This window comes from Allobosea sp. GW822-FHT03F07, from assembly GCF_058801345.1.
Window position 1 is genome coordinate 55,215 of the sequence record NZ_JBXAND010000001.1, and the last position, 54,121, is coordinate 109,335.

Consider the following 54,121-nt stretch of genomic DNA (forward strand, 5'->3'; position numbering starts at 1 on the left):
AAGGACGCGATCGCCAAGATCCGCGCCGACCTGCCGAGGACCATCGACGAGCCGGTGATCCAGCGCATCGATGTCGAGGGCCAGTCGATCCTGACCTATGGCGCCTCCTCGACCGGCATGACGCTGGAGCAGCTCTCCTGGCATGTCGACGATGTCGTCGCGCGCGAATTGCAGGGGCTGAAGGGCGTCGGCCGGGTCGAGCGCTATGGCGGCGTCGATCGCGAGATCCGCATCTCGCTCGACCCCGACCGCCTGCTGGCGCTCGGGACCACGGCGGGCGAGGTCAACCGCCAGATCCGCGCCACCAATGTCGATCTCGCCGGCGGGCGCGGCGAGGTCGGCGGGCAGGAGCAGGCGATCCGCACGCTGGCGGGCGCACGCACCGTCGCCGAACTGGCCGAGACCAAGATCACGCTGACCGGCGGCCGCGAGGTCCGGCTGAAGGAACTCGGCCGCGTCGAGGATTCCAATTCGGAGCCGCGCGCCTTCGGCCGGCTCGACAAGAGCCCGGTTGTTTCCTTCGCGGTGTTCCGCTCGAAGGGGGCGAGCGAGCTTTCGGTCAAGGATGTCGTCGCGGCGCGCATCGCCGATCTGAACAAGCGCTTCCCCGACATCGCGCTGAAGCCCATCGACGACGCGGTCGCCTATACGCATGGCAACTACAAGGCGGCGATGGAGACGCTGATCGAGGGCGCGGCGCTCGCCGTCATCGTGGTCTTCCTGTTCCTGCGGAACTGGCGGGCGACGCTGATCACCGCGATCGCCCTTCCGCTTTCGGCCATCCCGACCTTCTGGGCGATGGAGCTGATGGGCTTTTCGCTCAATCTCGTCAGCCTGCTCGGCATCACGCTGGTCACCGGCATCCTGGTCGACGACGCGATCGTCGAGATCGAGAACATCGTCCGGCACATGAAGATGGGCAAATCGCCCTATCGCGCCGCGATGGAGGCGGCCGACGAGATCGGCCTCGCGGTCATCGCGATCACGCTGACGATCGTCGCGATCTTCGCGCCGGTCTCCTTCATGGGCGGCGTCGCCGGCCAGTATTTCCGCCAGTTCGGCCTGACGGTTGCGGTCGCCGTCCTGTTCTCGCTGCTGGTCGCGCGGCTGATCACACCGATGATGGCGGCCTATCTGATGAAACCCGTCGACCATGCCGATCCGAAGGACGGCATCGTCATGCGCGGCTATGTCGGGCTGCTCAAGGCGACCACGGCCTCCCGCCGCATCCCCCTGCTGCCGCGCTTCGACGGGACCGGGCTCTGGCGCTCGCTGCCCTTCAACATGTCGTATCTGACGCTGGTGCTGGGTTTTGCCTTTCTCTGGGGCTCGATCCACGCCACCGCGCTGCTGCCGACCGGCTTCATCCCGGACGAGGATACCTCGCGCGTCGTGGCCTCGGTCGAGCTGCCGCCGGGCGCGACGCTGGAGGACACCCGTGTCACCACCGACAAGCTCGTCGATGCCCTCAAGACGATACCCGAGGTGACGAACGTCTTCGTGCTCGGCGGCGCTTCGCCGACCGGCCAGCGCGAGGTCCGGCGCGCCGCCGTCACCATCCTGCTTAAGCCGAAGGCGGAGCGCGAGGCGCGCCAGAAGGACCTCAAGGTCGTCATCGCCGACAAGCTCGCCAGCGTGCCGGACGTCCGCGCCTGGTACGTCAACGAGCGTGGCGAGCGCGAGATGGCGTTCTCGATCCTGTCCAAGGACGGGCCGGCGCTGGACGAAGCCGTGGCCCGCATCGAGGGCCGGATGCGCAAGGTCGACGGCTATCTCAACGTCGCGACCTCGGGCTCGCTCTCGCGGCCCGAGCTGACGGTGAAGCCCAAGCTCGAACAGGCGGCCAATCTCGGCGTCACGCCCGAGGCGATCTCGGAGGCCGTGCGTGTCGCGACCATCGGCGATGTCGGCGCCAACCTCGCCAAGTTCAATGCCGGCGACCGGCTGGTGCCGATCCGCGTCCAGCTCGACGAAGCCGCTCGCGCCGACATCCGCAACATCGCGGCGCTGCGCGTCACCAACGCCAACGGTGTCTCGATCCCGCTCACCGCCGTCGCCGAGATCGGCTTCGGCGAGGGCCCGAGCTCGATCGACCGCTATGACCGCGTCCGCCGCGCCGCCATCGGCGCCGATCTGAAGCGCGGCTTCGAGCTCGGCACCGCGCAGGAGACCTTCAACCAGATCGTCAAGGAGGTGGGGCTGCCCGCGGGCGTCTGGATTGCCGCGACCGGCGATGCCGAGATCCAGGGCGAGGTCGTCGACGGTTTCGTCCAGGCGATGACGACTGGGCTGATGCTGGTCTTCGTCGTGCTGATCCTGCTCTTCGGCTCGGTCTTCCAGCCGATCACGATCCTGCTCTCGCTGCCGCTCTCCTTCGGTGGCGTGGTGATCGCGCTGCTGGCGACCGGCAACCCGGTCTCGATGCCGGTCTATATCGGCCTGCTGATGCTGATGGGCATCGTCACCAAGAATGCGATCATGCTGGTCGATTTCGCGGTGGAGGAGGAGGGACGTGGGCGTGACCGCCGCACCGCCCTGCTCGAGGCCGGCCGCAAGCGTGCCCGCCCGATCGTGATGACCACCATCGCCATGGCGGCGGGAATGCTCCCCTCGGCCTATGGCGTCGGCGATGGCGGCGAGTTCCGCGCACCGATGGCGATCGCGGTGATCGGCGGCCTCCTGGTTTCGACCGTGCTGTCGCTGGTCTTCGTGCCATCCTTCTACGCGGTGATGGACGATCTCTCGAAGCTGACGGGGCGGATCTTCGGGCGCTTCTTCAGCAAGCCCGAGGATGAAAGCCTGTGGGAAGCGATCCATGAGCCCCACGCGCACCAGGCACCGGGTGAGACGAGCGGGAAGGTGCTGGGCAAGCTGCCGCCGCCACGCCTCGCGGCGGAGTGAGGCACTGGCGCTTGCCGACGTCTCACGGAACCACCCCGTCATTCCGGAGAAGCGGCCCTCGGGTCCGATCTTCGATCGGCCCAAGGACAAGCTCCGCCGCGCCGATCCGGAATCCATCATAGAGCTTCGGAGCCCCCTGATGGATCCCGGGGCAAGCCCGCGATGACGGCGAGGTTCAGAAGCAGACATGGCAAGCTCGCCAGAGCGACTGAGCCCGCCAGCGACGCTACGAGCCGCCGGCGGGTGCGAAGAGGCAGAGCATCTCGCCCGCATCGTTGATGCACAGATGCCATTTCCCGTCCGGCGACAGGCGCGCCTTGCGATAGGGGATTTCGAGAACGAGGAGCCGGCGGCGGTCCTTGGCCCAGATCGGATGCTCGCCGGGGGCGACCGTCACAATATAGGCGTATCGGCTCTCCCTGACGGCCCCCGCGTCGATCTCGGCGCAGTCGGCGCCGGAACAGCACTCGAACGGATAGTCCCAGCCGCTGGCGGCCTCGTGCGAGCAGGCTTGCGTGGTTCCGGCCGTCAGCACCAGCGCCGCGGCGATCGAGGTAAGAGCGCGCATGGGCCTCTCCTCGCGTCAAAACGCCTGGCCGATGGCAGCGGACGAAGCGCGCTCGGGACGGCGAGGCTCCATTGCGTGGAGGGCGATCCTACTCCCGATCCGCGCGGGCTGACAGGGAGGGCGCGCGGCGGGGCGCGAGGATCAGGTCTCAGGCATGATCTCGAGCGGGAACGGCGTCGGCTCGTAGATGGCTTCGAGGCGGTTGCGGGCGACGAACTCCTCTTCCCAGCGATGGAGCAGGGCCGCGACGTCGGCACGATTTCCCGCTGCCACGAGAGCGCCCAATCGGCTGGCTCGCTCAAAGCGAGGCTGCCATCCATCCGTCATCGTCAGGTGACGGTCCTTGATCTTCTCATAAATGGGGAGAACGTCTTCGAAGCGCCCCTGCGCGGCGAGGATCGAGATGCGAAATGGATCGTGGTTGAGCCACCCCTTGTACTCGAAGGAGCCGGGTTCACCCTCGACATGGTCCATGTCCTCAATTCCCTGTACCCGCCGCAGCATGGGCAAGATGCGATGCTCGAGCGCGTCGAACACCGTTTCGAAGAAGCCGTTCTGCGACCAGCGGTTCGGCTTGCCGCGCTCGAGAAAGATCGGCTCAGGGGCTAGCCCGGCCCGCGATCCCACGGGATCGCATGCATGTCCGATGTGCCAGTAAAAGCGCGGGTAATCGGCATCCCAACTGCGGTCGATCGAAACCGACCGCATGACATGCCGTTGCGGCTTCAGAATCACGAACCGATCAGCGAGAAAGAGGTCGTCGTGCCGTGCGAGCAGTTGCGACCAGAGAGCGTTGATCTGCTTCTTCGTCGTCATGATGTCGGCCTGACCTCCGTCACGATGACCCGCCGAACAGGAGCTAAGCCCCTTGCGGCGGCGGTCGCCAGAATTTCAGCGCGCCGATCTTTAAGGACAGATCTGCCCGTCTTGAGATCATTGACGCACAACGTTCCATCATCACGATATTCGCAGGCATCGACCCGGATCGTGCCACTGCGACCGTATGGGATTTCGCCGTCGGTCGTTTCGCCTTGTTCTTTCAGGAAGGACCGCTCGGCGCGAAATTTTAAATCATATTGATCGTCAACGTAGATTTTGAAGCGGCTGTGAACCGCTGTCCCGTATACTGCTGTCGAAGGATACTGCGAGACCGGTCCTGCCGCATTGGCGGCCCTTGCCGCGAAGCCCTCGACCTGGCGCCAGCGATAACAGGCCGCTTCGACCTCCTCTTCGCTCAATTGTCCGACATAGCCAAGCTGGAGGCTATCGGTGGTGCCGGGCCTGAACTCGCGGGCGTTGAAGCCGATGACGGCTTGCAGCCCATCGCCATTCTGCGACGACAGCCAGCCGAAAAGGATCGCTCCGTTTGCGAATAGTTTGTCGGCGAAGACCGGCTGTACCGTAACCTGCGCCACCGGTCCATCCGGCATCCAGACTGACCTTGCGATCACTTCGCCGTCGGGTCCTCCTTCGCGGATCGTCTGGGTCTTGCCCGTCGTCTCGAAGACCGTCTTCTCGCCCTCGGGCGTCGTGACGGTGTGGCGCTCGTCGAAGCCTGCCGCGCGCGAGCCGGCGTATTCGGAATGGATCGTGCTGCCGTCGCGGTTGACGATGGCCCGCTCGGAGACCCCTCCGTCCGCGCCCGTGCTTTCCTCGTAGAAGGACCAGGCCTCGTCGCCGGTCTCGTCGATGACGAAGCCGTCCTCGGAGGCAAATTCGGCAAGGCCGCCTTCTTCGCCGAAGCCGGGCATGGCGCTACCGCCGCTGCCGCCACCGCCGCCCGTGCCGCTGGTCCATTGGCCGCCGCCGGGGCCGCCGGCCGGGACGCGGGGCTGCGAGGGGTTGTATTTGCGCTTCAGGACATCGCGGCGCAGTAGCCGCGCTTCGTCCTGAAGGCGGATCAGGCTGCGGCGCAGGCGGATGATCTCGCCATGTCCGGTGGTTTCGACGAGATGGCGATCGGATCTGACGGACATGGCGGGCCCCTGGTTGAGGGCACCATCTTCAGGCCATCTGAATCGGCGGGGATAAGTCGGGGTGGCGAAGCACTTTGCCCCTGCGTCCTTTCACGCCGGCATTCCGGCAGCAGCGGAGCGGAGGCCCGGAAGCCATTCCGAAGCATCTGCCATCTGCGTTCAGGCATGGCTTCCGGATCGGCGCCGCTTTCGCGGCTTGTCCGGAATGACGCGCGCTTCAGAAGATCTGTTCTTATAGCGACGGCGAAATCGGCGAGCTTCCGCCCGACGGCGTCGAGGGCTGTTGCTGCTGGTTGCGGCGGCTGAGCATTTCGCCGCGCGACTTGACGATCTGGGCGACGACGACGTCCTGGACGCTCTGCGCGGCCGCACGGCGCACCGCCTCGCGATCGACCGGGCGGCTCGCGTCGTGCTCCTGGATCTCGATGATCGCCTGGGCGAGCGAATCGACATCGGTCCTGCAGAAGATCATCGCCGCCTTGGCGACGACCTCGGCCTCCTCGTCGGTCGCCAGCATCGGACCGCCCTCGCGGCCGATGCAGGTCAGCATGCGCGTGCGGATCAGGTCGCGGGTTTTTTCCAGCACCGCCCGCTTCTCGGCCTTGGCCTGGATCTCGGCCTCGGATGGCTTGGCCGCGTTCTGGCCGGCGGCCGGATTGACCGGCCCGCGGATATTGGCGCTCTGCTTGGCGCAAGCGGCGAGGGCCGGCAGCATCTCGCCGGTCGAGGTCAGGGCGAAGGTCAGGCGCTGGTCGTTGGCGACGAGTTCCAGATAGCGGCCATGGCGGAAGGCGTTGATGAGTTGCGAGTCGTCCGGCATGGGGATGGCCAGCAGGGTCGGCGTCTTGGCTTCCGCGGTGACGTCGATCCGCGTGCTGCGATCGAAGACGAGCTGCAGGTTCAATTTGCTGCCCTGCTTCAGCTTCCAGTTGGGATGGGCGAAGCCGACCAGCCATTTGAGATCGCCGGTGATCGAGGTGAACATCCGCGTGCCGTTGCGATAGCCGGCGTTCACGGCGCAATGCGAGAAGGCGCCCGTCGCGTCATTGGTGAAGGCGCCGCCCTTCCAGTTGCCGACGATGATCTCGCCATAGGGCCCGGCGGCCTGCGCCGCCGGGGTCAGCAGGATCGTCAAAGCCAGGACCACTCCGCGCAACATGCTCACCTCGGCCGGTTGAGGCGCCAAGGATGACGCGCGGCGCCGCTTATCGCAATCCCGCAACGGCATGCCGGTTCCTGAGCCGCCGCTCCATGACCTGCCGACAGCGAAAGCCCCGGCCGGCTCGCGCCGCGGGGTTCCTCATGGTCTGCTGCCCGGAAAGGGGTGCGCGGAGCCCGGTGGCAGCGCGGCCTGACCGCGTGCCGATGTCGAGTGTCGATGTCGAGGTGTCGATTGCAGCGGGGGTGGCCGCCACCGGACTCCGCGCGCGGTTCTCTTCTAGGTTGGCGGGCATGCAGCGCTTGACTGAGGCGAGCAACGCCAGCGTTCCCTCCATGGCGGCAGCCCGCAACGGCAACCCTCATGAACACCGCCATTCCGCCCGGCCGCACGATGCCTCGCGACAGCCCCCTTGGTCGGGCGGAATGCGCGCAGGATAGCCACGGGCTGAGTGAGCGGGGATAAGTTCGTCGTGCACGGTGCGGCAGGTTGCCGAACGAGGAGGACAGGATGGCCAAGCTGATCGTCTGGAATCTCGTCACGCTGGACGGGCTGTTCGAAGGGCCGACGAAGTGGGATCTCGCCTTCCACAACGACGCCTGGTGCGACGAACTCGCCGAGCTCAGCAAGGAATTCGGGGAAAAGGCGGGGCTGCTCGTCTTCGGTCGCGTTACCTATGAAGGGATGAAGGCCTACTGGACGACGGCGGAGGAGGAGGGCGAGGTCAAGGCCTTCATGAACGCCCTACCAAAGCTCGTCGCCTCGCGCAGCCTGACGGCTTCCGACTGGAACAATACGCAGGTCACGGCCGACATCGCCGGTGAGATCGCGCGGCGCAAGGCCGCGCTGGCCGAGGACATCTATGTCTTCGGCAGCGCCCAGTTGACGGATTCGCTGCTGCGGCACGGGCTGGTCGACGAGATCATGCTCTGCGTCGCGCCAGTCTTGCTCGGGACCGGGACGCCCCTCTTCAAGCCGGGATCGCCGGCGCGCAAGCTTTCACTGACGCGGTCGCGCCCGCTGAGCAACGGCGCGGTGATCCTGAACTATGCCGTTCCGGCCTAACCCTTCCGCACCATCAGCACGGCGGCGAGGATCGCGATGCCGCCGAAGGCCTGGACGGGGGAGGGCTGCTCACCGAAAAGCGCCCAGGCGGCGAGCACGGCGACCATCGCGGGCCAGACCATGACGAGCGAGGCGGCGCTGGCGCCGTAATGGCCGAGCGAGAGCGTGATCAGGCCCTGGCCGAGCGCATGCGAGACGAGACCGAGCGCAATCACCGCCAGCCAGCCCTGCAGGCTCGCCGGCATGATCGTCTCGCCCAGAGCCAGGGCGGTGAGGAGGCAGAAGGCGGCGCAGACCGCGCTGGCGATCAGGCTGATGCGTCCGGCCTCGGCACGATCGCGGGCGCGGCGGACGGCGAGGATATAGGCGGCATAGGAGATCGCGGCGCCGATGGCGAGGCTGTCGCCGAACAGCCCACCAGGCGCCGGTGCGGCTGAGCCCACGAATTTCGGCAGAACCAGCATCACCGCCCCGCCCAGCGCCAGTGCCAGCGCGCCGAGGATGCGCCGGCTCGGGCGCTCCGCGAAGAGCAGCCAGCCGCCGAGCACCACCGCGACCGGTGAGAGATTGCCGAGCAGCGAGGCGTTGGCGATGGTCGTGAAGGCGAGCGAGGCGTTGTAGAGCACGACGTCGACGCCGAAGGCGAGGCCGGCCAGCGCGATAGGAAGCAAGGCGCCCGCAGCCGCCGCCGGGCGCCCCGGCCGGCGCTGCTCCAGCCCCGTCCAGAGGCCGAGCACGGGCAGCGCGAAGGCCATGCGCCAGAAGCCGGCTGCGGCCGGGCCGACATCGGCGAAGCGCACGAACACGCCGGAAAAACCGATGCAGGTCGCGCCCAGGAGCAGCGCGAGGAACATCGCGAGCGCGGGAGCGGTCGGGGCGGGTATGGCAGGCGTCGAGGACAGGGCGGGGGCGGACATGAGGGACCTTCGGGATGCTGGCTCCCGAACCTCCGCGTCATCCCGGGCTTGCCCCGGGATCCATCATAGAGCCAAGCCCGTGACTAGGATTCGCCCTACGATGGATCCCGGAGCCGCGCGGCGTCGCCGCTTGTCCGGGATGACGCGGAGGTTCGTGCATTTGATCGCTCTCGGTCTACGCCCCTTCCTTCCATCGGAAAAACGGATTATTCTGATTTAACCATTCTTAAAATCGATTGATGGGAGATGTGCCATGTCTGCGCATTTCGATCTCGCGGCGCTCGACATGCTGGTGGCGGTGGTCGAGAGCGGCGGCTTCACGGCGGCGAGCGCCCGGCTCGGGCGAACCCAGTCGGCGATCTCGGTCCGCATCCAGGATCTCGAGAGCCAGCTCGGCCACAGGCTGCTGGAGCGTTCGCGCCGCGGCGTGGTGCCGACCCAGGCAGGCGAGCGCCTGATCGCTCATGCCCGGCGCATGCTCGCGATCCAGCGCGAGGCGCTCGACGATCTCGGCGGCAGCAGCGCCTCGGGGCGGCTGCGCATCGGCATTCCCGACGATTATGTCGATGCCTTCCTGCGTCCGCTGATCGCGCGCTTCGCGGCCGAGCATCCCAAGGTCGAGCTCGAGCTGCATTGCGACCTGTCGAAACGGATCGAGCCGGCGGTGGTGGCCGGCGAATTCGATCTGGCTGTGGTGACGCAGGATCCCAAGCGCCCGGTCGGCGAGGTGATCAGGCGCGAGCCCGTGGTCTGGATCGCGGCGCGCGGGCACCGGCCGGAATTGCAGGAGCCCCTGCCGCTGGCGCTGTTCTCGGAAGGCTGCCGGGTCCGGCCGCGGCTGCTCGCAGCACTGGCCGATGCGGAGAAGGATTATCGCCTCGTCTTCTCCTGTTCGCACACTTCCGGCATGCTCTCGGCCGTCGAGGCCGGCTTCTGCGTGACGGCGGTCACCGAGAGTGCGGTGCCGGCCGATATGCGCCGGCTCGGCCCGGCGGAGGGCCTGCCCGCGCTGTTCGACCTCTCCGTCGGGCTGATCATGGGGCCGCAGCCGGGGCTGGCGGCGCGCCGCTTCGCCGACGCGCTGCGCGAGGAGATGGCGGCGCCGAGGCTCGCGGCGTGAGCGGGTGCCGGGGCTCTGCCGTCATGCTCGCCCTTGTGACGAGCATCCCCGTCTTGAACACGACTCTCGAGCAGTGAAGACGTGGATGGTCGGGACAAGCCCGACCATGACGGGAAGGGCGGCGAATGGAAGGCCCGCTGCATTGCCCTTTCCCCTCTCCATCACTACTGAGAAGCCATGAAATTCCTCGATCAGGCCAAGATCTATGTGAAGGCGGGAGACGGCGGCGCCGGCTGCGTCTCGTTCCGCCGTGAAAAGTTCATCGAATTCGGCGGGCCCAATGGCGGCGACGGCGGACGCGGCGGCGATGTCGTGATCGAATGCGTGCAGGGCCTCAACACCCTGATCGACTTCCGCTTCCAGCAGCATTTCAAGGCCAAGATCGGCGGGCACGGCATGGGCGCCGACCGGCACGGCGCCAATGGCGAGACCAAGGTGCTGAAGGTGCCGCCGGGCACGCAGATCTTCGACGAGGACGGCGAGACGCTCGTGGCCGACCTGACCGAGCCCGGCCAGCGCTTCGTCCTGTGCAAGGGCGGCAATGGCGGCTTCGGCAACGCCTATTTCAAGACGGCGACCAACCAGGCACCGCGCCATGCCAATCCCGGCCTGCCAGGTGAGGAGCGCTGGGTCTGGCTGCGGCTGAAGCTGATCGCCGATGCCGGGCTGATCGGCCTGCCCAATGCCGGCAAGTCGACCTTCCTCGCGACCGTCACGGCCGCCAAGCCGAAGATAGCCGATTATCCCTTCACCACGCTGCATCCGGGGCTGGGCGTCGTGCGCGTCGACGGACGCGAGATGGTACTGGCGGATATTCCCGGCCTGATCGAGGGCGCGCATGAGGGCCATGGCCTGGGCGACCGCTTCCTCGGCCATGTCGAGCGCTGCCGCGTGCTGCTGCATCTGGTCGAGGGCACCAGCGAACATGCCGGCAAGGCCTACAAGACTGTTCGGGCCGAGCTGGAAGCCTATGGCGAAGGTCTGGCCGAGAAACCGGAGATCGTGGCGCTGTCGAAGGTCGACGCGCTCTCGCCCGAGCTGCTCAAGGAGCAGGTCGCCCGGCTGAAGCGGGCCGCCAAACGCATGCCGATCGTGCTGTCATCGGCTTCGGGCGAGGGCGTGGAGGCAGCGCTGCGGGCGCTGTTCACCTATGTCGAGGACGCCCGCAAGGAAGAGGCGCGCGAGAATGCGCCTGCCGAGGACACCGGCTGGCGGCCGTAACCGCCGACCGGCGCCGTCTTTCAACGCGTCGCGCGGCGGGTTGTGCGGACGACGGCGGGTGCGGTGAGGGCCCCGGCCGCGCCGCCGACGACCGCGCCGACCGGCCCGGCCACGAGGGCGCCGGTGCCGGCGCCGGCAGCAGCGCCGCCGATGCGCTGTTCAGTGGTGTTTCCGCAGGCGCCGAGCGCGAGCGTGCAGGTGGCCAGCAGGCCCAGAGTCGTCAATTTCATATGGCTGAATCCCCAGCATTCGAGTGAGCCGGCAACGCGCGGCCCGTAGCTTAAGTTCCGATCGCTAGAGCCTGATTCCGGCAGGGTCCGCAATAGCGAGGGCTTTTCCTCGTCGGTGAGCGCCTTGCACCCTTGCGATCTTCGGAAAAATCCGTATACAGCCGGCATCGCATCAGCCGCACCATCCGCGTGGTCGATGTGGGCCGGTCTCCGGTTCGCGTCGCTGAGTGTGATTTGGCTGTGTTCGTTTTTGACCGATTCGTCCATGTGGGGCGGATCGATGGAGTTGAGACCATGAAGATCCGTAATTCGCTGAAGTCGCTCCGCGCCCGTCACCGCGACAACCAGCTCGTGCGTCGCAAGGGCCGCGTCTACATCATCAACAAGGTCCAGAAGCGCTTCAAGGCGCGCCAGGGCTGAGGTTGCGGCGGCCTTCCAGCCGCCTGTCTCACCTTGTGGCCGACGACAAAGCGGGTCGCCTGCGGGCGCGCCCGCTTTTTTGCGTTGGCGCTTCTCCGAGATGTGATCCTTCCGCGAATTGACCTGCCGGCTCGCGCGGCTAAACTCCTGGGCATGATGATCGCGCGCCCGCTTTCCATCGCTTTCCTGCTGGCTGCCGCTCTGGCCATGTTGCCTGCAGGCATCGGACCGCCCGCCTTGGCTCAGGCGCAGGACAGCGGCCCGTCGCGGCCGGGTGCGGTGGCTCCCGCGGACAAAGACGACAATCCAGTGGCGGCGCCGACGCCCTCGCGCGGGCCGGCCGCGACGCTGGAGCGGCTGTTCGAGCGGCTGGCCTCCGCCAAGACGCCGGAAGAGGCCAAGGGCATCGCCAACCTGATCCAGCGCCGCTGGGCCCGCTCCGGCTCGGCGACCGCCGATCTGCTGATGACCCGCGCCCAGACGGCGATGAAGGCCAAGCAGCTCGAACTGGCGATCGAACTGCTCGATCGCGTCATCACTCTTGAGCCGGATTGGGCCGAGGGCTGGAACCAGCGCGCCAATGCGCTCTTCCTCGCCGGCGACCCGATCCGCTCGATGCTCGACATCGGCGAAACCCTCAAGCGCGAGCCGCGGCACTACGGCGCAATGATGGGGCTCGGCACGATCCTGCGCCAGCAGGGCGACGATAAGCGTGCCATGGTGGCCTATCGCCGCGCGTTGGAGGTTTATCCGCAGCTCGAAGCGGTCAAGAGTGCGGTCGATTCGCTCAAGATCGACGTCGACGGTCGCGACGCCTGAGATCTTCACAGAACCGAAACGGCGATGGCTGCGTATGCGCAGCATGCTGACCCGTTCGGTTCTCGTCCTGTTCGTCCTCGTCGTTGCCGCCGGGCTGGTGCTGTGGTCGGAATGGCTCGGCGCGCAGGCTGTCCGACGCCATCCGCCGGTCGGGAGCTTTGTTCCCGTGGCTGGCGGGCGGCTGCATTATCGCGAGAGCAGGCCGAGCGCCGAGCCGCGCGGCACGGTCGTCCTGATCCATGGCGCCTCCTCCGACCATGCCGATCTGCTGGCAACGCTGGGTCCCGATCTCGGCCATTACCGCATCGTCGCGATCGACCGGCCGGGACAGGGCTGGAGCGACCGGATTGCGGGCGACGCCATGGCCGATCCGGCGCGGCAGGCCGAAATCCTGTTGCAGGGGCTCGATGCGATCGCGCCCGAGCGCTTCGTGCTTGTGGCGCATTCGCTGGGCGGGGCGGCCGCGACCCGGATTGCGCTCGACCGGCCGGAGCGGCTGCGCGGGCTCGTGCTGCTCGGCGCCGTGACGCATCCCTGGCCCGGCGGCATCGCCTGGTATCACCATGTCACGGCTTGGCCGGTGATCGGCCCGCTCTTTGCGCGGCTGGTCGGCGTGCCGGGCGCGCGCGTATTGCTGGAGGCCGGGGCGGCCAGCGTCTTCGCCCCGCGGCCGGTGACGCCGGGTTATCTCGAAACCGGCGAAATCGGGCTCCTGCTGCGGCCGGCAGCCTTCCGCGCCAATTCGCAGGACATCGCCGCCGCATTCGACTTCGTGAGCGCGCAGGTTCCGCGTTATCGCGAGCTGAAAGTGCCGGTGGTCGCGATCACCGGCGACAGCGACGCCATCGTCTCGCCGGTCATTCATTCCGCTGCGATCGCTCGGCAGGCGCCGCAGGGCCGCTTCGTGCTGCTGCCGGGCGTCGGCCATATGCCGCACCATGCGGCGCCCGAGATCGTGGTCGAGGCGATCGACCAGATCGTCGGGCCGCGATCGGGGCTGGCGCTGAACTAGCGCCGCCGCCCCTCACGCCTTCTCGACATGCTCCTTCGCGACGAAGGCGATGCGGACCATGTTGGTGGCGCCGGGCGTTCCGAAGGGCACGCCTGCCACGACGATGATGCGGTCGCCGAGCTTGGCGAAGTCTTCGCGCACTGAGAACTTGCAGGCGCGCGAGGCCATGTCGTCGATGTCGCTGGCGTCCTTCGTCACCACCGCATGCACACCCCAGACCAGGGTCAGGCGGCGCGCTGTGGCGCGATTCGGCGTCAGCGCCAGCACAGTCGAGTTCGGCCGTTCGCGCGCGATACGGAAGGCGGTCGAGCCGGACGAGGTCCAGGCGGCAATGACCTTGAGGTTCAGCGTGTCGGCGATCTCGTGGGAGGCCTTGGCGATGGCGTCGGCGCCGGTCTCCTCGGGCTCGGCGCGCTGGGCTTCCAGGATCGAGCGGTAGATCGATTCGCCTTCGACCTCCTCGGCGATGCGGTTCATCATCGCGACCGCTTCGATCGGGAACTGGCCGGCCGCGCTCTCGGCCGAGAGCATCACCGCGTCGGCCCCCTCAAAGACGGCGGTGGCGACGTCCGAAACCTCGGCGCGCGTCGGCACCGGCGCGGTGATCATGCTCTCCAGCATCTGGGTGGCGACGACGACGGGCTTGCCCTTGCGGCGACTCAGGCGGGTAATGCGCTTCTGAGTGCCCGGCACTTTCTCCAGCGGCATCTCGACGCCGAGGTCGCCGCGCGCCACCATGATCGCGTCCGACGCGTCGATGATCTCCTCCAGCCGGATCAGCGCCTGCGGCTTCTCGATCTTGGCCAGCGCCAGGGCCCGGCCGCGCACGATCTTGCGAAGATCGGCCATGTCTTCTGGCCTCTGCACGAATGACAGCGCGATCCAGTCGACGCCGGCCTCGGCGGCGGCCTCGGCATCGGAGCGGTCCTTCTCGGTCATGGCGGAGACGGCAATGGTGGTGTCGGGCAGGCTGACGCCCTTGCGGGAGGACAGACGGCCGCCGACGACGACGCGCGTCACGGCCTGCTTCTCGCTCGCCTTCTCGACGACGAGGCGCAGCTTGCCGTCGTCGAGGATCAGGGTGTGGCCGGGCTCCAGCGCGGTCAGGATTTCGGGATGGGGTAGGTGGACGCGCTTGACGGTGCCGGGCGCCGGATCGGCGTCGAGAATGAAGCGGGCGCCGTTCTCCAGCGTCACGCCGCCATCGCCGCCGAAGGCGCCGACGCGCAGCTTCGGGCCCTGAAGATCGGCTAGGATGCCGACCGGGCGGCGGAACTGGGTCTCCAGCGCGCGCAGCATCGCCACCTTCTCGGGCAGGGTTTCGCGCTGGGTATGGCTCATATTGATGCGGAAGACGTCGACGCCGGCCTCGAACAGCTTCGCGCACATCTCGGGGGTGGAGGAGGCCGGCCCCAGCGTGGCGATGATCTTGATACGGCGCTCGCGCTTCATGTCGATGTCCCTCAGGGCCGCGCGGGCGCGCCGCCGGTGGTGTCGGTGAGCTGGATCGTCCAGCTCTTCTGTTCGCCGGTGTCGACCTCGAAGAAGCCGGCGCGGTCGTAGCCGCGGGCCAGACAATCTTCTATCCCGCGAATGGTGAATTCCTTGTTGCGGGTACACATCACGGATTTGCCGGTCCACTCGCCGCCGCGGTCGTAATCGATGGCATGGACATAGTAGAAGCGCGCGGCCAGCGTGCCGCGCAGCAACGTCTCGCAGGCGCGCGGGCCGATGTTCCACCAGCCTTCGGTGGTCCAGCCCTGCGCGTCGCGATAGCCGATCGCCACGCCGACGCGGCTGCCTGTGGTGTTGCACATGCGCAGATCGGCCCAGGCTGGTGCAGCCCCTGCGAGCAGGCTGCCGGCCAGCAATGCCAGGCCAAGGATCGAGCGTTCGAAACGGTTCATCTCAGGGTTCGATCAGGATGACGCGGCAGTCGTTGACATTGGTCAGGGTCGGGCCGGTCCGGAGGAGGTCTCCCAGCTTCTCGAAGAAGCCGGTCGAATCGTTGTCGTCCAAGGATCGGGCAGGAAAGAGGCCGAGCGCGCCTGCGCGTGCGAGCGTCGTCTCGTCGATGATCGCTCCGGCGGGGTCGGTCGCCTCGCCACCGCCGCCATCGGTACCGTCAGTGTCGCCGGACAGCGCGACGATGCCGGACGTGCCGGCGAGAGCGATCGCCAGTGCCAGCGCATACTCCTGGTTGGGGCCGCCACGGCCCTTGCCGCGCAAAGTCACGGTCAACTCTCCGCCCGAGAGGATCGCGGCGCGCTTGCCCTCGCGCTTGAGCGAGAGGGCGAGTTGAGCATGGCGAGCGGCGACGTCGCGGGCTTCGCCTTCGAGATCGGGGCCGAGATCATGGACCTCGTAGCCCAGGGCTGCTGCTTCAGCATGGGCTGCTGCAATGGCCTCAGCGGGGCGCGCGATGATGCGGAACTCTGAACGGGCGAAGGCATCATGGCCGGGTTTGGGCGTCTCGCTGGCGTCGTCTTCGAGCAGCGCCTTGGCCGCCGCCGGGAGATCGAGACCGTAGCGCGCGACGATTGCGCGGGCCTGTTCCATCGTGCTCGGGTCGGCGACGGTCGGCCCCGAGGCGATCGCGGTCGGCTCGTCATTGGGGACATCCGAGATTGCGAGCGTCAGCAGCCGCGCCGGCGCTGCGGCGAGGGCGAGCCGCCCTCCCTTGATCCGCGACAGCCGCTTGCGGACGATGTTCATCTCGCCGATCGGTGCGCCTGAACGCAGCAGCGCCTTGTTGACCGCCTGCTTCTCGGCCAGCGTGAGCGACCCCGCAGGCGCGACCCAATTGGCCGAGCCGCCGCCCGAGAGCAGCACCAGAACGAGATCATCGGCCGTTGCCGAAGCGGCCAATTCGAGCGCGCGGGCGGCGCTGTCGATGCTGCCCTGGTCGGGCACGGGATGGCCGGCCGCGACCATCGGGATGTGGCGCGTTGTAGTCTCATAGCCGTGGCGGGCCACGGCGTGGCCTATGAGACGCTCGGCTGGAAAGCCTGAAGCGAGATAATGCGCCTCGGCCAGCGCCGTCATGCTGCCGGCGGCCTTGCCGGCGGCGAGCAGGATCAAGCGGCCCGTTGCAGGCGGTGGTGGCAGATGCTCCAGCAGGCAGCCGGCGGGATGGGCGCGCGCCACCGCTGCGTCGAAGATCGCGCGGGCCTCAGCTCGCATCCGATCAAGCAGGTTCCGGTCAGCCAGGTCGTTGGATCGCTGCAAGGCCGCCCCGTTCCGCCCAATTCTTCGGCCGATTGGATCGACCTTCGTTACTGATTCTTTTAAGTCGCGCGGCGGCCGACGTCATCAGGCTTTTGTTTATATAATCATACTTTTTATGGCTTCGCCGATGCGCTCCGCTCGGGCCGACGCGCTGCGGCGCAAGCGTCACGCGACTGTTGAGAGATGGCGGCGGCGTCCGGCTTGCGGCTTGACGGCAGGGGGCGTGCGATGCGAACCCCTCCGGCCAAATCCCCACATCATCGAGAAGGACATCAGATGGACGATCCGGTTGCTGGCGACCAGCTGAAGAGCATCGTGGAGCGCATCGAGCGTCTCGAGGAAGAGAAGAAGACCATCGCCGACGACATCAAGGAGGTCTATGCCGAGGCGAAGGGCAACGGCTTCGACGTCAAGGTGCTGCGCAAGGTCATTGCCATCCGCAAGCGCGACGCCAATGAGCGCGCCGAGGAGGAGGCGATCCTCGACCTCTATCTCCAGGCCGTCGGCGAGAGCGCCTGAGCGATCTGTTGCGCTGCCCCCCGAGGGTAGCGTCTCGGTCAGATGCTGGACTGAGCGGGCCGAGACCGGCCGGCTCATTCTCCGGCTGCAGCAGGAGCCCTGACCAGCGGAACCATCTGATCGCCCCAGTTGCCGCTGCCATCGTGAAAGCGCGAAACGCGAACCAGCTCGATCGAGAGGCCTGTCTCGACGGCGCGCTGCACGGCTTCGTTCAGTCGATGGACGGCGTCTGCCAGTCGCTGAATGGCGCGTTCCTCGGCGCCGAGATCGGGCGTTTGAAGCACTTTGAATTCCGCCTGGCTCATATCTGTTCTCCCGCAAGGCAAGCCGGCGCCGTCAGCGCCGGCTTGCAATAAGGTTTAAGCCGCTGCGAACTGGTTCATGGTGTTGGCATGGCCACCGGCCTTCAACGCGCGATCACCGGCGACCATCTCCTTGAAGGTATCGCCGAGGTCGGAGCCGACCTCGTGCTGGTGCTTGACCGCAGAGATGCCGCGACGGATCTCCTCGCGCTGAACCGTATTGACGTAGGCCTTCATCCGATCCTGCCCGAAATAGCCGCGGGCGAGTTCGTCGATGCTCTTGGCGGTCAGGTGGAAGGTCGGCAGCGTGATGAGGTTGTGGAACACGCCGGCCTGCGCCGCGATGTCGACCTGGAAGCGGGCGAGTCTGGCGTCGGCCTCGCGGCCGAGTTCGCTGTCGTCCAGATCTGCCGCCATCAGCATATTGCCGTCCGGGTAGTCCTCGGCCTTGATGCGGCCCTCCTTCAGCCATTCGGCGCGGACCTGCCTGCGCAGGTTGAGCGTCCAGTTGAAGGAAGGCGAGTTGTTGTAGGCGAGCTTGGCCGACGGCGCGGCCTTGCGGATTTCCGCCACCATTGAGGCGATGTCCGCGACATTCGGCGTGTCGGTCTCGATCCAGAGCAGGTCCGCCCCGCCATCGTTGATGAAGGCGATGCAGTCCTCGATGACGCGCGCGCGCCCCGATCCCTCGCGGAACTGAAAGAGACCGTTCGCCAAGCGCGCCGGCCGCACAAGCTTGCCGTCCAGCCAGATCGCGACGTCTCCCTCGCGGAGCGGTGCGGCTGCTGTAACCGGCTCGATCTTAAGCCATTTCGTGTACTCGGAAGCCAGGTCGCCCGGCTTCTGGCTGACGGGAATCTTCTGGGTGAGACCGGCGCCCAGGCTATCGGTCCTGGCGACAACCACGCCGTCGGTGACGCCGAGTTCCTCGAAGGCGAGCCGGCACGCACGCAGCTTTTCGACGAAGTCCTCACGCGGGACAGTGACCTTTCCATCCTGGTGGCCGCATTGCTTGGCGTCGGAGACCTGGTTCTCGATCTGAAGACAGCAGGCGCCGGCCCTGATCAGTTCCTTGGCGAGCAGATAGGTCGCGTGCTCATTGCCGAAGCCTGCGTCGATATCGGCGATGATCGGGACAACATGCGTTTCAAAACCATCGATCGCAGCGATTGCGGCGGCCTCGCCATTGCTATCGCTGGCGGCGCGCGCATCCTTGAGCGCCTTGAAGAGGTCATTGAGTGCGACCTCGTCGGCCTGGCGAAGGGAGACATAGATCTCCTCGATCAGATCGGCGACGGCGGTCTTCTCGTGCATCGATTGATCGGGGAGATGGCCGAACCGATTGCGCAGGCCAGCAATCATCCAGCCGGACAGGTAGACATAGGAGCCCTTGGCCGTGCCGCGCAGGCGCTTCACCGATTTGATCATCTGCTGCGCATGGAAGCCGGACCAGCAACCCAGGGACTGGGTGAACTGGGACGTGTCGGCCTCGTAAGCCGACATATCGCGGCGCATGACAGTGGCCATCTCGCGGGCGATGTCGAGATGCGTGTCGAAGGTGTTCTGCAAGCGCAGTTGAGCGATATCGTCGATCGCCACGCCTCCGGGGGCAAAGCCCGACGGATAGCGCGCCAGAAGTTCCAGCCTCAGTTTCCCATAGGTCGGTCGGCGGCGGCTGGCGGCCGTAAAGGATGCCGGCGGTTGCACGATGGCGTTCATAGCGAATGGTCCTTCGACTTTGGGCTTGGAGGATTTTTGGGGCGTGGAGGATTTGATGCGGCCGGGCGGCATCCAAACCGAAATGCCGGACCACCATCGGCAGACGGATCGCGCCATCAGCTGACGGATGGAGCGGAGCCGGCTTCGGACGGGCGAGCTTCCGCTGCGCCGAACCTGCAGCCGGCGGGGGCGATTTCACCACGAGCTGCATCGACCGCATGTGATTAGGGAGACTGACGGGGCGAAGCCTCGCTGTCAGATCCGGGCCGTTACTCAGGCGTCGTAGCCGTGTGCGGCCTCGTTGATCACGATCGCCGGCCTCACGGAAAAGTCGCTCGAGCGGGTGCGTCTCGTCTCAGGATCGTGCTGCAGGGTTTCGAACGCATCGACGAGCCGTCGCATGGCCTCCTGTGCGGCAGGCGACTGCCCGTTCAGGTGAAGTGGCTCGAGACAATGCTCGATGATCTCGCGGGGGCGCTCATGTCTGGTCATCGGATCTCTCCCAAATCGCCGTTCTTCGTATGAAGAGAGCGAGCGAATGCCGGTTGGTCTCACCCGCCCGTCGTTCGAAAAGCTCGCCCCTTACGTCTTTCGCTAGGGTGATGCCATGTTGACAGAGTGAGCTTGTGAAGCAAGAATTACTTGAAAATCAACGTGTTAATATGAAAACACTTGTCAAATGCAGTAGCTATTCAGTCAACGTTGTAAAAGGTTCGACGTGCAGCAGTTGAACGTTCAGATCGGCGGTCGCATCAAACGGTTGCGCCGACAGCGCAAGGTCAGTCAGTCGGCCCTGGCGGATGCGCTTGGAATTTCGCCGAGCTACCTCAACCTGATCGAACACAACCGGCGTCGGGTAACGGTTCCTCTCCTTTTCAAGACGGCGAGCTATTTCGGCGTGGAGCCGGGGGAACTCGCCGAAAGCGAGGAGCCGAGGCTGGCAGGCGATCTGATGGAGATCTTTGGCGACGATCTGTTTGCCGATAGCGACCTGACGAACCAGGACATCAGCGATCTCGCGACCTCGAACCCGGCGGTCGGCCGCGCCGTGCTGCGCCTGTACGATCGTTTCAGAGCTCTTGGCGCCGGTGGCCTTTCGGCAACGGCTCAGATCGAGGCCGGCGATTCCGTGACGACCGATGCCGTCTCGGACTTTCTGCAGGCCAATGCCAACCACTTTGCGATCCTGGAGGCTGCCGCTGAACGCGTCCGGGCAGATATCGACCACGCGTCGGACTCGTTCGAGCAGGGTCTGCGGACCTATCTGCACAACGTATTCGGGTTGCAGTGGCGTCTGGCTTCCCTGCCGGCGGGGATGACCCGAAAGGTCGATGCCGCGCGCGGGGAAATATTGACCGCGGACTTGTTGCCGGCCGAGACGGCGGCGTTCACGGTCGCACAGCACCTCGGCCGTCTCGGTGCCGGGGACGCGATCCAGCAATTGATAGCCGAGGCGTCTCTGCCGGAAGAGGCGGAACCGATCGCGCGCAACGCGCTGACCGCCTATTTCGCCGCCGCGCTGATGATGCCCTATGAGCCATTTCTCCTCGCCTGCAAGGAGACGCGCTACGACATCGAGCGCATCGGGCGCCGCTTTCGAGCCAGCTTCGAGCAGGTCTGTCATCGGATGACGACGCTGCAGCGGCCCGGTCGCACCGGCGTGCCGCTTCACCTGGTCCGCACCGATATCGCCGGGAACATCTCGAAGCGCTTCGCATTGTCGGGCATCTACATCCCGCGCCATTCCGGCGCCTGTCCGCGGTGGAACGTCTACGGCGCCTTCCTCCACCCCGAGCGCATCAATGTGCAGATCAGCCAAATGCCCGATGGCCAGCGCTTCTTCTGCATCGCCAAGGCCGTCACCAAGGGTGGCTATCGGCACAACGAACCCAAGAGGCATCTCTCGATCGGGCTCGGCTGCCACATCTCCTATGCGAGCGAACTCGTCTATTCGGACGGCGTCGACATCTCCAACATGGAGCTGGCTGTTGCGATCGGTGTCGGCTGTCGCATTTGCCCCCGCACGGGATGCGCCCAGCGCGCCTATCCGGCCGCGGGCCACCGAATGACTTTCGACGAAAGCGCGCGATCGGAAAATTTCTATGCCGGCACATGATGCCGACAAGCAAACGCCCGTCCCGGGGGACCGGGGCGGGCGCTTCTGCCTGGTCGGCAAGGGCTGGATCAGGCCGCGACCTTGGCGAGTTCGGCCACGGCGTCGTTGATCGCCTGCTGGCGCGCCTCGGGGCCGTAGCCCAGCTTCTCGGCGCGCACGAAAGTGACGTCGGTGATGCCCATGAAGCCGAGCAGCGTGCGCAGATGCGGCTCCTGCGAATCCATCGGCTGGGCCGGGCCGGAGCTGTAGAGGCCGCCGCGGCTGAGCACGACGATGGCGCGCTTGCCGGTGACCAGCCCTTCCGGACCTGCCTCGCTGTACTTGAAGGTCAGCCCGGCGCGGAGCACGTAGTCGAACCAGGCCTTCAAGGTCGTGGGGATCCCAAAATTATACATCGGCGCGCCGATGACCACGGTGTCGGCGGCCTTCAGTTCGGCGATCAGCGCGTCCGAAAAGGCGCTGGCCTCGACCTGCGCGGCCGTCCCGGTCTGGCCCGCCCTCAATGCGGCGATCGTCTCGCCATTGAGATGGGGCACGGGGTTGGCGTCGAGGTCGCGCTCGACGACCTGAAGCGACGGAGTCTTGGTCCGGAGCTGTTCGACGGTGGAGGCGACGAGCTGGCGCGAGACCGAATCCGGACCGGAAGCGCTGCTGTTGAGGACGAGAACGGAAGCCATGATGGTAATCCTGTCAGGCTGGTTGAAGACGATGCCGGCAAGATAGAGGTTCTCTATGGGCAACATAATGCCTATGATGAGCATCAGACTGTTGCTTCAAGAGGAACGCGATGTCCGAACTCGACGACATCCGCAGCTTCATCGCAGTGGTCGAGAGCGGCGGCTTCGGACGCGCCGCGCAACAGCTCGGCCTGGCCAAATCGGTCGTCAGCCGCCGGATCGCACGGCTCGAGGCTGATCTCGGCACGCGCCTGCTGAGCCGGACCACGCGCGGAGTGGCGGCAACCGAGGCGGGCCTCGAATTCAAGGCGCGCGGCGAGCGCATTCTCGCCGATCTCGTCGCGGCGCGTGAATCCGTGGCGCAGGCCTCCGGCGTCGCGGGCCGCCTGCGCCTGTCGATGCCGCTGACCTTCGGCAACCGCCATGTCGCGCCCGTTCTGGGCGAGCTCGCCTCTCTCCATCCCCGGCTGGAGATCGATGTCGAGGCGAGCGATCGTTATGTCGACCTGATCGGCGAGCGCTTCGATGCCGCGATCCGGATCGGTACGCTGAAGGATTCGAGCCTCGTCGCCCGCAGGATCGCGCCGGTGCATGGCATCATCCTGGCCAGCCCGGGCTATCTCGCGCAGAGGGGCTGCCCGGCCAGTCCGCTCGACCTCGCCGAGCATGAATGCCTGATCTATACCGGCACCAACACGCCCGACTGGGCTTTTCGGATGGGCAAGCGCCGCGTGTCGGTCCGGCCGACCGGGCGGCTGCGTTCCGACAGCGGCGAGACGCTGCTGGACTGGGCGAAGGCCGGGCTCGGCATCGTGCAACTGCCGACATTCATCGCTAGCGACGCGATCCGTGCGGGCGAGCTCGTGCCGCTGCTGTGGGAGTATCCGATGCAAGAGCATGCCCTCTATATTGTCCGCCCGCCCGGCGCCTATGTGCCGGGCAAGGTCCGAGTGCTGATCGACCTCTTGGTCGAGCGTTTCGGCGGCACGCCTTATTGGGACCCGTGCCAGATCGCGGCGCGGGAGCACGGCGTCACACTTGGCTTCAACTCCGGATTCGAGGTCGAGGGCGAGGCGCATCAACTAGCTTGATCCACAGCATCACCCGATTTGGTGTGGCTTTGCGCGCGGCTGCCGGCAATATCCCCATCGGATCGCAACGGAGATGAACGATGCTGCTCGTGGGAATGCTGGATAGCCCCTATGTCCGCCGCGCCGCGGTGACGGGCACGCTGCTCGGGCTCGAATTCGAGCATCGTTCGGTCTCGGTCTTCCGGCACATGGACGAATTCCGGGCGATCAACCCGCTGATCAAGGCGCCGAGCCTAGTCGCCGATGACGGCACGGTGATCAGCGAATCGCTGCTGATCATCCAGCATTTCGAGGATGTCGCCGGCCGTTCGCTGCGGCCAGTCGAAGGCGGCGCGCGGGTTCGCGACCTGTCGCTGACCGGCATCGGCATCGTCGCGGCCGACAAGGCGGTTTCGGTCGAGTACGAGCGCAAGCGGCCGGAGGCGCAGCGCTACGCGCCCTGGCAGGAGCGCATCGTCGCTCAGCTCCATACCGCGCTCGACCTGCTCGACGCAGCGGCCGCGCGCGGCGAACTGACGGCCGGGCCGGAACTGCTGCCCTGTGACATCGCGGCCGCGATCGCCTGGGGCTTCTGCCGCTTCGTGATCCCGGAATTCGCTCCCGAGGACCGCTGGCCGGCGCTGGCGGCCCAGGCGCAGGCGTGCGAGGCGCTCGACGTCTTCAAGGCCTGGCCGATCGATCGGGAATAGTTCGGCTGAAACTCGACACGCGCGCCGCTTCATTGTTCGCGTCGCACAAAAATGCTGCATCTGCGAACATTCTGCATCTTGCAATCCAGCGGCAAAGCGCCATTTTGCGGGCCAGTCAGGGAAGAATCGCCTCCTGGGGTAGCGCATTCCAGCGCTGTTAGCAGGAGATGACATAATGGCTCGTTCCAAAATGACGGCCGCCAAGAAGTCCGGCGCGATGACCGGCCGAGGCGAGGTCCGCCGGCTCTGGCCCGCGGAGCGCGATCTGTTCAAGGCCCATCTGCTGAGGCTCGACGACGTCACACGTCGCGAACGCTTCGGCACGGCCGTAAACGATGATTTCCTCGAGAATTACGCCGTCACCACCTTCGGCGTCGGCGGGTTGGTCTATGCCTATATCGAGGACGGCAAGGTACGTGGCGCCGCCGAACTGCGCGGGCTCGAGGACATCGTCGCGCAGACGGGCGAGGCGGCCTTCAGCGTCGAGGGCGGCTGGCGACGGCGCGGTATCGGCGGCACACTGTTCCAGCGCCTGATCACGGCGTCGCGGAACCGTGGCATCCGCACGCTCTACATGACCTGCCTGCCGGAGAACGCCGCTATGCGGCGGCTGGCGCGGCGCTTCCAGGCGGATCTCGCCGGCGGCTATGCCGATGTCGAGGGGGTGATCTCGACCGGCGGCCCGACGCCCTTCACCATCCTCGACGAGGCCTTCGACACGGCGCGCGGTTTCGCGGCGATGGCGCTCTCGGTGCAGCGCCGCTTCTGGCGCCCGGCCTTCTTCGGTCGTTCGATGGGGGCGTGAGCCCAGGTTTCAGCGGCTGAGGCTCAGTCCGGCGCCCGATTTGGTGATGGCACCGTCCATCGAGCCGCCGCCGCTGCTGCGCAGCCGCGCCACCACGGTGCCGCCCTGCTGGTACAGATAGACCTCGCCGTCGCGATAATCCCAGGCGGTGACCTTCTGGAGGTCGCGATTGGCGCAACCTGCGGCATTCGCGCGGTAGAGGTCCAGTGCGGGCGAGCTCGAAAGCTGCACCTTGCACGAGCTGCCGGTGGCCTCCTTGGCGGTCCAGCTGCCGATGACGCCATCGCGTGAGGACACGGTGGGGCGGGTCGGGCTCGAACCCGAGCCGAGCGTGGCGATCTGGCCGCTCCCGCCGCGCAGTGTCGGGACTTCGCCGGGCTGAGGCGCTGCGGTTGCCGGCGTCTGCTGCGGCATGCCCGGAGCGGAGGGGCTGTAATACGGGTCCTGCGGCGGCGGCAATGCGCCCGGCTGGGCCGAAGCGGCGGGGTAGCTGCCAGGCTGCCCGCCGGCGGCCGGATAGCCGCCCGGGGGCGGCAGCGGCTCGGAGGTGACCGGCGCGGAGCTGATCGGCGGCGCAGGCTGCAGGCTCGGCTGGCCATAGGCGGAGCCCGGGCCCGGACCGCCGACGAAGCGCTGCGAACCGGCGCAGGCGGTGAGCGCCAGCAACGGCAGCAGGCCGGCGGCTTTCAGGGTCATGGCCATGGTCGCGGTCTTCTTGGTCATGCGGCGTCGGTTCCGATCGGTCATGCAGTGTGGGCCTGAGACGTGGGGCCCGATTGCGTTTGGATTCTAGACGATTTCCGTGAACGTGACATGAGCATGATCGCGGCTCGCGTCCATACGGCACTCGACTTCGCTTGCGAACCCGGCGCGCGCGATCTGGTTCCGGGCAAAGCCTCGGGGCATAGTCGCTCTTCCTCGCAGGAGATGCCGATGACGCTTCCAACCTTGACGCCGCTCGCCCCGGCTTCGATCGCAAGACCCTTCGCGCGCTACAGCCATGGCATGGCGGTGCCGGCGGGATACCGGCTGGTCGCCTGCTCGGGTCAACTCGGCGTCGCCGCCGACGGCACGATCCCCGAGGATGCGCGCGCCCAGGCCGATCTCTGCTTTTCCAACATCGCCGCGATCCTGGCCGAGGCAGACATGAAGCTCGCCGACATCGTCAGGCTCAACGCCTACGTCACCGACCGGGCCCATATGAAGGGCTATATGGAATCGCGCGACGCGCATGTCGCGACACCGCCGCCCGCCTCGACGCTGATGATCGTCTCCGGCTTCACGCTGCCGGCCTTCAAGGTCGAGATCGAGGTGATCGCGGCGGCGCCGTGAGTCCCTGGACCACCTGATCTCCTGAACCTCCACGTCATCCCGGACGCAGCGAAGCGGAGATCCGGGATCCATCGGAGGGTGCTGCGCTCTACGATGGATCCCGGGTCAAGCCCGGGATGACGGTGTGGTTCTGAGCCAGGACGACGTTCGCACTGGCCCCGAGCGCCTCAGCCCGCCTTGCGCTTGTTCTGGCGGTTCTCGATCAGGTCGTCGACGACGGCGGGATCGGCCAGGGTCGAGGTGTCGCCGAGTGCGCCGAACTCGTCCTCGGCGATCTTGCGCAGGATGCGGCGCATGATCTTGCCCGAGCGCGTCTTGGGCAGGCCGGGCGCGAACTGGATCAGGTCCGGCGAAGCGATCGGCCCGATCTCCTTGCGGACATAGGCGACGAGATCCTTGCGCAGCGCCTCGCTCGGCTTCTCGCCGCTCATCAGCGTGACATAGGCGTAGATGCCCTGGCCCTTGATGTCGTGGGGATAGCCGACGACGGCCGCCTCCGAGACGGACGGATGCGCGACCAGCGCCGATTCGACCTCGGCCGTACCCATGCGATGGCCGGAGACGTTGATCACGTCATCGACGCGGCCGGTGATCCAGTAATAGCCGTCGGCATCGCGCCGGCAGCCGTCGCCGGTGAAGTACTTGTTCGGATAGGTCGCGAAATAGGTTTCCTCGAAGCGCTTGTGGTCGCCATAGACCGTGCGCATCTGGCCGGGCCAGCTCTCGGCGATGACGAGGTTGCCCTCGCAGGCGCCTTCCAGAATCTTGCCCTCGGCATCGACGATCTCCGGCTTGACGCCGAAGAAGGGCCGCGTAGCCGAGCCGGGCTTGAGCTTGGTCGCGCCCGGCAGCGGCGTGATCAGGATGCCGCCGGTCTCGGTCTGCCACCAGGTGTCGACGATCGGCGCGCGGCGGTCGCCGACGACGCGGTGATACCATTCCCAGGCTTCCGGATTGATCGGCTCGCCGACCGAGCCGAGCAGGCGCAGCGACTTGCGCTTGGTCTTCTTGACCGGCTCCTCGCCGGCGCCCATCAGCGAGCGGATCGCGGTCGGGGCGGTGTAGAAGGTGTTGACCTTGTGCTTGTCGATGACCTCCCAGAAGCGCGAGATCGTCGGATAGGTCGGGATGCCCTCGAACATCAGCGTGGTCGCGCCGTTGGCGAGCGGCCCGTACAGAATGTAGCTGTGGCCGGTCACCCAGCCGACATCGGCCGTGCACCAGTAGATGTCGCCGTCATGGTAGTCGAAGACATATTGGTGGGTGATCGAGGTGTAGACGAGATAACCTGCGGTGGTGTGCAGGACGCCTTTGGGCTTACCCGTAGAGCCCGAGGTGTAGAGCAGGAAGAGCGGGTCTTCCGCCTTCATCTCGACGGGCGGGCAATGGCCGGAAACCTTGGCGGCCTCGTCGTGATACCAGACGTCGCGGCCGTCCTGCATGGTGACCTGCCCGCCGGTGCGCTTGACGACGATGACCGTGCCGATGCCGCCCTTCACCTTGGCGTCGGCGGCGTCGACATTCTTCTTCAGCGGCACCGAGCGACCGCCGCGCAGGCCCTCATCGGCGGTGATGACGATCTTGGAATCGGAATCCTCGATGCGGCTCGCCAGCGAATCCGGGGAGAAGCCGCCGAAGACGACCGAATGGATCGCGCCGATGCGGGCGCAGGCCAGCATGGCGTAGGCGGCCTCCGGGATCATCGGCAGGTAGATGGTGACGCGGTCGCCCTTCTTGACGCCCTTGGCCTTGAGCACGTTCGCGAACTTGCAGACCTCGGTGTAGAGCTGCCCGTAGGAGATCTTCTTGGATTCGGAGGGGTCGTCGCCTTCCCAGATGATCGCGGTCTGCTTGGCGCGCGTCGCAACATGCCGATCGACGCAGTTATAGGCGACGTTGGTGGTGCCGTCCTCGAACCACTTGATGGAGACCTTGCCGGGCTTGTAGCTGGCGTTGCGGACCTTGGTGTAGGGCTTGAACCAGTCGATCCGCTTGCCCTGCTCGCCCCAGAATTTGTCGGGGTCCTTGATCGAGGCCGCATACATCTTCTTGTACTTGGCGTCGTTCAGCCAGGCCTTCTTGGCCCAGGCGGCGGGCACGTCATAGATGATCTCGGTCATATCAGGCGTCTCCCCAGACTTGGGCCGTCCCCTTCCGGGGCGTCTGCTTGGTGTTTTCTGAAGCCGGCCTGCATGGCGGCGTGCTGCAGTCGGCGCCCTTGGAATTGCGCGCATCATACGGAGGGAATGGCGCGCGGCAAGCCGCCGGGCATCGCACTTTCGTGGCAGAACGACAGTCCCTCGCGCGCACTCGGGTGCCATCAATCCCCGGCCTGTTCGACCTTATGCTAGGATGCCGGCGCTGGAGGGCGGGCATGGCGCGCAACATCTGCATCTTCTCGGACGGCACCGGCCAGGCCGGCGGCGCCAACCCGATCAACTGGACCAACATCTACCGCCTGTTCATGGCGACACGCGAGATCGCCCCCCAGGGCCAGATCTGTTTCTACGATCCGGGGCTCGGCGCCAATCCGGATGCGGGCGAACAGCGCAGCCTGTTCCGCCGCTTCAAGGACACGCTCGCCCAGGCCACGGGCTACGGCATCACCGACAACATTATCGATTGCTACGCCGCGCTGCTGGTCAGCCATGAGCCGGGAGATCGCATCTTGCTGTTCGGCTTCAGTCGGGGTGCCTATACGGTTCGCAGCCTTGGCGGTGTGCTCGGCCTTTGCGGCGTGCCGACCGGCCTGCCGAAGGTCACGAACTGGGGCGATTTCGCCGCTGCCATCGTCGATCCCGTCGTGCGCAAGCTCGCGACGCAGGCCGTTAGCGATGTCTACATGGTCAAGGACGCGACCGAGCGGACGCGCGCGGCCGAGGCCTTCCGACAGGAACACCGCTCGAGCCCGAGCCCGCCCTTCTTCGTCGGTGTCTGGGACACGGTCCGCGCGCTCGGCCTGCCGGCGATCGGCAGCCTGCCGGGGCGGCACAAATTCCACGATCCCGTCCTCAACCCACGTGTCCCCCATGGCCGCCAGGCCCTGGCGATCGACGAGAATCGCGAAGTTTTTGCGCCCGAACTCTGGGACGAGACGCAGGCGCCTCCGGGGCAGATCAAGCAGGTCTGGTTCTCCGGCGTCCATACCGATATCGGCGGCGGCTACGGGCTGCAGATGGGGCTGTCGGACCTGACGCTGTCCTGGATGATCGAGGAGGCTCGCGCGACGGCGCATCAGCTCGAGGTCGAGCCCTGGCTGCTCGCCGAATTGCGGCCCGATCCGCACGGCCTGCAGCACGACGAGCGGGCAACCTCCTGGCTTCCCTGGCGAGAGGGGACGCGGGAGCATTTCGTCGGGAACCGCTTCCAGCCGCTGCCGGCGGCGATGGCGACGGCCGTCGAGCCGCGCCTCAAGGCAGCGGCGGTTCCGATCTTGAAGACGACAGCGCCCTATCGACCGCGCGCCTTGCGGGTGCACCCGCCCTTCGCGTCCTACTACCGGAGCTGACGGGCAGCGCCGTCCGGCTTCAGAGCCCGCCCATCTTGCAGACGATGTCCCATTCTTCGTCGGTCACGGGCTGGACGGAGAGCCGGAAGGAGGTCACCAGTGACATCTTGGCGAGCTTGGGCTCGGCCTTGACCTGCGCCAGGCTCACCGGTTTCGGCAGCGGCTTCACCGCCTTGAAATCGACCAGCACCCAAGGCTCGCCCGGGATCCAGTTATAGGCTTCCTTGATGACCTCGACGATGCCGACAACTTCGAGGCCCTCGTTGGAATGGTAGAAGAAGACCTGCTCGCCCTGCTTCATCGCCATCAGGTTGAGCTTGGCGGTGTGGTTCTTGACGCCGTCCCAATGCGTGCCCTTCTCGCCCGCGGCGACCTGCTGCTCCCAGGACCATTTCGAGGGTTCGGATTTGACGAGCCAGTGAGCCATGGAATTCTCTAGGATAGAGGGGCGGATGATGTCGGTGGGATAGCCAATTCGCGCGAGGCTGCCTATCGGTTATCCGGCGCCGGTTTCGTCCTCGGCCTGCGGCAGCGGCGGCTTCGAGGCCTCGGGGCCCTGCTCGTTCCAGAAGCGCACCATCTCGCGGGTCAGGGCGGCATAGTCCTTGGGCTCAAGTTCGACGCGGACCTCGGCCTCGCCGAAAGGCAGGATCAGCACGAAGCGATGCGTGCCCTCGGCGCGGCGACGGCGATGCTGGATCACCGGGCCGGCGATGCGCCCGGCCAGCGGCACGGGCTGGCTCTCGGCGACGAGCTCCGAGCCTGTCGTCTTGCGCACTTCGGCAATGCCGCGCGCCACACGCTTCGTCAGGTCGGACCAGTCGCCTGCCATCGTCGTCTTCCTCTACAATTCAGCCTTGAGCGGACGGGCGAGCAGGCCCGCGACCGCATCGCGCACGCGGCTCTCGCCGGCGATGATGGCCGACACCGCTTCCGCGATCGGCATCTCGACATGGCGTGCCCGGGCCATCTGTGCCAGGACGGAAGCGGTGAAGGCCCCTTCCGCGAGCTTGCCGCCGGTGGCTTCCGCCACTGTTCGACCCTGTCCCAACGCCAATCCGAAGGCGAAGTTGCGCGACTGCGGTGAGGCGCAGCTCAGCACGACGTCGCCCAGTCCCGACAGCCCCATCAGCGTCTCGCCCTGCGCGCCGTGAGCTTCGCCGAAGCGACGCAGCTCGGCGAAGCCGCGCGCCACCAATGCCGCGCGCGCGCTTTCGCCATAGCCCAGCCCGATCGCGATGCCCGCCGCGATGGCGAGCACGTTCTTGGCCGCGCCCCCGATCTCGACACCGCGCGGATCGACGCTGTGATAGATGCGGAAGGCCGGCGAACTCAGCGCCTCGGCCAGGGCCGGCGCCAGGTCGGGGTCCTCGGCGGCCAGCGTCACCGCTGTCGGCAGGCCCTGCCCGATATCGGCTGCGAAGCTCGGACCCGACAGGATCGCCGGCAGCGCGCCCGGAAAGGCCTCTGCGATGACCTGCGTGGTGAACAGCCCGGTCTTCTGCTCGATGCCCTTGGCCGCCGAGATCACCGGCTTGCCGGCAGGCAGGGCGCGCGCCAGCCCTTCGCAGACCTCGCGCAGGCTCTGTGTCGGCACCGTCACGAGGAGGGCGTCGACCGCGCCGAGCGCCGCCAGCGACGCCGTCGGCTCCACCGTCTCGGGCAGCTTCACCCCCGGAAGTCGCGGAGCCTCGCGGGTCCGGGCAATCGCCGCGACCGTCGCCGCGTCGCGGGCCCAGAGCAGAACCGTGCGGCCGGCGCGCGCCGCTGCGAGGGCCAGCGCCGCGCCATAGGCGCCTGCGCCGACGACGCCGATCCTGCCGATGTCGCTGGTCCCGGTCATCCGGCGGCGCTGTTCGCAACCGGCGCCGCACCCCGCGGCCTGAGCTCGTCGAGCGGCCAGCGCGGTCGGGCAAGCGCGCTCATGTCGTCGACCATGCCGAGGCGCAGCCGCTCCAGCCCGGCCCAGGCGATCATCGCGCCATTGTCGCCGCAGAGCGCCTGCGGCGGCGCGACCATCGGTAGGCCGGCCTCCGTGGCGAGCCGGGTCAGCCCGCGCCGGATCGGCTGGTTGGCGGCGACGCCGCCGGCCACCACCAGCGTCGTCGGCGCGATGCCGGCCGCATTGCAGGCGCGCAGGCCCGCCCGGGTGCGGTCGACCAGCACATCGACGACGGCGGCCTGAAAGGAGGCGCAGAGATCGGCGACGTCTCGGTCCGAAAGCGGCGCGATGCGCTCCGCTACCAGCCGCACCGCGGTCTTGAGGCCCGACAGCGAGAAGTCGGGATTGGGCCTGCCCTGCATCGGGCGCGGGAAGTCGAAGCGCTCGGGGTCGCCCTTCGCCGCCTCGCGCTCGACCGACGGGCCGCCGGGATAGGGCAGCCCGAGCATCTTGGCGATCTTGTCGAAGGCCTCGCCGACGGCATCGTCGATGGTGCCGCCGAGCTTCAGGTAGTCGCCGACGCCGCGCACGGCGAGAAGTTGGGTGTGCCCGCCCGAGACCAGCAGCAGCAGGTAGGGGAAGGACAGATTGTCGGTCAGCCGCGCCGTCAGGGCATGGGCCTCAAGATGGTTGATGGCGATGAAGGGGCGGCCCGTCACCAGCGCGATCGCCTTGGCGGTGGTCAGTCCGACCATGACGCCGCCGACGAGGCCGGGGCCGGCCGCGGCCGCGACCGCGTCGATCTCGCCGGGCTTCACGCCGGCGGTCTCGAAGGCGCGCTCGACGATGCGGTCGATCGCCTCGACATGGGCGCGTGCGGCGATCTCCGGGACGACGCCGCCATAGGCCGCATGCGCCGCGATCTGGCTCAGCACCTCGTTCGACAGGATCCTGGTCTCGCCGGAGCGCTCGACCGACACGATGGCGGCCGCGGTCTCGTCACAGGTCGTTTCTATCCCCAGAACACGCATGATCGATCGACTAGGTCTCGGGAAAGTGTGGAGGGGGCAATGCCGGCGGATGATCGCCCGGCGATCGCGCGCCGGGACTTACCCCGTATAGTGTGCGAGCGCACAGAAGGCCAAGGGGCTCGGCGGCGGCCAGCCGCGTCGGGAACCCGGACGTGGATCCGCGACTTTGACAAGCTGTGCCCTGGGCGACGACTGTCGTGTCGGCACGCCAAGCGCAAGCACCGGCTTGCACGTTGCGGCGGCACGCGGAATTGATGCGCCGAGGGCCTGACACAAGGCCCGGGCGACGAGGGTGGACGGCGAGAGGAGACCGCATGCGCATTTTCGTGTTCCGCCCGCCGGCCGAGGCCGAGCGCACCGCCGCCGCGATCCGTGCGCACGGACATGAGCCGGTGCTGGCGCCGCTGTTTACGGTTTCGCGGCTGCCGGAGCCGGCACCCGAGGGACCTTTCGCCGCGATCGCGTTGACCAGCGGCAATGCCGTGCCCGCGCTGGCCGAGCTGCCGCCGGCCTGGCAGGACCTGCCCGTCTTCGCTGTCGGCGGGCGCACCGCGGGCAAGGTGCGCGAGGCCGGATACGAGGATGCGCGCAGCGCCGACGGCAATCGCGACGACATGGTCGCCCTGATCCGCGACAATCTGAAGGCGCCGGCGCGGCTGCTGCTGATCGTCGGGCGCGACCGCCATGAGGATGTCGCGGACAAGCTCGCGGCCGCCGGCTTCGAGGTCGCGACCTGGGTCGCCTATGCGGCGGAAGCGATCGCTGCTTTCCCGACGCCGGCGCAGGAGGCCCTGCGTCAGGGCGGTGTCGATGGCGCCCTGCATTATTCGGCGCGCGGCGTGCGGACCTGCCTGGAGCTGGCTCGCGAGGCCGGTGTGATCGAGCCGCTGCTCGATCTGACCCACGTCGCTCTCTCGGCGGATGTCGCTGGGCCGCTGATCTCGGCGGGGGCGAGCACGGTTCTGGTTGCCGAGTATCCCGAGGAGGCCGCCCTGCTCGCTGCGCTGGACCAAGTGTCCGCTCGCAATCGCGCAGGCGGGGATGTTACAGAAGGAGTGGTTGCGCCCAATGGCGTCGAGACGGACAAGGACGCGATGAACGATCCCGTGACGCCGAGCGCCACTCCTGACGGCAAATCCGATCTTGGCGACAAGTCCGACGCTGGCGACAAGGCCGGCAACAAGCAGCGCAGTCTGTCAGGCCGGACGCCGCCGACGATCGAATTGACGGCGCAGGACACCGGTGCGGCAGATGCCAAGCCGGAAGCCGCGTCGCTGGGCGAGGCCGAGGTCGCGCCCGAGGCGGTGCTGCCGACGGAGGCGCTGCCGCAGGAATTCAAGGGCCCGACCAGCATGGGACCCGCTCCCGGCGAGGAACCGGCGGCGGTCGCAGCGCCCCCGCCCGAGCCCGCCGGATCACGCCTGCCGGCGCTCGCTTTGGCCGGCCTCGTCGGCGGCGTGGTCGGAGCGGGCATGGTCCTGCTGGCGATGAGCCGTATGACGCCGTCCTTCGTGCCTGAGCAGATCGCCGCGTTGCAAGGCCGTCTCGATGCGTTGCAGAGCGCGGCGACCGAACTCGACCGCAAGGCCGCGGCGGCCTCCGAGGCCGCCGCCAAGGCCGGTGCGGCCGCCCAGGCGGCGGCGGCTCGCGCCAGCGAGGTCGCCGCAGCCCAGGCTCCCGACGCGGCTGCGATCGCCGGGCTGAACGCCCAGGCGCAGCGCGCGGAGGCCGCTGCCGGCACCGCCCGCCAGATGCTCGAACAGGCCTCGGCGCGGATCGGCAATGTCGAGTCCCTGGCCAAGGCGGCGGCCGCGCCGAGCCCGCAGGCGCTCGCCGCCGCGCGCATCGTGCTGGCCGAGCGCGTCCAGTCGGCGCTGGCCTCCGGCCAGCCTTTCGCCGGCGACGTCGTGGCGCTGGCCAAGGGCGGGGGTTCCGCCGAGCAGCTCGCCGCGCTGAATGCGGTGGCGGCCAGCGGCGCGCCGACGAAGGAAGTGCTGCTGTCGCAACTGCGAACCCATCGGGCGATGTTCGCGCGGGAGCTGATGCCGGCTTCGGCCGGCTGGCAGGATCGATTGCTCGGACTGGCTAGCCGTATCGTGAGCATCCGCCCGGTCGGCGACACCGGCGCGAACGATCCCGCGACGCTGCCGATGCGGCTCGAAAACGCGGTTGCGAAGAGCGACATCGTCGCGGCCGCTGCCTTGTGGGCACAATTGCCCGAGCCGGCGCGCCGGGCCAGCGCCGATTTCGGGCAGTCCCTGCAGAAGCGGGCGGCGGCGGATGCGGCGATTGCGAAAATCGCGCAGGATGCAGTGGCTGCGCTCGGCGCGGCCGGCTGACGGAGGATAGGGGTTCATGGTTCGCGTACTGCTCTATCTTGCCGTCTTTGCGGCGCTTGCTGTCGGCGCCGTCTGGCTGGCCGACCGGCCGGGCGAGGTTTCCGTGCTCTGGCAGGGCTACCGGATCGAGACCAGCGTCGCGATTGCAGCGATCGGCGTGGTCGTGCTCGCCATGCTGGCCATGCTGGCCTGGGCCCTCGTGCGCTTCGTCCTGGGGTTGCCGGGCGCATTCAGCTTCGCCTCGCGTGCGAGGCGCCGGGCGCGCGGCTTCGAGGCGGTGTCGCGCGGCATGGTCGCGATCGGCGCAGGCGATCCGATCGCGGCGGGCCGCCATGCCGTGGATGCGCGCCGTTATGCCGGCGACGAGCCCTTGACGCTGCTGCTGGAGGCGCAGGCCGCCCAGCTCTCGGGGGATCGCGGCCGGGCGGAAGCCGCCTTCAAGACCATGCTCGACAAGCCGGAGACCCGCGTGCTCGGCCTGCGCGGGTTGTTCGTCGAGGCCAAGCGCCGGGGCGACATGGCGGCTGCGCGCGCTTTTGCCGACGATGCGGTGCGGCGCTCGCCCTCGCTGGCCTGGGCCAATGACGCGCTGCTCGATTTCCACACCAATGCCGGCGACTGGCAGGCGGCCCGCACCGCCGTCGAGCGCCGTGCGGCGCTGCGCCTCGCCGAGAAGGCCGAGGCCAAGCGGCAGCGGGCGGTTCTGCTCGCGGCCGAAGCGCTGGACGCACGCGGCAGCGAGCCGGAAAAGGCGCTGGCGGCGGCGCTCGAGGCGGTCAAGCTGGCGCCCGGCCTGACGCCGGCGGCTGCCCTTGCCGGGCGGATGCTGGCCGAGCGCGGCGACGTCCGCAAGGCGGTCAAGCTGCTGGAGGCCGCCTGGAAAGAGGTCTCGCATCCCGACATCGCCGCGGCCTATCTCGATGTCCGACCCGGCGACAGCGCGCAGGACAGGCTGGCGCGGGCGACGACGCTGGCGAAGCTGCGGCCGTCCGATCCGGAAGGCGTTCTCGCACTGGCGGGCGCCGCGATCCATGCCCGCGACTTCCAGAAGGCGCGCGAATCACTGAAGCCGCTTCTGGCCGGCGGCGCCTCGGTGCGCGCCTGCCTGCTGATGGCCGAGCTCGAGGAGGCCGAGCACGGTGCGGCAGGCCGCGTCCGCGAATGGTTGTCGCGGGCGACGCGCGCACCGCGCGATGCCGCCTGGGTCGCCGATGGGCTGGTCTCCGACAGCTGGATGCCGGTCTCGCCGATCTCGGGGCGGCTCGACGCCTTCGTCTGGACGGTGCCGCCGGCGACGCTCGGTAGCCATGCTCCGGCGCTCGACGACGTTTTGGCGGATCTCGACGATTCGACGCCGCTGATCGAAGCCAGGGCCGAGACGGTCGAGCCGGAGCCGGTCGTGACGGCGGTGGTCGCTCCGCCTCCGCCGCCGCCTGCGCCCGCACCGGTCGTGGAACAGCCGAAGCAGGAGGCCCAGGTCACTGCCGCGCCGGTGCCAGAGCCCGCGCCGAAGCCAACCCCTGGCGCTGCCCCCGCGCCCGCCGAGGAGCCGAAATCGGCGCCGAAGAAGGTCGCGGCCGAGCCCGTCGCGGCAGCCGCCCCACTCGACGGTCGCCTCAAGCCGGTGATCTTCCCGGTCGCGCATGCGCCCGATGATCCCGGCCCCGACGAGGTGCCGCCGGTCGAGGACAAGAAGAGCAAGTTCCGGCTGTTCGGCTGAGACAGCCGGCGGCCCGACGCGAAAAGGCGTGCGGCTGGGCGCTGCCCAGCCTATAGCGTGCGTCATGACATCCGAAACGAACGTCGAAGCGGCGCCGGCAGAGACCGGCGTCACCTTGCATGTCACGGCCGAGCAGGCGGGCGAACGGCTCGACAAGGCGCTGGCCATGCTGGCGGGCGAGATCTCGCGGGCGCGGCTGCAGCAGGTCATCAAGGAGGGCGGCGTCCGGCTCAACGGCGTGGTCGCGACCGACGGCAAGCGCAAGGTCGTCGAGGGCGATGAGATTGCGCTGGTCATGCCCGCGGCGAAGCCGCCCGATCCCATCGGCCAGGACATTCCGCTCGATGTCGTCTATGAGGACGACGACCTGATCGTCATCGACAAGCCGGCCGGGCTCGTGGTCCATCCCGCCGGCGGACATGAGGACGGCACGCTGGTCAATGCGCTGATCGCCCATTGCGGGATGAGCCTTTCGGGCATCGGCGGCGTCCGCAGGCCGGGCATCGTGCATCGGCTCGACAAGGATACGAGTGGGCTGCTCGTCGTCGCCAAGAACGACCGCGCGCATCAAAAGCTCGCCAAGCAGTTCGCGGACCATGGCCGCACCGGGCCGCTGCAGCGCGCCTATCTCGCCATCGTCTGGGGCGCGCCGCGTTTGCGCGAGGGCACGATCGACGCTCCGATCGAGCGCTCGAACCGCAACCGCGAGAAGATGGCGGTGGTGAAGGAAGGCCGTGGCCGCGAGGCGATCACGCATATCACGCTGGTCGAGCGCTATCCGCCGCTGCTGAAGGGGCTTGACGAAGCCGAACCGCTGGCGAGCCTGGTCGAGTGCCGGCTCGAAACGGGGCGCACACACCAGATCCGCGTGCATATGAGCCATATCGGCCATCCGCTGCTCGGGGACCAGCTCTACGGCTCGGGTTTCGCGACCAAGGCCGGCCGCCTGCCGGAGCAGGCGCGAGAGGCTCTGACCACGCTCGGGCGGCAGGCGCTGCATGCGGCGGTGCTGGGTTTCGAGCATCCCGTCACCGGCGAGGAGATGCTGTTCGAGTCCGATCCGCCGGCAGATTTTGCAAATCTGCAAGCAGCGCTCGCGAGTCTGTGAGGCAATCTGGCTTCGCCGCCACCTTTCCGCCAAGCTCCCTTGGCATATACTGGAGGTCGGATGCGGATGGCCAAGGGGGCGCCGCAAAATGACCGGACCGGCCCGAACCCTCGAAGGGTTTCCCGCGTTGAATCCGATCATGACATCCGAGCCTGCGCGAAGGTTGATCGCGCGGTGGGTCTGCCGCGAAGCGGGGGCCCGACAAGGAGAACGAGCATGGCGAGTGCTTCGCTGCCCGTCCTGTCCGCTGAAGGCGGACTTTCACGTTACCTCGACGAAATCCGCAAGTTTCCGATGCTGGAGCCGAACGAGGAGTTCATGCTGGCCAAGCGTTGGCGCGAGCATGGCGACCGCGATGCGGCGCACAAGCTCGTGACCTCTCACCTGCGGCTCGTCGCCAAGATCGCCATGGGCTATCGCGGCTACGGCCTGCCAATCGGCGAGGTCGTGTCCGAAGGCAATGTCGGCCTGATGCAGGCCGTCAAGCGCTTCGAGCCCGACAAGGGTTTCCGCCTCGCCACCTACGCGATGTGGTGGATCAAGGCGTCGATTCAAGAGTACATTCTGCGGTCATGGTCGCTGGTGAAGATGGGCACCACGGCCAACCAGAAGAAGCTGTTCTTCAACCTGCGCAAGGCCAAGAGCAAGATTTCGGCGCTTGGCGAGGGCGATCTGCGCCCCGAGCAGGTGAAGCAGATCGCGACCAAGCTCGGCGTCAACGAGCAGGACGTCGTCGACATGAACCGCCGGCTCGGCGGAGACGCTTCGCTGAACACGCCGCTGCGCGAGGACGGCGAGGGCGAATGGCAGGACTGGCTGGTCGACGACAGCGAGAGCCAGGAGCGGCGGCTCGCCGATACGGAGGAGGCAGACAACCGCCATTCGGCTCTGCGTGAGGCGCTGGAAGTGCTGAACCCGCGCGAGCGGCGCATCTTCGAGGCACGCCGCCTGGCCGACGACCCGATCACGCTCGAACAGCTCTCCGAGGAGTTCGGCGTGTCGCGCGAGCGTGTCCGGCAGATCGAGGTCCGGGCCTTCGAGAAGGTGCAGGACGCAGTCAAGAAGGCGCTGGTGCGGATCGAGTCGCCGCGCGCGGCTTTGCCGGCGGCCTGACGGCTTTCAACTGGTGAAGAGATTCAGGGGCGCGGTTTCCGCGCCCCTTTTTCGTCCACCGTTGAGGCCCGTTGCCGCTTTCAATACAGCGCCGGCAGCGGCTGCAACGGCAGGCGGATCGGGCCGAGATAGACGCGGCCTTCGCGCAGCACGATCGGCGGCAGGGCGTTGAGGCCGGGTGCCACGCCCGGCAGTTGCGCGCTCAAACGGCCCCCCAGCAAGCCGCCGAGTCCGGCCGCGATGCCGCCCACGGGAATACCGGCGATCTGCCGGATGCCGGCGAGCGAGGCCTGGACCTGCCCGGCCGGGCGATGAGTCTGATCGATCAGGAACTGGCCGGTCGCCTCGATCCGGGCCGTTCCCTTGACCGAAACCCATTTGGTGACGTCGATCTGGCCGCCGGCCATGCGCCAGGCTTCGAGCGCGTCCGGGTTGAGACCGATGCGGAAAGCCTCGCTCCGGGTCAGAGTCGCCTGGATGTCGACATCGCCGGGCTCGGTGGTGCCGAGCAGCGCATCGAGCGCGGGCAGGACCGAACCCTTGGCGGTGATGGCGAGATCGACGGCCTGGTCGGCAGCCGGCCGGGTCGGGCTGCGGCGCAGATGTGCTTCCAGCGCCGTCGCCTGCCAGGTCTCGGGGCTGAGACCCGGCGCGGTGAGGCTGGCGCTGGGGCCGGTCAGCACCAGCGAGACGCGCTCCGGATCGCCGGCGCTGTGCGTCAGGCTGGCCTCGAGCCGCGTCCAGCCGAGATCGAGCTTGCGCCCTTCCGGCAGCGTCGCCTGCAGCGGGCCGGTGATCTGCGCGATGACGAGGTTGGGGGTATAGATCTGCCCGACGGCGAGCGCCGGCCCGGTCTGTACGCGCACGGCCTCGCCCCAGCGGGCGGAGGTGAGCGCCAAGGCGCCGCAGCGGAGTTCGACGCGGAAAGGGAAGCCGGTGACCGTGCGATCCGCGCAGGTCCAGCTTCGCCCGAGTCCGGCTTCCTTCGCCAGCGCCGTATCGACGGCATCGATCACCCGGCCACGGACCACGAACCAGAACCCCGTCCAGCCCGCGACGAGCAAGGCGAGCAGGACGAAGGGGGCGTAGAGCCAGAAGCGGCTGCTGCGTCGCCCGGAAGTGGTAGCGGTCATGCGGTGGCGATCCATTGCTCTCAGGTTGCCGCATTGCGCGAAAAACCGGTTCCCAGTTTTTCGCGCAATGCTGTATGGCCGGGAGATTGTTAGCTCCCGCAGGATGCGGGCGCCAGCCGAGGGGATGGCGCAGGCGACCCCGAACATCAAGCAGGCCGGCGGGGCCAAATTATGGGCCGTGCGGTTATTTGGGAGCGACATGACCACGCATTTCGGCGCCACGGAGCTCTGGGTCTTCGGTTACGGCTCGCTGATCTGGCGGCCCGGCTTCGATTTTGAGGAGAGTGTCCCGGCGCGGCTGCATGGCTATCACCGCTCGCTGTGCATTTTCTCGCATGTCCATCGCGGCACGCCAGAGCGGCCTGGCCTCGTGCTCGGGCTCGATCGCGGCGGCGTCTGCCGGGGACTCGCCTTCCGGGTGGCGGCGAAGAAGGCGCAGGAGACGGTCGATTATCTGCGCGCCCGCGAGCAGGCGACGGCGGTCTATCTCGAACGCCAGATGCCGGTCAGGCTGGAGGACGGCCGCAACGTCACGGCGCTGGTCTATGTCGCCGACCGCAAGCACCTGCAATATGCCGGGCGCCTGCCGCGCGAGCAGCAGCTCGAACTGGTCCGCCATGGCCGCGGCAGCTCGGGCGAGAATCCGGACTATGTGCTGCTCACCGACGAGCATCTGCGCAAGATGGGCATCTTCGATCCGGTTCTGGCCGGGCTGGCGCAGGCGCTCGCGCCGGGCGCGGCACCGCGCCCGAAGCATTAGAACCTCACACCTCGGGCATCAGGTCGAGCAGTGCGGCGCGGCGGCTGATACCGTCCTCGGCCAGGAGATGGACGTGGATTTCGCTGGCGCCCGCCTGCGCCACCGCTTGCTGCCAGCGCGTCAGCGCAGCCTCGATGCCGAACGGGCCGCTGTCACGGGCCGCCAGGATGTGCCTGTCCGCGGAGACCGCCAGCAGCACCGCATCGATGAAGCCGAGCGCATGGTCGTCGCCGATGGCGAAGACCGAGGCGACATAGCGCCGGCCCGAGCGTCCGCGCCAGGCGGTGAAGCGGCGCTCGCCCAGCCCGGCGGTGCTGCGCATCGGCAGTTCGCGCGCGGCCGGCGCCGGCTCGTTCTCGATCGACAGAGGCTGTGTGAAGAGATCGGTCTGGTACGAGGCGATGTGGTGGTCGTGGCGTCGATAGGCGAGGGCAGCCATATCGTTCCTCCTTTGTTCTTAAAACAAAATGAGAACGAAACGGCCCTGAGTCAAGGCCGCGCCGTCAGGCTCGGTCAGGCGGGGATCGGCCCTGCTGCCGTCGCATGTCAGGAGTCTTCGGGCGTCAGGCCTTGGCCAGCGGGTCGAGACCCAGCTTCGCCAGTTCGGCGCGGCCCTGGGCGAGCAGCCGGTCGCTCGCCGTCTCGATGGTGTCCTGCAGGCGCGCCTGGAACGCGACCTTGTCCATTCCGGGTGCGATTGGCGGCAGGATCTCGAGGCGGATCGTTCCGGGCCGGCGCAGGAACTTGCGGCGCGGCCAGTAGAGCCCGGAATTGAGCGCGATCGGCAGGCAGGGCAGGTTCAGCTCGGCGTAAAGATGGGCAACGCCGAACTTGTAGGCCGGTGGCGCGCCGGCCGGGCGGCGGGTGCCTTCGGGGAAGATCAGGAGCTGACGGCCATTGTCGCGCAGCTCGATCTTGGCGCGGCGGGTGACCTGGGCGAGCGCGCGGGCCCTGCCGCCGCGATCGACCGGGATCATCCTGAATTTGTGCAGGCACCAGCCGAAGAACGGGATCCAGGTCAGCTCGCGCTTGAGGATGAAGATGGGGTCCTCGAAGAGCGTCATCATCACGAAGGTCTCCCAGAAGGACTGGTGCTTCGCTGCGACGATCATCCCGCCTGCGGGGATGTTCTGGCGTCCGGTGATCTCGTAGCTCGTCCCGGCGACGACCCGCATCAGCCAGAGCGCCGTATGAGCCCAGGCGACCGTTACGGCGAGCAGGGCGCGTCTTGGCAGCAGCAGCGCCGGAAAGGCCCCGAAGACCAGCCAGAGGGCGAGGTTCACGTAGAACAGGAGGTTGAAGACAAGAGAGCGCAGGATCAGCATGGCGCGCAAAGAGCTTGCGGCCCCGCCGCCGTCAAGCGGCGAGGCAGGATTCAGCCGTCCTGCCGGTTGTTTTTCGCCTCGCTGCGTCTTTCCTGCTCTGGCCCCATCAACTCGGCGGGCTTGGCGGAGACGGGCTTGCGGCCGCCGATGATGATCGAAAGCCGCGAGGTCTCCGGGTCGCTTTCGACGGTGCTGCGCAGGCGGGCTGCGAGATATTTGGCGTATTCGGGCATGAGCACCTTCATCGTGCTCCAGCGGTTCCACCAGCCGCCGATGTCGATCTGGTCGGTGACCACAGGGTGCGGCACAAGGCGGATATTGGGCATCGCATGCGCGAACTCGGCGATCGTGCGGGGCATGTGGTAGTTCGAGGTCACGACCAGGAGCGAGCGGAAGCCATGCTTGCGCTGCCAGCGGCGCGCCTCGATGGCGTTGCCGATGGTGTTGCGGGCGCGATAGTCGAGATCGACGCAGCAGGCCAGGAGCTCGCGGGCCGAGGGGTTGAGCTTGGCCAATTCCTCGCGGCTCGTCTTTTCGTTGACGCCTGATATCAGCAGGCGCGAGCCTCTGTCCGCGCCGAGCAGGCCGATAGCATCGCCGATGCGTTGCGAACCGCCGGTGACGACGACGATGGCGTCCGTGCGCGGCACCGCGACGGGTTCGCGGCCAGCGATGGCGGAAGCGAAGCGGACATAGCCGAAACCAAGCGCAGAGCCCGCGACGACAAGCAACACAACAGCAGCCTGCAACGCGATGCGCCAGAAACGCACACGCCATCCGGCGGCGTCAGCTGCCGGGCTTGGGCTACCTGCGACATAGGCCAGCCGCTCGCGTGCCAGTTGCTCGTGCCTGGTACCGATCATCGCCATGGTATCGCCAAGCTAAGATGGCAATCGGGCATAACGACGGCAAAACGGGCACAACTGGCGCTGCATCCTTGCCGCGCATTGATGAAAAGCGTCGGCAGCCTCTCGAATCCACCTGTGTCGATCGACATCAGGCTGCCCCCCCGGCCAGCACGCGCAGATAATGCCTGACGGTGAAGCGCGAGACGAGCCCCGAGATCGCCGCCACGACCACCGCCACGAGAATGACCGCGACATAGCCTGACCAGCCGATCTCGAAGGCTCCGAACATGGCCTGGAGCTGCTCGGCTTCGGGCGCTGCGCTCCAGCGCGAGGACAGCCAGCCGAGCAGGACGATGACGACGATCGCCGCCAGCCCGCCGACCGCTCCGCCTCTGAGGCCCAATCTGACGAAACGGCTCTGGAACTCGCGCGCGATGAAGGCGTCGTCGGCGCCGACGAGATGCAGGACCTCGACGCTGTCGCGGCTACCGGCCATGGCGCCGCGCGTGGCGAAGGCGACCGCCAGCGCCGCTGCCGTCAGGACCAGCAGCACGATCGCCGCGCCGGACATGATAATGGTGCTCGCCATGGTCGAGAGCCTGCGGACCCAGAGGCGGTGGTCGTCGAGGGTCGCGGTTGGAACCTCGCGCCGCAACGCCGCCCCGAATGCAGCAAGATCCGGGCCGGCGCCCGACCTGAGCTTAAGCACGATCAGGCGCGGCACCGGCAATTCGACGAGATCCAGCCCCGCGCCGAGCCAGGGTTCGAGCAACTTGTCGGATTCCCTCCTCGGCACGGCGCGCACGGCTTCGATGCCGTCGACGGCCCGGGCCATGGCCACGGCGCGGGTGATGTCGGCTTCGATGTCGCGGCGCGAATCCGGCCTGATCTGGATCGTCATCTCGTTGGCGACGGCACCGCGCCACTGCTCGGAGGCGCGCGCGGCGAGAACGGCGGCGCCCGCGCTCAGCGCGGCCAGGAAGGTCAGGATCGCGATCACCGCCATCAGCGCACGGCCCGCCACCGTATCGACGGGCACCAGCGGCTGGTCGCGCCGCAGATTGCTCGGCAGTGCCCGCTCCTCGCGATCATGGTTGCGGGGGTCAGGCATCGACATGGAGATGGCCGTCGGCGAGGACGAGGCGCGGCGCGTCGTAGAGTTCCATCAGGGCCAGATCATGCGTCGCGATCACCACCGCCGTGCCAAGCGACTGCAGCTCCATGAACAGGCGCAGCAGGCGCCGGCCGAGCGCGGGATCGACATTGCCGGTGGGTTCGTCCGCGAGCAGAAGCTCCGGCCGTCCGATCAGCGCACGGGCGATAGCGGCCCGCTGCTTCTCACCGCCCGACAGCACCGGTGGGACGGCATGCATACGCTCGCCCAGGCCGACCCAGCGCAGCAGTTCGACGACTTCGGCGCGATAGCTCGTCTCCTCCTTGCCGAGCACGCGCAGCGGCAGCGAGACATTCTCGTAAACTGTCAGGTGGTCGAGCAGGCGAAAGTCCTGGAAGACCACGCCCATGCGGCGGCGAAACGCGGTCAGCGTCGCCGCATCGAGGCGCGAGACGTCCTGGCCGAACAGGTTGACGAGCCCGCGCGTCGGCTGCAGCGCCATCAGCACGAGGCGCATCAGGGTCGTCTTGCCGGCGCCCGACGGCCCGGTGAGATACTGGAACGACCGCGGCGCGATGCTGAAGTTGATGTCCTTCAGCACCTCCGGGCCCATGCCATATCGCAGGCCGACATTTTCGAACCGAACCAAACCCCGTGTCCTCGCCCAGCGTTCCCGGCAAAGGCCGCGAATCTCTGCGGCCGATCCTACACCTCTTGCGCGGCCTCGCGGAAAGCGGGCGCGAGGGCGAGCATGGGGGAGAGTTCTTCACGCGGCGTTAACCATGATCACGGCCAATTGGGGATGCGTCCGCGGCAGCGGCGCCGAATACTCGAAGCCCCGGCATCGCACGAGGAGCCGCCGACCGACGCCATGCTGATCGTTTGCCCATCCTGCGCCAGCCGCTACGAACTTGACGGAGCTAAGCTCGGCCCGGACGGCCGCAAGGTCCGTTGCGCCAGTTGCCAGACCCTGTGGCACGTCGCGCCCGAGCCGGAATTGCCGGAGGTGCCGAGCGCCGAGGAGACGCAGGCGCTGCTCAACGAGGAGCTGGAGCAAGCGGCGGCGATTGAGGCGCAGGTGTCGGCGCTCGCCGCCGAGCAGGCCGTCGCCCCGCGGGACGAGCCGCCCGTTCGGACCAGGCGCAGCGCGGGCCGGGCTACAAAGAAGAAGCCGACGAAGAGCGCGAAGGCTCGGCTCCAGGCGGTTTCGCCGCCCGTCGCAATCTCCCTGGCGGGACTTGCCCTGCTCGGGCTCCTGCTCTGGCAGCGCGATCATGCCGTGCGTGCGGCACCCCAGCTCGCTTCCGCCTTCGAGATGCTTGGATTCCCGGTCAATATCCGCGGGCTCAAACTGAGCGCGGTCGAAAGCGGCCTGGTCGAGGACATGGCCGGCCGCTTCCTCGTCGTCGAGGGCGACGTCACCAACATCGCGAAGGGCAACACCAGGGTTCCGCCGATCGAGGTCGCGGTGAAGGATGCCGTCGGCCAGACGCTCTATAGCTGGAAGACCGACCCGCCGCGCAACGAGCTGCAGCCGGCGGAGCTGATGCGTTTCCGGGCCCGATTGGCGGCGCCGCCTGCGGCTGGGCAATCGGTTCTGGTGCGCTTTGCGAGCGCTGCGCCGGCTGTGGCAAGTGGGCATTAGCCATCGCGCTGCGGCTAGGGCGCATGGCCCTATCCACACAGGCTTCGGCGCTTTACATCTCCTGACACGGTCATTGCATGAACCGCGCTCGCGCCCGGCCCAGACGAGGAGGGGCGGCGACGCAGCGCGAAAGGACGACGAAACTATGTCTGAGCCACGGCGCATCAGGGTGCTATTCGACGAGGCAGCCATCGCACGCCGCAATGAGGAAATGGCGGAGGCCATCGCCGCGACCGCGCCGCCGGACCTGCTGGTCGTCGCGGTGCTTAAGGGCAGCTTCATGTTCGTCGCCGACCTGATTCGCGCCATGCATCGCGCCGGCATGTCGCCGCAGGTCGAGTTCGTGCATCTGTCGAGCTACCGCGCGGCGACGGTTTCCTCCGGCCAGGTCGAGATCCTCAGGGATGTGCAGAGCGACGTCCGCGGGCGCGAGGTGCTGCTGGTCGACGACATCCTCGAATCGGGCCGGACGCTGACCTTCGCCAAGGATCTGCTGGCGGCGCGCGGGGCCTCGAAGGTCTCGACCGTCGTGCTGCTTGAGAAACCGGGCAAGCGGGCGGTGAATCTGACGCCGGACTATGTCGGCTTCGAATGCCCCGACTATTTCGTCGTCGGCTACGGCATGGATGTCGCCCATTCCTACCGGCAATTGCCCTATGTCGGCGTCGTCGAGACGGCCGATCAGGCCGGGCTTCCCGGGATCTGAACAGATGTCGCGCATTCTGGTCGTCGATGACGAGGAGCCGCTACGGACACTGGTGGCACGCGGCCTGACCATGGACGGGCATAGCTGCATGACCGCGTCCGACGGCGCCGAGGCGCTCGACGTGCTGATGGCGGAGAATGGCCGCTTCGACCTGCTCCTCACCGATATCCGGATGCCCCTGATGGACGGGATCGCACTGGCGCTAGCCGCCAAGCAGGCCTTCCCCGATCTTACGATCATGCTGATGACCGGCTATGCCGAGCAGCGCGAGCGTGCCCGCAGCCTCGACGCCATCGTCTCGGAGGTTATGACCAAGCCCTTCACCATTGCCGAGCTGCGGGCGACGGTGATGAACGTGATCGAGCGTTCGATCGGCTGATGGAAGGCAGCTGATCTAGCGGTTCAGCCACCAGATCGAGACGTTGAGCAGGGTCGCGAAAGAGACCCAGGCGGCATAGGGCCAGAGCAGCCAGGCCGAAATCCGGTCGATGCGGCCGAAGGCCGCGATCGTGGCGAGAATCGTCCCTAGCAGCGGCAGGATGACGAGGATGCCGCCCAGCGGGCTGTTCAGCCCGAAGAACACGCAGGACCAGAGCAGGTTGAGCGCGAGCTGGACGTGGTAGGCCGTGAGGGCCCAGCGCTTCTCCACCTTATGCCTCAGGATACGGAAGACGGCATAGGCCATCATCGCGAAGAGGGTCGTCCAGACCGGCGCGAAGATCCAGTTCGGCGGGTTGAAGGGTGGCTTGGCGAGCCCGGCATACCAGCCCGGGATCTGCCGCACCGTCGTGGCACTACCGATCACCGACGCCAGGATCACGGGCACAACCGCGATCAGGACATCCGGCCAGAGCGGCCGGCGGGGAGAGGCTGAGTCGGGAATGGCGCTGTTCATGAGCGGATGATGGGGGCCGGTTGCAGGCAGGACAAGGTCGCGGCCTTGCGTCCGCACTGCACCATGCTCCAGATGGCATTCCGGTCCTACTCACCGGCCCTTTCGGAACTTTTGCGGATTCCCCATGCCCCAGCGTCAGCTTCACCCCCGCTCTCTCGCCGCGCAGGCCATGGGCAAGATCGACCCGGTGACGAAGGGCGTCGTGCCGCCGATCCATGTCTCGACGACCTATATCCGCGACGAGGACAATGGCTACTCGACCGGCTTCATCTATGGCCGGCCGGACAACGAGACGACGCGGGAGGCCGAGAGCGTCCTTGCCATGCTGGAGCAGGCCAAGGCCGGCGCGCTGCTGTTCGGTTCCGGCATGGCGGCGGCGACGGCCGTCTTCCAGGCGCTCTCGCCGGGTGACCATGTCGTCGCCTCCAAGGTGATGTACTGGGCGCTGCGCGCCTGGCTGCTGACGGAGGCGACGCGCTGGGGCCTCGTCATCGAATTCGTCGAGACTGACGATCTCGCGGCGCTCGCCGCCGCCGTGAAGCCTGGGAAGACCAAGCTGGTCTGGGCCGAGACCCCGTCGAACCCGCTCTGGACGATCACCGACATCGCGGGCGCCGCCGAGATCGCCCACAAGGCCGGCGCTAGGCTCGCCGTCGATTCGACCTGCGCCTCGCCGGTGCATACGCGCCCGCTGACGCTCGGCGCCGACATCGTGATGCATGCGGCGACGAAGGTGCTGAACGGCCATTCCGACGTGGTCGCGGGCGCGCTTTGCGCCCGCGAGGACAACGAAATCTGGAACCGCATCAAGACGGTGCGCAAGGGCCAGGGCGGCATCCTCGGTCCGTTCGAGGCTTATCTGCTGATGCGCGGCATGCGCACGCTGCATCTCCGGCAGGAGCGCCAGAGCGCCTCGGCCATGGCGCTGGCGCAGCGGCTCTCAGCCCATCCGCTGGTGGCGCGAGTGCTCTATCCCGGGCTACCGCAGCACCCCGGCCACGATATCGCCGCGCGCCAGATGGAAGGCGGCTTCGGCTACATGCTCTCCGTCCAGGTTGTCGGCGGCGAGGCGGCCGCGGTGAAGGCGGCGGCGCATGTCGAGCTGTACAAGCGGGCGACCTCGCTCGGCGGCGTTGAGAGCCTGATCGAGCATCGCGCCTCGATCGAGGGAGCCGGCTCGCCCTGTCCTCCCGACCTGCTGCGGCTCTCGACCGGCATCGAGGATCTCGAGGATCTCTATGCCGATCTCGACCAGGCGCTGAAGGCCGGGCACGCTTAAGTTCGGCGGGAAGCGTCAGGGTCGGGCTTGACCCGGCCATCTCGGTGGCCTGCGCCTTCTCGTCACAAGATTCTCGGGTCTGCGCTTTGCTCCGCCCGAGGATGACGGGAATCTCAAACCCAGATCGCCTTCGCCGCCGCGAGCAGGCGCGTGCGCTCGGCCAGCCCGTTGCGCCCGCCATTGATCAGCTTCGTGACGGCGGCGATGTCGTCGGCGTCGGCGGCCTTGTTGCAAGCGCGATCGCGCCAATAGGCGAAGGCGACGGCAAGCGAAATCGCCGGCTCCTTTGCCCGTTCCGGATGAGCTTCGAGATCGACACCGATCAGTTCTCCATAGCGGCGATAGTTGGAGCGGCCGGTGAGTTGGAAGATGCCGCGGCCGTGATAGCGCGCGCCGTCGCCGGCCTGCGTGTTGCCTAGGTCGCGCCTGCCGTCATAGCGCGCGAAATACGCCTCGCCGCCATATTCCTCCAGCGTGCGGAAGCGATCGGTCTCATGGGCGGCCTGGGCCAGAAAGTGGCAAAGGCGCAGATGGGTGATGATGCCTGACGCCCCGGCGAGTCCGTCGAAATGGGCCGCGATGCCGTCAACGACCGCGGGCTTGCCCGCGGGGGCAAGGCGCAGGAGGCGCTGGGCCGTCACGGCAAGCGCGGGCGTGACGATGGGCAGGGCAGGCGCGGATGCGCCGGATCCTCGCATGGACATTGATGGCTCCTCCTTGGCGAGGAGCCATCATCGCGCCGGGTGCAGGTCGGGGGATAAGCACGCCGGGTTGTCCCCGCGGCAGGGGAGAGATCTCAACCGCCGACGGCGGTGTATTCCGTTTCGATCGAGGAGGCGTGGGCCTCGTGGTCGAAGCCGTAGATGTGGATCGAGATCGCGTCCTCGCTGCCGAAATTGCACATGCGGTGGATGTTGGGCCCGCTGGGCAGCATGCAGGCGACATAGCCGGGCAGACGGTCGTGCTGGGCTGTCGCGACGGCGCGCTTCTCGTCGATGGCGCGATACCAGGTCTCGGTGACGGTACCGGAGACGACGCCGAAGCAGCAGGAGCAGTGATGGTCGTGGATGGAGGTGGCCGCACCCGGGCTCCAGACCATGGCCCAGACGCTGACGGCATCGTTGCCGGCGAGCAGGTTGCGGGCATAGCCGCCGGGCTTGCGCTCGAGCGGCAGGCGCTGGACGAGGTCGGGCAGGGCGACGAGCTCACGCAGGACGGTGCGGGCGGCTTCGAGATAGTCGCGCGAGAGCGTGCCTTCATCCGTCCGCAGGCTGCGCAGCACGTCCCCGCGCCGCTCCTCGTTCAGAAACCCCTGCATGCCCTCGCCCCTGCATATCCGATGACCCTGGAAGGATACCGCAGTGCCGCGAAACGGGTTTGCGATCTTGCCGCGATCGGGGCGAGAAGCGAAAACGATTGTCAATCTTGCTGCATAAGTTAGAAAATTTTCGCGCGTTATCGACTGCGGTCGCGCCTTGCATTCGGATTCGGTGGAGAGGCCATGGCCAAGCTCGACGCTTTCGACCTTCGTATCCTGGCGCGACTCCAAGAGGACGCGAGCCTGCCGCTGGCGGAGTTGGCCGAAGCGGTCGGCCTGTCGGCGACACCGTGCTGGCGGCGCGTGCAGAAGCTGGAGGCGGCCGGCTATATCCGCAAGCGCGTCGCTCTGCTCGACCGCGACAAGCTCCAGGTCGGTGTCACCGTCTTCATCGCGGTGAAGACGGCGCGGCATTCGATGGAATGGCTGGAGCGTTTCCACGCTGCGGTGCAGGACCTGCCCGAGATCGTCGATTTCTACCGCATGAGCGGCGAGATCGATTACCTGCTGAAGGCCTGCGTGTCGGACATCGCCGCCTATGACGCGCTCTACAAGAAACTGATCTCGCGTATCGACCTCAACGACGTGACCTCGATGTTCGCGATGGAGGAGCTGAAATCCACCACCGCGATCCCGCTGGGGTTCGCGGTGGCGGGAACGTGAGCCGGCCTCAGAAGCGATAGGTGACGCCGGTGCCGATCAGCCAGGGGTCGATCTTGACCTTGCCGGCGATGAGGCCGTTATTGATCTTGACCTTGGGCTCAAGGAAGATCTTCTTCACGTCGAAGTTGATGCCCCAGTGGTCGTTGATCATGTAGTCGAAGCCTGCCTGCAGGGCGAGGCCGAAGGTGTCCTTCAGGTCGAAGCTGGTGAAGCCGCCCTTGGCTTTCTCGTTGAAGAAGATCGTGTAGTTCACGCCGACGCCGAGATAGGGCTTGAAGGCGCCGAGATCGGTGAAGTGGTATTGCAGCATCAGGGTCGGCGGCAGCAGCCAGGCGGAGCCGATGCGTGCGCCTGCGAGCGTGCCGGCGCCCTTCACATTGTGCGGGGTGACGCCGAGGATCAGCTCGACGGCGATGTTCTTGGTGAAGAAGTAGCTGATGTCGAGTTCGGGAACGACCGAGTTCGAGATGTTGACGTCGCCGCCGACGATCGGCGCGCCGCCGAGCCTGAGTTTGGCATCCTCCTGCGGAACGACGACGAGGGCGCGGCCGCGGATCATCCACGGGCTCCACTGGGTCATGATCGGCGCGATCGGAGCCGTCTTGGCGGAGGGGAGGTCGGCAGCCTGCGCCGAAAAGTGAGATGCCGAGGTCAGTGCGGTCGCGGCGAGCAGCGCGGCGCAGGCGGAAAGGCGGATGGTGCGTGACATGGCGGAAGCCCCCAGGGATCGAGAGCGCGAGGCGCGACGCGCCGGCAACTCATCTCCCCAACAGCCCCGATTCCGCCCGAATTGATTTGACCGGGATCAAAGGCGAAAGCGGGTCCGCGGCGCTGTGACATTTGCGTCACGTGTGGCGCGGCGGGCTCAGGCCTTCGCCACCTTCTGGTAGTCCTTCACATCCGAGAAGATCACGTCCGGCGCGCGTTCGGCGTCGTATTTCAGCGTGAACTGGCTGGAGGCCATGAAGACCGGGTCGCCGTCGAGATCGTCGGCCATGGAAGATGGCTTGAGTGCCACGAACTTCTGCAGCGCCGCCTTGTCCTCCGAGGAAACCCAGCGGGCGATCGAGAACTGGCAGGGCTCGAAATCGACGGGCAGCGAATACTCGACGTCCATGCGCTCCTTGAGCACATCGAGCTGCAGCGCGCCGACGACGCCGACGATGGCCGGGGCGCCGTCATGCGGCAGGAAGATCTGGACGACGCCTTCCTCGGCCATCTGCTGCAGCGCTTCGCGCAGCTTCTTGGCCTTCATCGCGTCCTTCAGCTTGACGCGGCGCAGTATTTCCGGCGCGAAGGACGGCACGCCCTTGAAGACGACGTCCTCGCCCTCGGTCAGCGTGTCGCCGATGCGCAGGGTGCCATGGTTCGGCAGGCCGACGATGTCGCCGGCATAAGCTTCTTCGGCGATCGAGCGGTCGCGTGCGAAGAAGAACTGCGGCGCGTTCAGCGGCATCGGCTTGCCGGTCCGGACGAGCTTGGCCTTCATCCCACGGGTGAGCTTGCCGGAGCAGACGCGCATGAAGGCGATGCGGTCGCGATGGTTCGGGTCCATGTTCGCCTGGATCTTGAAGACGAAGCCGGTCATCTTCGGCTCGTCCGCCTCGATCTCGCGCTTGTCAGCGACCTGGGCGCGCGGGCTCGGAGCGTAGCGGCCGAGTGCATCGATCAGGTCGCGCACGCCGTAGTCGCGCAGGGCCGCGCCGAAATAGAGCGGTGTCAGATGGCCCTCGCGGAAAGCGTCGAGATCGAAGGGCTTCAACCCCTCGCTGGCGAGGAAGACCTCCTCGCGCCAAGTCTCGGCGGCGCCATGCGGCAGGAGCTCGTCGAACAGCCTGTCGTCCCAGCCAGAGACCTTCTGGTCCTCGGCGGTCTCGTCGCCCTTCTGGTTGCGGCGGAAACTGTTGGCCTTGAGATCATAGGTGCCGACGAATTCGCGGCCACGCCCGACCGGCCAGGTCATCGGCGCAACGTCGAGGGCGAGCGTGTTCTCGATCTCGTTGATCAGGTCGAACGGGTCGCGGGTCTCGCGATCGACCTTGTTGATGAAGGTGACGATCGGGATGTCTCTGAGACGGCAGACCTCGAAGAGCTTCTTCGTGCGCTCCTCGATGCCCTTGGCGGCGTCGATCACCATGATGGCGCTGTCGACCGCGGTCAGCGTGCGATAGGTGTCTTCCGAGAAATCCTCGTGGCCCGGCGTGTCCAGCAGGTTGAAGACGTGCCCGCCATATTCGAAGGTCATCACCGAGGTCACGACCGAGATGCCGCGCTGGCGCTCGATCTTCATCCAGTCCGAGGAGGTCTGGCGGCGGCCCTGCTTGGCGCGCACCTCGCCCGCGAGCTGAATCGCGCCGCCGAAATAGAGCAGCTTCTCGGTCAGCGTGGTCTTGCCGGCGTCGGGGTGGGAGATAATCGCGAAAGTGCGCCGGCGCGCATGCGGGGCGGCGAGGGCTGCCGGCGCATCGGATGTCTGAATGTCGATCATGGCCGTTGTGAGAACAGGATGAGGGCGGCGAAGTCAATCGACCGGCTGCGAGAAGGCCGTCGCCAGCCCTGTCCCGAGGGGGTTAGTCACCCTTAACCCTTTGTGTGCACGATCCAGCAAAACGAGGACGCCATGCGCCTCGACTGGGAAGCCCTCCGCGATGATCGGCCCGCGCAAGATTTCAGCTCAGATCTTCGGCGCCTTCGCCGTGTTTGCGCTCGCTGCCGGCCTCGCCGTCGGAATCGGAGTCCAGACGCTCGCCCGCTATGCCGCGATGACGACCGAGATGGAGGCGGTCTCGGATCGCACATTGCTGGCGGAGCGGCTGAACGGCCTGGTCAACGCCGTCGTCATGGAGTCGCGCGGCATCTATATGAGCGCGAACGCTCAGGACAGCGAGCGCTTCGCCTTCCCGCTGATGGCCAATCTCGATGAGATCACGGATCTGGCCAAGCGCTGGCGCGCCTTGCTCCGGTCCGGCGATCAGGCGGCGTTCGAAGCCGTCGCGACGCAGCTCGACACATTTGTCCGCTTCCGAACCGAACTCGTGAGGCGAGCACGCGAACAGGGGCCCGCCGCCGCCAATCAACTCGGAAACAACGAGGACAACCGAAGCAATCGCAAGGCGTTGAATGCCGCCTTGAAGCAGGTCGCGGTGCTCAACGAGAGCCGCGGCGACGCGACCGAAGCCGAACGCGATCTGTTGCAGCGCTACAGCCTGTCGCTGCTGGCGGTCGGCGGCGGATTGTTGATCGCCTGCGGCCTCGGCGCCGCGCTGGCGCTCGTGCATTTTCGCGTGGCCCGTCCGCTGCGTCGCCTCGCGGCGACGATGCACCGTCTCGCGCGGTCCGAGGAGATCGGGGAGATCCCCGGCGTCCGTCAGCGCGACGAGATCGGCGACATGGCTCGCTCCGTCGCGGTGTTCCACGAGACGGCTGCGGCGCGGGCCTCGCTGGAGGCCGATGCCCGTGCTTCCGACGCGGCGCGGACGCGGCGGCAGGCCAAGCGGGAGCAACTGATCGCGGATTTCAACGTCCGGATCGATTCCGTCCTGAATACGGTGAGGGTCAGCGCCGAAGAAATGGAAGGAACGGCGCGCAGCCTCAATGAGGTCGCGACGAGCGCGACCTCGCAGGCGAACGAAGCCCGGGGCGCGGCGCTCGACGCCTCCGACAATGTCCGCTCGATCGCCGCCGCTTCCGAGGAACTGTCGGAGTCGATCTCCGACATCGCGGATCGCATCCGCCAAACCGACAACGTGGTCAGGACCGCAGCAAACGACGCCGCTGGGGCGCGCGCCAATGTCGTCAACCTGTTGGGCGCCGCAGAGAGCATCGCCAGGGTGGTCGGCTTGATCCGC

Annotated in this window: 55 protein-coding genes (2 of these 55 only partly in view); 25 read left to right on the plus strand and 30 right to left on the minus strand. The window is 67.3% G+C overall.

The genetic code is table 11. From position 1 onward, the window contains the following. Positions 1-2,901, plus strand: partial view of an efflux RND transporter permease subunit gene (locus AC1RMY_RS00290; protein ID WP_492861941.1) — the 3' portion only. Its footprint begins 330 nt before the window's first position; 2,901 of the gene's 3,231 nt are visible here — the last part of the coding sequence; its start codon lies beyond the left edge, outside the window; the stop codon is at positions 2,899-2,901. A gap of 226 nt (positions 2,902-3,127) precedes the next feature. Here the strand turns inward: AC1RMY_RS00290 and AC1RMY_RS00295 are convergent, their stop codons facing one another. The 4 genes from AC1RMY_RS00295 to AC1RMY_RS00310 all read right to left on the minus strand — a co-directional run bounded on the left by AC1RMY_RS00295 (position 3,128) and on the right by AC1RMY_RS00310 (position 6,604). After that, a complete protein-coding gene (locus tag AC1RMY_RS00295) occupies positions 3,128-3,469 on the minus strand; it encodes a hypothetical protein (protein WP_492861942.1) in 342 nt (113 codons plus the stop codon). Between the two features lie 141 nt (positions 3,470-3,610). Beyond that, a complete protein-coding gene (locus AC1RMY_RS00300; RefSeq protein ID WP_492861943.1) occupies positions 3,611-4,285 on the minus strand; it encodes a hypothetical protein in 675 nt (224 codons plus the stop codon). Further along, entirely contained in the window at positions 4,282-5,220 is a 939-nt protein-coding gene (locus tag AC1RMY_RS00305; protein WP_492861944.1) for a hypothetical protein, read from the minus strand. Before AC1RMY_RS00305 ends, AC1RMY_RS00300 begins: the two co-directional genes overlap by 4 nt. A 457-nt stretch (positions 5,221-5,677) precedes the next feature. Next, positions 5,678-6,604 (minus strand): hypothetical protein, encoded by a 927-nt coding sequence (locus AC1RMY_RS00310; protein WP_492861945.1) that lies wholly within the window; start codon positions 6,602-6,604, stop codon positions 5,678-5,680. Positions 6,605-7,114: 510 nt separating this feature from the next. Between AC1RMY_RS00310 and AC1RMY_RS00315 the strand changes: the two genes are divergently transcribed. Beyond that, a complete protein-coding gene (locus AC1RMY_RS00315) occupies positions 7,115-7,669 on the plus strand; it encodes a dihydrofolate reductase family protein (RefSeq protein WP_492861946.1) in 555 nt (184 codons plus the stop codon). Here the strand turns inward: AC1RMY_RS00315 and AC1RMY_RS00320 are convergent. Then, entirely contained in the window at positions 7,666-8,586 is a 921-nt protein-coding gene (locus tag AC1RMY_RS00320) for a DMT family transporter (protein ID WP_492861947.1), read from the minus strand. The two genes, AC1RMY_RS00315 and AC1RMY_RS00320, sit on opposite strands and share 4 nt — an antisense overlap. Before the next feature lie 253 nt (positions 8,587-8,839). Between AC1RMY_RS00320 and AC1RMY_RS00325 the strand changes: the two genes are divergently transcribed. Both AC1RMY_RS00325 and obgE read left to right on the plus strand, forming a co-directional pair. After that, a complete protein-coding gene (locus AC1RMY_RS00325) occupies positions 8,840-9,706 on the plus strand; it encodes a LysR family transcriptional regulator (protein WP_492861948.1) in 867 nt (288 codons plus the stop codon). Positions 9,707-9,883: 177 nt separating this feature from the next. Further along, positions 9,884-10,927, plus strand: coding sequence for a GTPase ObgE (obgE, locus tag AC1RMY_RS00330; RefSeq protein WP_492861949.1), 1,044 nt, complete (start codon positions 9,884-9,886; stop codon positions 10,925-10,927). A gap of 20 nt (positions 10,928-10,947) precedes the next feature. On the opposite strand, the gene AC1RMY_RS00335 is transcribed toward obgE, so the two are convergent. Then, positions 10,948-11,424 carry a hypothetical protein gene (locus tag AC1RMY_RS00335; protein WP_492861950.1) on the minus strand — a complete coding sequence of 159 codons (477 nt, stop codon included), beginning with the start codon at positions 11,422-11,424 and terminating at the stop codon, positions 10,948-10,950. Between the two features lie 27 nt (positions 11,425-11,451). On the opposite strand from AC1RMY_RS00335, the gene ykgO reads away from it, so the two are divergent. The 3 genes from ykgO (at position 11,452) to AC1RMY_RS00350 (ending at position 13,408) form a co-directional block, all read left to right on the plus strand. Beyond that, entirely contained in the window at positions 11,452-11,577 is a 126-nt protein-coding gene (gene ykgO / locus AC1RMY_RS00340; protein ID WP_038363015.1) for a type B 50S ribosomal protein L36, read from the plus strand. 153 nt (positions 11,578-11,730) lie between these two features. Next, on the plus strand, positions 11,731-12,396 hold the full coding sequence (locus AC1RMY_RS00345; protein ID WP_492861951.1) for a tetratricopeptide repeat protein: 666 nt from the start codon (positions 11,731-11,733) through the stop codon (positions 12,394-12,396). A gap of 34 nt (positions 12,397-12,430) precedes the next feature. Next, complete coding sequence (locus AC1RMY_RS00350) at positions 12,431-13,408, plus strand: alpha/beta fold hydrolase (RefSeq protein ID WP_492861952.1); 978 nt, start codon at positions 12,431-12,433, stop codon at positions 13,406-13,408. Positions 13,409-13,420: 12 nt separating this feature from the next. On the opposite strand, the gene pyk is transcribed toward AC1RMY_RS00350, so the two are convergent. From pyk to AC1RMY_RS00365, 3 genes are read right to left on the minus strand one after another with little or no spacing between them, the layout of a single operon-like run. After that, positions 13,421-14,860: a pyruvate kinase gene (pyk, locus tag AC1RMY_RS00355; protein WP_492861953.1), complete on the minus strand. Its 1,440-nt coding sequence runs from the start codon at positions 14,858-14,860 to the stop codon at positions 13,421-13,423. An 11-nt stretch (positions 14,861-14,871) separates the two neighbouring features. Next, entirely contained in the window at positions 14,872-15,315 is a 444-nt protein-coding gene (locus tag AC1RMY_RS00360) for a DUF1036 domain-containing protein (protein WP_492861954.1), read from the minus strand. 1 nt (position 15,316) lies between these two features. Further along, positions 15,317-16,591, minus strand: coding sequence for a glycerate kinase type-2 family protein (locus tag AC1RMY_RS00365; protein WP_492861955.1), 1,275 nt, complete (start codon positions 16,589-16,591; stop codon positions 15,317-15,319). 321 nt (positions 16,592-16,912) lie between these two features. Here AC1RMY_RS00365 and AC1RMY_RS00370 point away from each other — a divergent pair, with 321 nt between their 5' ends. Beyond that, the gene (locus AC1RMY_RS00370; RefSeq protein ID WP_327526579.1) at positions 16,913-17,155 is read left to right on the plus strand and encodes a DUF2312 domain-containing protein; all 243 of its coding nucleotides are present in this window, start codon (positions 16,913-16,915) and stop codon (positions 17,153-17,155) included. A gap of 74 nt (positions 17,156-17,229) precedes the next feature. Here the strand turns inward: AC1RMY_RS00370 and AC1RMY_RS00375 are convergent, their stop codons facing one another. From AC1RMY_RS00375 to AC1RMY_RS00385, 3 genes are all read right to left on the minus strand, one after another. Further along, a complete protein-coding gene (locus AC1RMY_RS00375) occupies positions 17,230-17,460 on the minus strand; it encodes a hypothetical protein (RefSeq protein WP_492861956.1) in 231 nt (76 codons plus the stop codon). A 54-nt stretch (positions 17,461-17,514) separates the two neighbouring features. Continuing rightward, a complete protein-coding gene (locus tag AC1RMY_RS00380) occupies positions 17,515-19,176 on the minus strand; it encodes an isocitrate lyase (protein WP_492861957.1) in 1,662 nt (553 codons plus the stop codon). Between the two features lie 273 nt (positions 19,177-19,449). Then, positions 19,450-19,668 (minus strand): hypothetical protein, encoded by a 219-nt coding sequence (locus tag AC1RMY_RS00385; protein WP_492861958.1) that lies wholly within the window; start codon positions 19,666-19,668, stop codon positions 19,450-19,452. A 226-nt stretch (positions 19,669-19,894) separates the two neighbouring features. Between AC1RMY_RS00385 and AC1RMY_RS00390 the strand changes: the two genes are divergently transcribed. After that, the gene (locus AC1RMY_RS00390; RefSeq protein ID WP_492861959.1) at positions 19,895-21,292 is read left to right on the plus strand and encodes a helix-turn-helix domain-containing protein; all 1,398 of its coding nucleotides are present in this window, start codon (positions 19,895-19,897) and stop codon (positions 21,290-21,292) included. Positions 21,293-21,360: 68 nt separating this feature from the next. On the opposite strand, the gene AC1RMY_RS00395 is transcribed toward AC1RMY_RS00390, so the two are convergent. Beyond that, the gene (locus AC1RMY_RS00395; protein ID WP_492861960.1) at positions 21,361-21,969 is read right to left on the minus strand and encodes an FMN-dependent NADH-azoreductase; all 609 of its coding nucleotides are present in this window, start codon (positions 21,967-21,969) and stop codon (positions 21,361-21,363) included. Between the two features lie 110 nt (positions 21,970-22,079). On the opposite strand from AC1RMY_RS00395, the gene AC1RMY_RS00400 reads away from it, so the two are divergent. The 3 genes from AC1RMY_RS00400 (at position 22,080) to AC1RMY_RS00410 (ending at position 24,554) form a co-directional block, all read left to right on the plus strand. Beyond that, positions 22,080-23,060, plus strand: coding sequence for a LysR family transcriptional regulator (locus AC1RMY_RS00400; RefSeq protein WP_492861961.1), 981 nt, complete (start codon positions 22,080-22,082; stop codon positions 23,058-23,060). A gap of 80 nt (positions 23,061-23,140) precedes the next feature. Continuing rightward, positions 23,141-23,749: a glutathione S-transferase gene (locus AC1RMY_RS00405; protein WP_492861962.1), complete on the plus strand. Its 609-nt coding sequence runs from the start codon at positions 23,141-23,143 to the stop codon at positions 23,747-23,749. Between the two features lie 175 nt (positions 23,750-23,924). After that, entirely contained in the window at positions 23,925-24,554 is a 630-nt protein-coding gene (locus AC1RMY_RS00410) for a GNAT family N-acetyltransferase (protein ID WP_492861963.1), read from the plus strand. Positions 24,555-24,563: 9 nt separating this feature from the next. On the opposite strand, the gene AC1RMY_RS00415 is transcribed toward AC1RMY_RS00410, so the two are convergent. After that, positions 24,564-25,277 (minus strand): AprI/Inh family metalloprotease inhibitor, encoded by a 714-nt coding sequence (locus AC1RMY_RS00415; protein ID WP_492861964.1) that lies wholly within the window; start codon positions 25,275-25,277, stop codon positions 24,564-24,566. Between the two features lie 210 nt (positions 25,278-25,487). Here AC1RMY_RS00415 and AC1RMY_RS00420 point away from each other — a divergent pair, with 210 nt between their 5' ends. After that, positions 25,488-25,886: a RidA family protein gene (locus AC1RMY_RS00420; protein ID WP_492861965.1), complete on the plus strand. Its 399-nt coding sequence runs from the start codon at positions 25,488-25,490 to the stop codon at positions 25,884-25,886. Positions 25,887-26,053: 167 nt separating this feature from the next. Here the strand turns inward: AC1RMY_RS00420 and acs are convergent, their stop codons facing one another. Further along, a complete protein-coding gene (gene acs, locus AC1RMY_RS00425; protein WP_492861966.1) occupies positions 26,054-28,006 on the minus strand; it encodes an acetate--CoA ligase in 1,953 nt (650 codons plus the stop codon). A 254-nt stretch (positions 28,007-28,260) separates the two neighbouring features. On the opposite strand from acs, the gene AC1RMY_RS00430 reads away from it, so the two are divergent. Then, positions 28,261-29,394 (plus strand): T6SS phospholipase effector Tle1-like catalytic domain-containing protein, encoded by a 1,134-nt coding sequence (locus tag AC1RMY_RS00430; RefSeq protein ID WP_492861967.1) that lies wholly within the window; start codon positions 28,261-28,263, stop codon positions 29,392-29,394. 19 nt (positions 29,395-29,413) lie between these two features. Here the strand turns inward: AC1RMY_RS00430 and AC1RMY_RS00435 are convergent, their stop codons facing one another. The 4 genes from AC1RMY_RS00435 to tsaD form a co-directional block, all read right to left on the minus strand. Continuing rightward, a complete protein-coding gene (locus tag AC1RMY_RS00435) occupies positions 29,414-29,821 on the minus strand; it encodes an EVE domain-containing protein (protein WP_492861968.1) in 408 nt (135 codons plus the stop codon). A 69-nt stretch (positions 29,822-29,890) separates the two neighbouring features. Beyond that, complete coding sequence (locus AC1RMY_RS00440; protein WP_492861969.1) at positions 29,891-30,226, minus strand: hypothetical protein; 336 nt, start codon at positions 30,224-30,226, stop codon at positions 29,891-29,893. Between the two features lie 12 nt (positions 30,227-30,238). Next, positions 30,239-31,237: an NAD(P)H-dependent glycerol-3-phosphate dehydrogenase gene (locus tag AC1RMY_RS00445; protein WP_492861970.1), complete on the minus strand. Its 999-nt coding sequence runs from the start codon at positions 31,235-31,237 to the stop codon at positions 30,239-30,241. After that, positions 31,234-32,307: a tRNA (adenosine(37)-N6)-threonylcarbamoyltransferase complex transferase subunit TsaD gene (gene tsaD, locus AC1RMY_RS00450; protein ID WP_492861971.1), complete on the minus strand. Its 1,074-nt coding sequence runs from the start codon at positions 32,305-32,307 to the stop codon at positions 31,234-31,236. The genes AC1RMY_RS00445 and tsaD overlap by 4 nt, the downstream gene beginning before the upstream one ends. Positions 32,308-32,621: 314 nt before the next feature. Here tsaD and AC1RMY_RS00455 point away from each other — a divergent pair, with 314 nt between their 5' ends. The 4 genes from AC1RMY_RS00455 (at position 32,622) to rpoH (ending at position 38,587) form a co-directional block, all read left to right on the plus strand. Continuing rightward, on the plus strand, positions 32,622-34,646 hold the full coding sequence (locus tag AC1RMY_RS00455; protein ID WP_492861972.1) for a uroporphyrinogen-III synthase: 2,025 nt from the start codon (positions 32,622-32,624) through the stop codon (positions 34,644-34,646). Positions 34,647-34,662: 16 nt separating this feature from the next. After that, positions 34,663-36,366 carry a heme biosynthesis protein HemY gene (locus AC1RMY_RS00460; protein ID WP_492861973.1) on the plus strand — a complete coding sequence of 568 codons (1,704 nt, stop codon included), beginning with the start codon at positions 34,663-34,665 and terminating at the stop codon, positions 36,364-36,366. Positions 36,367-36,430: 64 nt separating this feature from the next. Continuing rightward, complete coding sequence (locus AC1RMY_RS00465) at positions 36,431-37,474, plus strand: RluA family pseudouridine synthase (RefSeq protein WP_492861974.1); 1,044 nt, start codon at positions 36,431-36,433, stop codon at positions 37,472-37,474. Positions 37,475-37,690: 216 nt separating this feature from the next. Continuing rightward, positions 37,691-38,587, plus strand: coding sequence for an RNA polymerase sigma factor RpoH (gene rpoH, locus AC1RMY_RS00470; RefSeq protein ID WP_492861975.1), 897 nt, complete (start codon positions 37,691-37,693; stop codon positions 38,585-38,587). A gap of 80 nt (positions 38,588-38,667) precedes the next feature. Here rpoH and AC1RMY_RS00475 read toward each other — a convergent pair whose 3' ends face one another. After that, complete coding sequence (locus tag AC1RMY_RS00475) at positions 38,668-39,720, minus strand: DUF2125 domain-containing protein (RefSeq protein WP_492861976.1); 1,053 nt, start codon at positions 39,718-39,720, stop codon at positions 38,668-38,670. 199 nt (positions 39,721-39,919) lie between these two features. Here AC1RMY_RS00475 and AC1RMY_RS00480 point away from each other — a divergent pair, with 199 nt between their 5' ends. Continuing rightward, positions 39,920-40,480 carry a gamma-glutamylcyclotransferase gene (locus AC1RMY_RS00480; RefSeq protein WP_492861977.1) on the plus strand — a complete coding sequence of 187 codons (561 nt, stop codon included), beginning with the start codon at positions 39,920-39,922 and terminating at the stop codon, positions 40,478-40,480. 4 nt (positions 40,481-40,484) lie between these two features. On the opposite strand, the gene AC1RMY_RS00485 is transcribed toward AC1RMY_RS00480, so the two are convergent. From AC1RMY_RS00485 to AC1RMY_RS00505, 5 genes are all read right to left on the minus strand, one after another. Then, positions 40,485-40,919: a hypothetical protein gene (locus AC1RMY_RS00485; RefSeq protein WP_492861978.1), complete on the minus strand. Its 435-nt coding sequence runs from the start codon at positions 40,917-40,919 to the stop codon at positions 40,485-40,487. 124 nt (positions 40,920-41,043) lie between these two features. Further along, the gene (locus AC1RMY_RS00490) at positions 41,044-41,805 is read right to left on the minus strand and encodes a lysophospholipid acyltransferase family protein (protein ID WP_492861979.1); all 762 of its coding nucleotides are present in this window, start codon (positions 41,803-41,805) and stop codon (positions 41,044-41,046) included. A 50-nt stretch (positions 41,806-41,855) separates the two neighbouring features. Continuing rightward, positions 41,856-42,668, minus strand: coding sequence for a YdcF family protein (locus AC1RMY_RS00495; protein WP_492861980.1), 813 nt, complete (start codon positions 42,666-42,668; stop codon positions 41,856-41,858). 133 nt (positions 42,669-42,801) lie between these two features. After that, on the minus strand, positions 42,802-43,770 hold the full coding sequence (locus tag AC1RMY_RS00500) for a cell division protein FtsX (protein ID WP_492861981.1): 969 nt from the start codon (positions 43,768-43,770) through the stop codon (positions 42,802-42,804). Then, complete coding sequence (locus AC1RMY_RS00505; RefSeq protein WP_492863527.1) at positions 43,757-44,380, minus strand: cell division ATP-binding protein FtsE; 624 nt, start codon at positions 44,378-44,380, stop codon at positions 43,757-43,759. Before AC1RMY_RS00505 ends, AC1RMY_RS00500 begins: the two co-directional genes overlap by 14 nt. 258 nt (positions 44,381-44,638) lie before the next feature. Between AC1RMY_RS00505 and AC1RMY_RS00510 the strand changes: the two genes are divergently transcribed. From AC1RMY_RS00510 to AC1RMY_RS00520, 3 genes are all read left to right on the plus strand, one after another. Further along, the gene (locus AC1RMY_RS00510) at positions 44,639-45,412 is read left to right on the plus strand and encodes a zinc-ribbon domain-containing protein (RefSeq protein WP_492861982.1); all 774 of its coding nucleotides are present in this window, start codon (positions 44,639-44,641) and stop codon (positions 45,410-45,412) included. A gap of 145 nt (positions 45,413-45,557) precedes the next feature. Then, positions 45,558-46,118, plus strand: coding sequence for a hypoxanthine phosphoribosyltransferase (gene hpt / locus AC1RMY_RS00515; RefSeq protein WP_492861983.1), 561 nt, complete (start codon positions 45,558-45,560; stop codon positions 46,116-46,118). A gap of 4 nt (positions 46,119-46,122) precedes the next feature. Beyond that, complete coding sequence (locus AC1RMY_RS00520) at positions 46,123-46,497, plus strand: response regulator (RefSeq protein WP_492861984.1); 375 nt, start codon at positions 46,123-46,125, stop codon at positions 46,495-46,497. A 15-nt stretch (positions 46,498-46,512) separates the two neighbouring features. On the opposite strand, the gene AC1RMY_RS00525 is transcribed toward AC1RMY_RS00520, so the two are convergent. Then, positions 46,513-47,013: a TspO/MBR family protein gene (locus AC1RMY_RS00525; protein WP_492861985.1), complete on the minus strand. Its 501-nt coding sequence runs from the start codon at positions 47,011-47,013 to the stop codon at positions 46,513-46,515. Positions 47,014-47,137: 124 nt separating this feature from the next. On the opposite strand from AC1RMY_RS00525, the gene AC1RMY_RS00530 reads away from it, so the two are divergent. After that, on the plus strand, positions 47,138-48,292 hold the full coding sequence (locus AC1RMY_RS00530) for a trans-sulfuration enzyme family protein (RefSeq protein WP_492861986.1): 1,155 nt from the start codon (positions 47,138-47,140) through the stop codon (positions 48,290-48,292). A 113-nt stretch (positions 48,293-48,405) separates the two neighbouring features. On the opposite strand, the gene AC1RMY_RS00535 is transcribed toward AC1RMY_RS00530, so the two are convergent. Continuing rightward, positions 48,406-48,996 carry a glycoside hydrolase family 19 protein gene (locus AC1RMY_RS00535; RefSeq protein WP_492861987.1) on the minus strand — a complete coding sequence of 197 codons (591 nt, stop codon included), beginning with the start codon at positions 48,994-48,996 and terminating at the stop codon, positions 48,406-48,408. Positions 48,997-49,088: 92 nt separating this feature from the next. Next, positions 49,089-49,610 carry a cysteine dioxygenase gene (locus tag AC1RMY_RS00540; protein ID WP_492861988.1) on the minus strand — a complete coding sequence of 174 codons (522 nt, stop codon included), beginning with the start codon at positions 49,608-49,610 and terminating at the stop codon, positions 49,089-49,091. A 183-nt stretch (positions 49,611-49,793) separates the two neighbouring features. Here AC1RMY_RS00540 and AC1RMY_RS00545 point away from each other — a divergent pair, with 183 nt between their 5' ends. Further along, a complete protein-coding gene (locus AC1RMY_RS00545) occupies positions 49,794-50,273 on the plus strand; it encodes an Lrp/AsnC family transcriptional regulator (RefSeq protein WP_492861989.1) in 480 nt (159 codons plus the stop codon). A 7-nt stretch (positions 50,274-50,280) separates the two neighbouring features. Here AC1RMY_RS00545 and AC1RMY_RS00550 read toward each other — a convergent pair whose 3' ends face one another. Continuing rightward, the gene (locus tag AC1RMY_RS00550) at positions 50,281-50,982 is read right to left on the minus strand and encodes an OmpW/AlkL family protein (protein ID WP_492861990.1); all 702 of its coding nucleotides are present in this window, start codon (positions 50,980-50,982) and stop codon (positions 50,281-50,283) included. A gap of 156 nt (positions 50,983-51,138) precedes the next feature. Next, positions 51,139-52,761 (minus strand): peptide chain release factor 3, encoded by a 1,623-nt coding sequence (locus tag AC1RMY_RS00555; RefSeq protein ID WP_492861991.1) that lies wholly within the window; start codon positions 52,759-52,761, stop codon positions 51,139-51,141. Between the two features lie 160 nt (positions 52,762-52,921). Between AC1RMY_RS00555 and AC1RMY_RS00560 the strand changes: the two genes are divergently transcribed. Continuing rightward, positions 52,922-54,121, plus strand: the 5' portion of a protein-coding gene (locus tag AC1RMY_RS00560) for a methyl-accepting chemotaxis protein (protein WP_492861992.1). It continues 483 nt past the right edge of the window; 1,200 of the gene's 1,683 nt are visible here — the first part of the coding sequence; the start codon lies at positions 52,922-52,924; the stop codon falls past the right edge of the window.

Bases quoted from the DNA above. Each gene is read 5' to 3' on its own strand.
- AC1RMY_RS00295 (WP_492861942.1), bottom strand. From the start codon at position 3,469: ATGCGCGCTCTTACCTCGATCGCCGCGGCGCTGGTGCTGACGGCCGGA.
- AC1RMY_RS00300 (WP_492861943.1), bottom strand. From the start codon at position 4,285: ATGACGACGAAGAAGCAGATCAACGCTCTCTGGTCGCAACTGCTCGCA.
- AC1RMY_RS00305 (WP_492861944.1), bottom strand. From the start codon at position 5,220: ATGCCCGGCTTCGGCGAAGAAGGCGGCCTTGCCGAATTTGCCTCCGAG.
- AC1RMY_RS00310 (WP_492861945.1), bottom strand. From the start codon at position 6,604: ATGTTGCGCGGAGTGGTCCTGGCTTTGACGATCCTGCTGACCCCGGCG.
- AC1RMY_RS00315 (WP_492861946.1), top strand. From the start codon at position 7,115: ATGGCCAAGCTGATCGTCTGGAATCTCGTCACGCTGGACGGGCTGTTC.
- AC1RMY_RS00320 (WP_492861947.1), bottom strand. From the start codon at position 8,586: ATGTCCGCCCCCGCCCTGTCCTCGACGCCTGCCATACCCGCCCCGACC.
- AC1RMY_RS00325 (WP_492861948.1), top strand. From the start codon at position 8,840: ATGTCTGCGCATTTCGATCTCGCGGCGCTCGACATGCTGGTGGCGGTG.
- obgE (WP_492861949.1), top strand. From the start codon at position 9,884: ATGAAATTCCTCGATCAGGCCAAGATCTATGTGAAGGCGGGAGACGGC.
- AC1RMY_RS00335 (WP_492861950.1), bottom strand. From the start codon at position 11,424: ATGGACGAATCGGTCAAAAACGAACACAGCCAAATCACACTCAGCGAC.
- ykgO (WP_038363015.1), top strand. From the start codon at position 11,452: ATGAAGATCCGTAATTCGCTGAAGTCGCTCCGCGCCCGTCACCGCGAC.
- AC1RMY_RS00345 (WP_492861951.1), top strand. From the start codon at position 11,731: ATGATGATCGCGCGCCCGCTTTCCATCGCTTTCCTGCTGGCTGCCGCT.
- AC1RMY_RS00350 (WP_492861952.1), top strand. From the start codon at position 12,431: ATGCGCAGCATGCTGACCCGTTCGGTTCTCGTCCTGTTCGTCCTCGTC.
- pyk (WP_492861953.1), bottom strand. From the start codon at position 14,860: ATGAAGCGCGAGCGCCGTATCAAGATCATCGCCACGCTGGGGCCGGCC.
- AC1RMY_RS00360 (WP_492861954.1), bottom strand. From the start codon at position 15,315: ATGAACCGTTTCGAACGCTCGATCCTTGGCCTGGCATTGCTGGCCGGC.
- AC1RMY_RS00365 (WP_492861955.1), bottom strand. From the start codon at position 16,591: ATGCGAGCTGAGGCCCGCGCGATCTTCGACGCAGCGGTGGCGCGCGCC.
- AC1RMY_RS00370 (WP_327526579.1), top strand. From the start codon at position 16,913: ATGGACGATCCGGTTGCTGGCGACCAGCTGAAGAGCATCGTGGAGCGC.
- AC1RMY_RS00375 (WP_492861956.1), bottom strand. From the start codon at position 17,460: ATGAGCCAGGCGGAATTCAAAGTGCTTCAAACGCCCGATCTCGGCGCC.
- AC1RMY_RS00380 (WP_492861957.1), bottom strand. From the start codon at position 19,176: ATGAACGCCATCGTGCAACCGCCGGCATCCTTTACGGCCGCCAGCCGC.
- AC1RMY_RS00385 (WP_492861958.1), bottom strand. From the start codon at position 19,668: ATGACCAGACATGAGCGCCCCCGCGAGATCATCGAGCATTGTCTCGAG.
- AC1RMY_RS00395 (WP_492861960.1), bottom strand. From the start codon at position 21,969: ATGGCTTCCGTTCTCGTCCTCAACAGCAGCGCTTCCGGTCCGGATTCG.
- AC1RMY_RS00400 (WP_492861961.1), top strand. From the start codon at position 22,080: ATGTCCGAACTCGACGACATCCGCAGCTTCATCGCAGTGGTCGAGAGC.
- AC1RMY_RS00405 (WP_492861962.1), top strand. From the start codon at position 23,141: ATGCTGCTCGTGGGAATGCTGGATAGCCCCTATGTCCGCCGCGCCGCG.
- AC1RMY_RS00410 (WP_492861963.1), top strand. From the start codon at position 23,925: ATGGCTCGTTCCAAAATGACGGCCGCCAAGAAGTCCGGCGCGATGACC.
- AC1RMY_RS00415 (WP_492861964.1), bottom strand. From the start codon at position 25,277: ATGACCAAGAAGACCGCGACCATGGCCATGACCCTGAAAGCCGCCGGC.
- AC1RMY_RS00420 (WP_492861965.1), top strand. From the start codon at position 25,488: ATGACGCTTCCAACCTTGACGCCGCTCGCCCCGGCTTCGATCGCAAGA.
- acs (WP_492861966.1), bottom strand. From the start codon at position 28,006: ATGACCGAGATCATCTATGACGTGCCCGCCGCCTGGGCCAAGAAGGCC.
- AC1RMY_RS00430 (WP_492861967.1), top strand. From the start codon at position 28,261: ATGGCGCGCAACATCTGCATCTTCTCGGACGGCACCGGCCAGGCCGGC.
- AC1RMY_RS00435 (WP_492861968.1), bottom strand. From the start codon at position 29,821: ATGGCTCACTGGCTCGTCAAATCCGAACCCTCGAAATGGTCCTGGGAG.
- AC1RMY_RS00440 (WP_492861969.1), bottom strand. From the start codon at position 30,226: ATGGCAGGCGACTGGTCCGACCTGACGAAGCGTGTGGCGCGCGGCATT.
- AC1RMY_RS00445 (WP_492861970.1), bottom strand. From the start codon at position 31,237: ATGACCGGGACCAGCGACATCGGCAGGATCGGCGTCGTCGGCGCAGGC.
- tsaD (WP_492861971.1), bottom strand. From the start codon at position 32,307: ATGCGTGTTCTGGGGATAGAAACGACCTGTGACGAGACCGCGGCCGCC.
- AC1RMY_RS00455 (WP_492861972.1), top strand. From the start codon at position 32,622: ATGCGCATTTTCGTGTTCCGCCCGCCGGCCGAGGCCGAGCGCACCGCC.
- AC1RMY_RS00460 (WP_492861973.1), top strand. From the start codon at position 34,663: ATGGTTCGCGTACTGCTCTATCTTGCCGTCTTTGCGGCGCTTGCTGTC.
- AC1RMY_RS00465 (WP_492861974.1), top strand. From the start codon at position 36,431: ATGACATCCGAAACGAACGTCGAAGCGGCGCCGGCAGAGACCGGCGTC.
- rpoH (WP_492861975.1), top strand. From the start codon at position 37,691: ATGGCGAGTGCTTCGCTGCCCGTCCTGTCCGCTGAAGGCGGACTTTCA.
- AC1RMY_RS00475 (WP_492861976.1), bottom strand. From the start codon at position 39,720: ATGACCGCTACCACTTCCGGGCGACGCAGCAGCCGCTTCTGGCTCTAC.
- AC1RMY_RS00480 (WP_492861977.1), top strand. From the start codon at position 39,920: ATGACCACGCATTTCGGCGCCACGGAGCTCTGGGTCTTCGGTTACGGC.
- AC1RMY_RS00485 (WP_492861978.1), bottom strand. From the start codon at position 40,919: ATGGCTGCCCTCGCCTATCGACGCCACGACCACCACATCGCCTCGTAC.
- AC1RMY_RS00490 (WP_492861979.1), bottom strand. From the start codon at position 41,805: ATGCTGATCCTGCGCTCTCTTGTCTTCAACCTCCTGTTCTACGTGAAC.
- AC1RMY_RS00495 (WP_492861980.1), bottom strand. From the start codon at position 42,668: ATGATCGGTACCAGGCACGAGCAACTGGCACGCGAGCGGCTGGCCTAT.
- AC1RMY_RS00500 (WP_492861981.1), bottom strand. From the start codon at position 43,770: ATGTCGATGCCTGACCCCCGCAACCATGATCGCGAGGAGCGGGCACTG.
- AC1RMY_RS00505 (WP_492863527.1), bottom strand. From the start codon at position 44,380: ATGGGCCCGGAGGTGCTGAAGGACATCAACTTCAGCATCGCGCCGCGG.
- AC1RMY_RS00510 (WP_492861982.1), top strand. From the start codon at position 44,639: ATGCTGATCGTTTGCCCATCCTGCGCCAGCCGCTACGAACTTGACGGA.
- hpt (WP_492861983.1), top strand. From the start codon at position 45,558: ATGTCTGAGCCACGGCGCATCAGGGTGCTATTCGACGAGGCAGCCATC.
- AC1RMY_RS00520 (WP_492861984.1), top strand. From the start codon at position 46,123: ATGTCGCGCATTCTGGTCGTCGATGACGAGGAGCCGCTACGGACACTG.
- AC1RMY_RS00525 (WP_492861985.1), bottom strand. From the start codon at position 47,013: ATGAACAGCGCCATTCCCGACTCAGCCTCTCCCCGCCGGCCGCTCTGG.
- AC1RMY_RS00530 (WP_492861986.1), top strand. From the start codon at position 47,138: ATGCCCCAGCGTCAGCTTCACCCCCGCTCTCTCGCCGCGCAGGCCATG.
- AC1RMY_RS00535 (WP_492861987.1), bottom strand. From the start codon at position 48,996: ATGTCCATGCGAGGATCCGGCGCATCCGCGCCTGCCCTGCCCATCGTC.
- AC1RMY_RS00540 (WP_492861988.1), bottom strand. From the start codon at position 49,610: ATGCAGGGGTTTCTGAACGAGGAGCGGCGCGGGGACGTGCTGCGCAGC.
- AC1RMY_RS00545 (WP_492861989.1), top strand. From the start codon at position 49,794: ATGGCCAAGCTCGACGCTTTCGACCTTCGTATCCTGGCGCGACTCCAA.
- AC1RMY_RS00550 (WP_492861990.1), bottom strand. From the start codon at position 50,982: ATGTCACGCACCATCCGCCTTTCCGCCTGCGCCGCGCTGCTCGCCGCG.
- AC1RMY_RS00555 (WP_492861991.1), bottom strand. From the start codon at position 52,761: ATGATCGACATTCAGACATCCGATGCGCCGGCAGCCCTCGCCGCCCCG.